The 44,232-nt window shown below is 39.5% G+C and carries 38 protein-coding genes and 2 pseudogenes; 23 read left to right on the forward strand and 17 right to left on the reverse strand.

What is annotated here, in order from left to right:
- Nucleotides 1–145: helix-turn-helix domain-containing protein (locus HMPREF0013_RS0105270; RefSeq protein WP_240490535.1), on the reverse strand; the 145-nt coding region annotated here is incomplete at its 3' end.
- A 401-nt stretch (nt 146–546) separates the two neighbouring features.
- Between HMPREF0013_RS0105270 and HMPREF0013_RS10440 the strand changes: the two genes are divergently transcribed.
- Nucleotides 547–2,118 (forward strand): carboxypeptidase regulatory-like domain protein, encoded by a 1,572-nt coding sequence (locus tag HMPREF0013_RS10440; RefSeq protein WP_002120570.1) that lies wholly within the window; start codon nt 547–549, stop codon nt 2,116–2,118.
- Between the two features lie 95 nt (nt 2,119–2,213).
- Here HMPREF0013_RS10440 and HMPREF0013_RS10445 read toward each other — a convergent pair whose 3' ends face one another.
- Together HMPREF0013_RS10445 and mhpT are read right to left on the reverse strand one after the other, a co-directional pair.
- Nucleotides 2,214–2,672 (reverse strand): MarR family winged helix-turn-helix transcriptional regulator, encoded by a 459-nt coding sequence (locus HMPREF0013_RS10445; RefSeq protein WP_002120484.1) that lies wholly within the window; start codon nt 2,670–2,672, stop codon nt 2,214–2,216.
- Nucleotides 2,673–2,741: 69 nt separating this feature from the next.
- Entirely contained in the window at nt 2,742–3,974 is a 1,233-nt protein-coding gene (gene mhpT, locus HMPREF0013_RS10450; protein ID WP_002120512.1) for a 3-(3-hydroxy-phenyl)propionate transporter MhpT, read from the reverse strand.
- A gap of 249 nt (nt 3,975–4,223) precedes the next feature.
- Between mhpT and HMPREF0013_RS10455 the strand changes: the two genes are divergently transcribed.
- The 8 genes from HMPREF0013_RS10455 (at nt 4,224) to HMPREF0013_RS10490 (ending at nt 13,874) form a co-directional block, all read left to right on the forward strand.
- Nucleotides 4,224–5,063, forward strand: a complete 840-nt coding sequence (locus HMPREF0013_RS10455) for a p-hydroxycinnamoyl CoA hydratase/lyase (protein ID WP_170825830.1) — start codon at nt 4,224–4,226, stop codon at nt 5,061–5,063.
- A gap of 37 nt (nt 5,064–5,100) precedes the next feature.
- Nucleotides 5,101–6,552 (forward strand): aldehyde dehydrogenase, encoded by a 1,452-nt coding sequence (locus HMPREF0013_RS10460; RefSeq protein WP_002120481.1) that lies wholly within the window; start codon nt 5,101–5,103, stop codon nt 6,550–6,552.
- 81 nt (nt 6,553–6,633) lie between these two features.
- Complete coding sequence (locus HMPREF0013_RS10465) at nt 6,634–8,520, forward strand: feruloyl-CoA synthase (protein ID WP_170825831.1); 1,887 nt, start codon at nt 6,634–6,636, stop codon at nt 8,518–8,520.
- A gap of 73 nt (nt 8,521–8,593) precedes the next feature.
- The gene (locus HMPREF0013_RS10470; protein WP_002120514.1) at nt 8,594–9,733 is read left to right on the forward strand and encodes an acyl-CoA dehydrogenase family protein; all 1,140 of its coding nucleotides are present in this window, start codon (nt 8,594–8,596) and stop codon (nt 9,731–9,733) included.
- Between the two features lie 81 nt (nt 9,734–9,814).
- On the forward strand, nt 9,815–11,065 hold the full coding sequence (locus tag HMPREF0013_RS10475; RefSeq protein ID WP_005802839.1) for an OprD family porin: 1,251 nt from the start codon (nt 9,815–9,817) through the stop codon (nt 11,063–11,065).
- A 57-nt stretch (nt 11,066–11,122) separates the two neighbouring features.
- Entirely contained in the window at nt 11,123–11,659 is a 537-nt protein-coding gene (locus HMPREF0013_RS10480) for a DUF3237 domain-containing protein (RefSeq protein ID WP_002120536.1), read from the forward strand.
- A gap of 40 nt (nt 11,660–11,699) precedes the next feature.
- Nucleotides 11,700–12,089: a PaaI family thioesterase gene (locus HMPREF0013_RS10485; protein WP_002120534.1), complete on the forward strand. Its 390-nt coding sequence runs from the start codon at nt 11,700–11,702 to the stop codon at nt 12,087–12,089.
- Between the two features lie 33 nt (nt 12,090–12,122).
- Nucleotides 12,123–13,874, forward strand: a complete 1,752-nt coding sequence (locus HMPREF0013_RS10490) for a tannase/feruloyl esterase family alpha/beta hydrolase (protein ID WP_002120498.1) — start codon at nt 12,123–12,125, stop codon at nt 13,872–13,874.
- A gap of 72 nt (nt 13,875–13,946) precedes the next feature.
- On the opposite strand, the gene HMPREF0013_RS10495 is transcribed toward HMPREF0013_RS10490, so the two are convergent.
- From HMPREF0013_RS10495 to gudD, 4 genes are all read right to left on the reverse strand, one after another.
- Nucleotides 13,947–14,660 carry a FadR/GntR family transcriptional regulator gene (locus HMPREF0013_RS10495; protein WP_002120549.1) on the reverse strand — a complete coding sequence of 238 codons (714 nt, stop codon included), beginning with the start codon at nt 14,658–14,660 and terminating at the stop codon, nt 13,947–13,949.
- A 241-nt stretch (nt 14,661–14,901) separates the two neighbouring features.
- On the reverse strand, nt 14,902–16,488 hold the full coding sequence (locus HMPREF0013_RS10500; protein ID WP_002120529.1) for an aldehyde dehydrogenase (NADP(+)): 1,587 nt from the start codon (nt 16,486–16,488) through the stop codon (nt 14,902–14,904).
- A gap of 30 nt (nt 16,489–16,518) precedes the next feature.
- On the reverse strand, nt 16,519–17,430 hold the full coding sequence (kdgD, locus tag HMPREF0013_RS10505) for a 5-dehydro-4-deoxyglucarate dehydratase (RefSeq protein WP_002120561.1): 912 nt from the start codon (nt 17,428–17,430) through the stop codon (nt 16,519–16,521).
- Between the two features lie 266 nt (nt 17,431–17,696).
- Nucleotides 17,697–19,031 (reverse strand): glucarate dehydratase, encoded by a 1,335-nt coding sequence (gene gudD / locus HMPREF0013_RS10510; protein ID WP_002120503.1) that lies wholly within the window; start codon nt 19,029–19,031, stop codon nt 17,697–17,699.
- Between the two features lie 285 nt (nt 19,032–19,316).
- Between gudD and HMPREF0013_RS10515 the strand changes: the two genes are divergently transcribed.
- The 3 genes from HMPREF0013_RS10515 (at nt 19,317) to HMPREF0013_RS10525 (ending at nt 23,315) form a co-directional block, all read left to right on the forward strand.
- Nucleotides 19,317–20,675: an MFS transporter gene (locus tag HMPREF0013_RS10515; protein WP_002120540.1), complete on the forward strand. Its 1,359-nt coding sequence runs from the start codon at nt 19,317–19,319 to the stop codon at nt 20,673–20,675.
- A 70-nt stretch (nt 20,676–20,745) separates the two neighbouring features.
- Nucleotides 20,746–22,293, forward strand: coding sequence for a galactarate dehydratase (gene garD, locus HMPREF0013_RS10520; RefSeq protein WP_002120551.1), 1,548 nt, complete (start codon nt 20,746–20,748; stop codon nt 22,291–22,293).
- Between the two features lie 125 nt (nt 22,294–22,418).
- Nucleotides 22,419–23,315 (forward strand): DMT family transporter, encoded by an 897-nt coding sequence (locus HMPREF0013_RS10525; RefSeq protein WP_001181015.1) that lies wholly within the window; start codon nt 22,419–22,421, stop codon nt 23,313–23,315.
- 15 nt (nt 23,316–23,330) lie between these two features.
- On the opposite strand, the gene HMPREF0013_RS10530 is transcribed toward HMPREF0013_RS10525, so the two are convergent.
- Nucleotides 23,331–24,401: an AraC family transcriptional regulator gene (locus HMPREF0013_RS10530; protein WP_002120545.1), complete on the reverse strand. Its 1,071-nt coding sequence runs from the start codon at nt 24,399–24,401 to the stop codon at nt 23,331–23,333.
- 129 nt (nt 24,402–24,530) lie between these two features.
- Here HMPREF0013_RS10530 and HMPREF0013_RS10535 point away from each other — a divergent pair, with 129 nt between their 5' ends.
- Nucleotides 24,531–25,991, forward strand: coding sequence for a coniferyl aldehyde dehydrogenase (locus HMPREF0013_RS10535; protein ID WP_002120537.1), 1,461 nt, complete (start codon nt 24,531–24,533; stop codon nt 25,989–25,991).
- Between the two features lie 154 nt (nt 25,992–26,145).
- Here the strand turns inward: HMPREF0013_RS10535 and HMPREF0013_RS10540 are convergent, their stop codons facing one another.
- The 5 genes and pseudogenes from HMPREF0013_RS10540 to HMPREF0013_RS10555 form a co-directional block, all read right to left on the reverse strand.
- Nucleotides 26,146–26,682: an imm11 family protein gene (locus HMPREF0013_RS10540; protein WP_225247874.1), complete on the reverse strand. Its 537-nt coding sequence runs from the start codon at nt 26,680–26,682 to the stop codon at nt 26,146–26,148.
- Nucleotides 26,671–26,766 (reverse strand): annotated as a pseudogene (locus HMPREF0013_RS25280) (hypothetical protein); the annotation flags it as partial. The pseudogene HMPREF0013_RS25280 and the gene HMPREF0013_RS10540, both read right to left, overlap by 12 nt.
- A 123-nt stretch (nt 26,767–26,889) precedes the next feature.
- Complete coding sequence (locus tag HMPREF0013_RS10545; protein ID WP_017481360.1) at nt 26,890–28,353, reverse strand: amino acid permease; 1,464 nt, start codon at nt 28,351–28,353, stop codon at nt 26,890–26,892.
- Nucleotides 28,354–28,752: 399 nt separating this feature from the next.
- Nucleotides 28,753–29,847, reverse strand: a complete 1,095-nt coding sequence (astA, locus tag HMPREF0013_RS10550; protein WP_002120521.1) for an arginine N-succinyltransferase — start codon at nt 29,845–29,847, stop codon at nt 28,753–28,755.
- Nucleotides 29,844–31,079 carry an aspartate aminotransferase family protein gene (locus tag HMPREF0013_RS10555; RefSeq protein WP_002120524.1) on the reverse strand — a complete coding sequence of 412 codons (1,236 nt, stop codon included), beginning with the start codon at nt 31,077–31,079 and terminating at the stop codon, nt 29,844–29,846. Before HMPREF0013_RS10555 ends, astA begins: the two co-directional genes overlap by 4 nt.
- A gap of 135 nt (nt 31,080–31,214) precedes the next feature.
- Between HMPREF0013_RS10555 and HMPREF0013_RS10560 the strand changes: the two genes are divergently transcribed.
- The 9 genes from HMPREF0013_RS10560 (at nt 31,215) to HMPREF0013_RS10600 (ending at nt 40,969) form a co-directional block, all read left to right on the forward strand.
- Nucleotides 31,215–31,637 carry an Lrp/AsnC family transcriptional regulator gene (locus tag HMPREF0013_RS10560; protein WP_002120489.1) on the forward strand — a complete coding sequence of 141 codons (423 nt, stop codon included), beginning with the start codon at nt 31,215–31,217 and terminating at the stop codon, nt 31,635–31,637.
- 328 nt (nt 31,638–31,965) lie between these two features.
- Nucleotides 31,966–33,396 (forward strand): gamma-aminobutyraldehyde dehydrogenase, encoded by a 1,431-nt coding sequence (locus HMPREF0013_RS10565; protein ID WP_002120548.1) that lies wholly within the window; start codon nt 31,966–31,968, stop codon nt 33,394–33,396.
- 28 nt (nt 33,397–33,424) lie between these two features.
- A complete protein-coding gene (locus tag HMPREF0013_RS10570) occupies nt 33,425–34,195 on the forward strand; it encodes a nuclear transport factor 2 family protein (protein WP_002120573.1) in 771 nt (256 codons plus the stop codon).
- A 55-nt stretch (nt 34,196–34,250) separates the two neighbouring features.
- The gene (locus HMPREF0013_RS10575) at nt 34,251–34,970 is read left to right on the forward strand and encodes a FadR/GntR family transcriptional regulator (protein WP_002120532.1); all 720 of its coding nucleotides are present in this window, start codon (nt 34,251–34,253) and stop codon (nt 34,968–34,970) included.
- A 65-nt stretch (nt 34,971–35,035) separates the two neighbouring features.
- Nucleotides 35,036–35,743, forward strand: coding sequence for a cache domain-containing protein (locus HMPREF0013_RS10580; RefSeq protein WP_000191916.1), 708 nt, complete (start codon nt 35,036–35,038; stop codon nt 35,741–35,743).
- Nucleotides 35,744–35,929: 186 nt separating this feature from the next.
- Nucleotides 35,930–37,261, forward strand: coding sequence for an APC family permease (locus HMPREF0013_RS10585; RefSeq protein WP_002120563.1), 1,332 nt, complete (start codon nt 35,930–35,932; stop codon nt 37,259–37,261).
- 18 nt (nt 37,262–37,279) lie between these two features.
- Nucleotides 37,280–38,725: an NAD(P)/FAD-dependent oxidoreductase gene (locus HMPREF0013_RS10590; RefSeq protein ID WP_002120500.1), complete on the forward strand. Its 1,446-nt coding sequence runs from the start codon at nt 37,280–37,282 to the stop codon at nt 38,723–38,725.
- Between the two features lie 148 nt (nt 38,726–38,873).
- Nucleotides 38,874–40,232, forward strand: a complete 1,359-nt coding sequence (locus HMPREF0013_RS10595) for an amino acid permease (protein ID WP_005802857.1) — start codon at nt 38,874–38,876, stop codon at nt 40,230–40,232.
- 377 nt (nt 40,233–40,609) lie between these two features.
- The gene (locus tag HMPREF0013_RS10600) at nt 40,610–40,969 is read left to right on the forward strand and encodes a hypothetical protein (protein WP_002120526.1); all 360 of its coding nucleotides are present in this window, start codon (nt 40,610–40,612) and stop codon (nt 40,967–40,969) included.
- Between the two features lie 157 nt (nt 40,970–41,126).
- Here the strand turns inward: HMPREF0013_RS10600 and HMPREF0013_RS10605 are convergent, their stop codons facing one another.
- The 4 genes and pseudogenes from HMPREF0013_RS10605 to HMPREF0013_RS10620 form a co-directional block, all read right to left on the reverse strand.
- A complete protein-coding gene (locus HMPREF0013_RS10605) occupies nt 41,127–41,807 on the reverse strand; it encodes a DUF799 domain-containing protein (protein WP_002120567.1) in 681 nt (226 codons plus the stop codon).
- Nucleotides 41,804–42,172, reverse strand: coding sequence for a DUF4810 domain-containing protein (locus HMPREF0013_RS10610; protein ID WP_002120559.1), 369 nt, complete (start codon nt 42,170–42,172; stop codon nt 41,804–41,806). Before HMPREF0013_RS10610 ends, HMPREF0013_RS10605 begins: the two co-directional genes overlap by 4 nt.
- A gap of 17 nt (nt 42,173–42,189) precedes the next feature.
- On the reverse strand, nt 42,190–42,861 hold the full coding sequence (locus tag HMPREF0013_RS10615; RefSeq protein ID WP_002120578.1) for a CsgG/HfaB family protein: 672 nt from the start codon (nt 42,859–42,861) through the stop codon (nt 42,190–42,192).
- Nucleotides 42,862–43,010: 149 nt separating this feature from the next.
- Nucleotides 43,011–43,597 (reverse strand): annotated as a pseudogene (locus tag HMPREF0013_RS10620) (TetR/AcrR family transcriptional regulator).
- Nucleotides 43,598–44,012: 415 nt separating this feature from the next.
- Between HMPREF0013_RS10620 and HMPREF0013_RS10625 the strand changes: the two are divergent.
- The coding region (locus HMPREF0013_RS10625) for a helix-turn-helix domain-containing protein (RefSeq protein ID WP_005802578.1) at nt 44,013–44,232 on the forward strand (220 nt) is incomplete at its 3' end.

Here is a 44,232-nt window from a genome sequence, read left to right on the forward strand (position 1 = left end):
CAAAAGTGTTATCAGAAGCATATCGAGCTTGATAAACGTCATTGATGCTATTTCTTTTAAGCTCACGATAGATCGTACTAGGATGTCTTTTAATAAGTTCAGCAAATTTTCTGGCTGAAAAGCCTTCTTTTCTTGACTCAAGCATTAATGCAGTACGATCTTCAAAGTTAAGATGATGGTATGACAATTTTATATACTCCATAAACCCTTTAAATTAATTAGGTGGTTTATGTCGCACTTCAAGTTTTACTCTGCCTAGTCATAAATTCATTAAATAATATAAATAAAAATATTGATTATTAAGAATAATTTAAAGATTATTCTATAATAAATCTTCACAACAACCTCTTTAATAAAAAATAAATTTATAATATATTTTAAACTCATTTATTTTAGATGATAGGTATTTAATTACTTTTTATTAAATATTTACTTTCAAATCACTCATTAAAAAGGATGACTTCATTCTCGTTTTAAAATTAATAACACAGCTTTAAAACGATAATTTTAAAAATTATTTATACTTATCAGATTAGAGATTTATCAATGAGAAATTTATTATTTTTTAAAAAATTACCACTAATTATTGCATTAAGTATGGGCTTAATGGCTTGTAATGATAGCGATAATGATCCAAATGAAACTTCACCTGTTACGACTCCTTCCGCAAGTGTTGCCTTACAAGTGTTTGATAATACTACAGGTAGTCAAATTAATAATGCTCAAGTTAGCATAGTAAATAAAACAGTATCATTAAATACTGATATAGAAGGTAAAGCACAACTACAAAAAATTGCTGTTGGTCGATCTGTCATTAAAATTAGTAAAACTGGTTATGCAGATCAATTTGTTACTGTCGATTTAGTGGATAAGCAAGAACTCTCAGGTATTATTGTTCAACTCATACCTTTAAATTTAGGAGGGTCTGTTTCTGCCATCACTGGTGGAACGGTAAACTTAGCAAACAGTACAGCTCAAGTTATTATTGCTCCAAATAGTCTAAAACGTGTAGATGGACAGCCTATTCAAGGTAATGTAAATGTGAGTTTTGCCCTCATTAACACTGCACAAGAAGTGCGCAATATGCCAGGCGACCTAGCAACCCAAGTGAACAATACAAGAGCGCCGTTAGAAAGTTTTGGAGCCATGGTTGTTGATTTGAGAGATAGCACTGGTGCAAAAGTTGAACTGATAGCTAACCAATTGGCTAATATTCGTATTCCTTTAATGGCGAGAGGAATTGCCCCTGCTACCATTCCACTTTATTATTTTGACCCTACTCGTGGTTATTGGCTTCAGGATGGTAACCAAACACTCACCTTACAGATGGATAATAACGGAAATCGTTTCTACACAGGTAACTCAAGTACATTAAATGTTGTAAATGCAGATATTCCTTATCAGACAACAAATGTTGCTGGCTGCTTAGCAGATTCAAGTGGAAAACGAATTGCTAATGCTCAAATTTTGCTTGAGGGTAAAGACTACTCTGGCTACACCATTACCAATACCAACAATAATGGTGAGTTCTCAGCCGCAGCAAAACAAGACTCTATTGTATTAATTAATGGTCAAGCAAATAGTTTACGCAGTAATACCGTTGAACATACTGTATTAGCATCAAATAGCACTTTAAATGATTGCTTAGTTTTAACAGAGCCAAGCCAAAATATTACGGTTAGGTTGACTTGGGGCCAAAACCCCGATGATATTGACTCGCATATGCTAGCCCCGGATGGCAGTCATGTTTCATACAGTGCCCAAGGAGCATTACTGCAACATCCTTTTATAAATTTAGATGTTGATGATACGACCAGCTATGGCCCTGAAGTGATCACATTAAGTAAATTGATGGTAGGTGATTACCATTATTTTGTTCACAACTATTCAGGCACATCGAATCCCGGTATTTTTGGCTCACCAATAAAAGTTGAATTAAATACAATGAAAGGTACTCAAATTTTTACCCCTACTTCAAATACTGGAGAAAGCTTCTATTGGAGCGCATTTAAAATTAAAGTTGCTGAAAATTGTGATATTACAGTGACCCCAACAAAACAATGGCTAAATTCAGAACCAACAGTCTCTCCATCTGCAATAAAATATTGCTCTAAATAAATTTAGTATTATATACAGCGATTTAAATAATCTTTAGATCGCTGTTCCTTAAATTATTACTATAATTTACTAATTTTAGAAAATCTTAATCTAAATTATTTAAAATTCTTAAGATTATTGACCATAATATCGAGATTATTACGAATTAAATAAGCCAAGTTAATATCAATGCCTTCAAGCATTTTTTCTTCAACTTTTAAAACCACTTCATTACATTTATTTAGCTTATCAATACCACTGTCGGTCAGCGTAATTAGAATACGGCGGCCATGTGTTGGGTCTGGTTTTTTCTCAATCCAGCCATTGACCAGTAAATCTTGCAAAATTTTGTTGGCTGATTGCGGCTTAATGAAAGAGCGCTCAGCAAGCTTGGCATTGGATAAATTACTTTTTGAAGCTAAAACAGAAAGTGCAGTAAATTGCGGCAAGGTAATTTCAAGCTCTTTTAAATGTTCTGTTAAATGTTTACTAATAATTCGGTCAACACGAGCAATCATGTAACTTAACTTAGGCTCATCTTCTACTTTTTTTGGAACTAAATTCGAACGTACCATAACCTTTCAATCATCATAAGAAAATCTGTAGTGAAAGTACGAGGATCTACCCCATACTTTCGTTAAAACTTAGCGAGCACCTGAGCTTTGTACTAAATGTACAGGCTGTTTAGGTTTTTTGACAAGAAGTAATGCAGAGATCGCTGCAATTAAAATCACAGGAATACTTGAACCAATCACGATGGTCGAGCTTTGTCCAAGCGAGAGTAAAAAACCAGCCATTAAAGGCCCTGCAAAAGAACCAATACGCCCGATCGCAACCGCTGAACCTACACCTGTTCCACGCATTTCGGTTGGATAATACATGGCAGCCAGACCATACAGCGCTGATTGCCCTCCCACAATGAATAGGCCACAACCCACTGCCGAAAGTGCAAGTAAAGCCACTGTCGGAGAAATTGCTAAACAGCACAGTGAGAATAAAATGCCGAGATAAATCAGCTTAATCACAAAGCTCATGCGTAATTTATCAAGCAATACACCCATGAGGATTGAACCTAAAATTCCGCCAACGTTGTAGCCCATCTGTACATAGTTTGCCTGTAGTTTTGATAGGCCTTGCGCGCCCATCAGCAACGGCAGCCAGTTTAACAAGAAGTACAACACCACCAATGTGCAGAAAAAACTTATCCAAAGCTGAATGGTCGACATACGACGCTCTTTGGCAAATAAAACTTCAAAGAATGGCGTGGTTTGCTGTGCTTGAACTTTACGTTGCAGGTAGTCATTTGACTCTGGTAAAAAGCGCATAATCAGTGGGATTAGTAAAATAGGTGCAATCCCACCAATATAAAAAATATGACGCCACTCTGCATCGCCTGCCAACGACATCGCAACCACAGAAGTGAGTAATCCACCAAAAGGAATGCCGCTATACATAATGCTCACTGCGGTGCCTTTGTGCTGGTCAGGTACAGCTTCAGAGGCAAGTGTAATCATCATCGGAAGTGCCCCACCCATTCCTAAACCTGTACAAAAACGAATGAGTAATAGCAAACTGAAATTAGCAGCATAAGCCGTTAGCAAAGACATAATTCCAAAAAGTAAAATACTAAAAATCAGAATTTTCTTACGCCCGACAATATCAGCAAACCGACCACCTAATATCGCACCTGGTAACGTCCCTAAAATTGCAGCACTAAACGCCCACGCCATCTGGGCATTGTCTAACATAAACTCAGCCCGCATTCGTGGAGCGGCTACCCCCATTGATTGAAGATCAAACCCTTCAAAAATTGCTATGGCAAAGCACAGTAGCAACGTGATTTTTGCCCTTGAAGGCTGTCCTGATATTTTTTCCATTGTGTTGTCCTTTATTGTCTAGTCGTTCCATTTAGCCCTTTGTGTATTGTTGTTTAAACACACCAAAAATATCAGTTAAACTTACTAAAAAATCAACATATTTTTATATTAAATTAATATAGAAAATAATTAACACTTAAAATACAATGAATTAAAAAATATTTATGAAATTTTATAAAAAAGACTTGAATGTAAGTTTAACTGATATTAGATTAAATCCCAGAACAGCAAAAAAATCATTCAAGGAGTATGAAGATGAGTTATGAAAACCGCTGGGAAACAGTAGATGTTAAAGTTGAAGAAGGAATTGCATGGGTCACCCTAAACCGCCCTGAAAAGAAAAATGCCATGAGCCCAACACTCAATCGCGAAATGATTGATGTGCTCGAAACTCTTGAGCTTGATCAAGATGCGCGTGTTTTAGTTTTGACGGGTGCTGGTGACTCTTGGACAGCGGGTATGGATTTGAAGGAATATTTCCGTGAAGTCGACACTCAACCTGAAATTTTCCAAGAACGTATTCGCCGTGACTCTTGTCGCTGGCAGTGGCAACTTCTTCGTATGTATTCAAAACCAACCATTGCTATGGTCAACGGCTGGTGCTTTGGAGGCGGTTTCTCACCTTTAGTGGCTTGTGACCTAGCAATTGCAGCAGATGAAGCAACTTTCGGTTTATCTGAAATTAACTGGGGGATCCCACCGGGTAACCTTGTAAGCAAAGCAATGGCAGATACCGTAGGTCACCGTGCATCTTTGTACTACATCATGACGGGTAAAACCTTTAGTGGTAAAGAAGCTGAAACCATGGGCCTTGTGAATAAAAGCGTACCGCTTGCCCAATTAAAAGCAGAAGTGACTGAACTTGCAAATTGCCTACTTGAGAAAAATCCAGTAGTTCTTCGTACCGCAAAAAATGGCTTTAAGCGTTGCCGTGAACTGACATGGGACCAAAACGAAGACTACTTATATGCCAAACTTGATCAATGTATCCACCGCGATACAGAAAATGGCCGCCAAGAAGGTTTGAAACAATTCTTAGATGAAAAATCAATTAAACCGGGTTTACAGAGTTATAAACGTACTGGTTAACTTTTGATACTTTAATGGCAATGTAAGGACGCAACCCATGCAAAATGTACAGTTACTTATTCACGGTCGATCTGTTGATGCATCAAATCAGGCAACTTTTGAGCGTATTAGCCCAATTGATGGATCAGTAGCCAGTAAAGCTGCTGCTGCAACACTGGAAGATGTTGACCGTGCAATCGAATCGGCACAACAAGCTTTTAAAGTATGGTCGAAACTCTCGCCTACCGAACGTCGCTTACGTTTATTAAAAGCAGCCGATTTAATGGACCAAAAAACCGAGCAATTCATTCAAACTGGAATGCAAGAAACAGGTTCAACTGCAACATGGTATGGGTTTAACGTTCACCTTGCTGCCAACATGTTACGTGAAGCAGCAGCCATGACTACACAAATTGACGGAAGTCTGATTCCATCAGATGTGCCAGGCAATCTTGCGATGGGTGTACGAGTTCCTTGCGGTGTGATTGTAGGAATTGCACCTTGGAATGCACCTGTCATCTTGGCAACGCGTGCGCTTGCTATGCCTTTGGCTTGTGGTAACACGGTTGTGTTAAAAGCATCGGAAGCCTGCCCAGCAACACATCGTTTAATTGGTGAAGTGTTACATGAAGCGGGTCTGGGTGAAGGTGTCGTGAATGTGATTACGCATGCCGCCGAAGATGCACCACAAATCGTGGAGCGCTTAGTGTCTCATCCAGCTGTGAAACGCATTAATTTTACCGGTTCAACTAAGGTCGGCAAAATTATTGCTGAGACTGCTGCCAAATTTTTAAAACCTGTTTTACTTGAATTGGGTGGTAAGGCGCCTGTCGTGGTTTTAAATGAAGCTGACATTAATGAAGCCGTAAATGCAGTTGCTTTTGGAGCATTCTTTAATCAGGGGCAAATTTGTATGTCGACCGAACGTGTTTTGGTTCAAGACAATATTGCCGATCAATTTATTGAAAAGTTGATTGAGAAAACCCGTTCTATTCGGGCAGGTAATCCAACCTCAAAAGACAATGTACTCGGTGTTTTAGAAAGTCGACGTGCTGCAAACCGTATTCAGCATTTGCTGGAAGATGCTCAAAACAAAGGTGCTGACTTACCTTTAGGCATTCATATTGAAGACACCACCATGCAACCGACGCTAGTACTCAATATTAAACCTGACATGCTGCTTTACCGCGAAGAATCATTTGGACCTGTATGCACAGTTCAACGCTTTTCAAGCATTGAAGAAGGCGTAGCACTGGCAAATGACAGCGAGTTCGGTCTTTCTTCGGCAGTGTTTAGCCAAAATATTTCGCAGGCATTAGAAGTCGCTCAACAGATTGATTCGGGTATTTGTCATATTAACGGCGCAACCGTACATGACGAAGCGCAAATGCCATTTGGCGGAACAAAATCGAGTGGTTACGGTCGTTTTGGTAGTAAAGTCTCTGTTGCCGAATTTACCGAACTACGCTGGATTACCATTCAAACCCAATCACGTCATTACCCGATTTAGTCAGGCTAATGCGGACAATAACATATTAAATAAAAATTGCATGATGCAAAAAATAAAGCGCAGTGATGCGCTTTCCATGGAGTGAAAGAAATGCAAATGAATGCCACTCAATCACAAGACCGCGAACGGTTCGTAAAATTAGGGCAACATGATATTCATTATCACCACAAAGATGACACGCTCTATATCAGCCCAAAAGAGCAATTAAAACCGTATCCACAAAAACTGACAGATCGGTTAATTCATTTTGCACAAACCAAACCAGACCATATTTTTGCAGCAAAACGCAATGCTCAAGGCGAATGGGTCAAACTGAGTTATGCAGAAGTTTTACAACGTGCATGGCACATTGCTCAAGCCTTACATAACCGTAATTTAAGCCAAGAACGACCACTCGTTATTTTAAGTGGCAATGATCTCGAACATTTAACACTCTCTATGGGTGCTATGCTGGCAGGTGTGCCTTTTTCGGCTATTTCACCTGCCTACTCTCTGATTTCTCAAGACTTTGGCAAACTCAAACATGTGTTTGAAGTGCTCACACCTGGTATGGTCTATGCCAGCGATGGACAAGCCTTTGCCAAAGCCATTCAAGCATGTATTACACCTGACATTGAAGTGGTGACCAATAAAGGAATAGTGGGCGATCAAATTTGCACATCTTTTCAGTCGCTATTAGATACACCAGTTTCAAATGTTCAAGAGTTTTACCAAACCCTTGATGAAAACCAGATTGCCAAATTCTTATTTACGTCAGGTTCAACCAAATTGCCTAAAGCTGTGCCGACCACGCATTTAATGTTGTGTGTTAATCAGCAAATGTTATTACAAACTTTCCCTGAGTTTGAAGAAACACCGCCTGTCCTACTCGACTGGCTATCTTGGCACCACACATTTGGCGGCAGTCATAATGTCGGCATCGCACTCTATAACGGCGGTACGATTTACATTGATGATGGCAAACCCGTTGCAGGAAAATTTGACGAAACCATTCGTAACCTCAAAGAAATTTCTCCAACTGTTTATTTAAATGTGCCAAAAGGTTGGGAAGAACTCACCGAAGCGTTAGAAAAAGATGAAGAATTAAGAGATCGCTTTTTTGCCAAAGTTAAAATTCTATTCTTTGCAGGTGCTGCACTTTCAGAAGCGGGCTGGAACAGACTCGATAAAATTGCCCAGCAACATTGCGGAGAAAAAATCCGCATTATGAGCGGATTGGGCATGACCGAAACTGCTCCCTCTTGTGCTTTTACAACTGGCCCACGCGTAATGGCTGGTTTTATTGGTTACCCTGCTCCGGGATGCGAAATTAAGCTAGTGCCATGTGGTGACAAACTTGAGTTTTGCGTTCGTGGCAAACATGTCATGAAAGGCTATTGGCGTTTAAAGGCAGACCAGCAAAGCACTGTGTTTGATGATGAAGGCTTTTTCCATACGGGCGATGCTGTTCGTTTAGTCGATGTCAATGATCCAACTAAAGGCCTAATGTACGACGGACGAATTGCCGAAGACTTTAAACTCAATACGGGTACTTTTGTGAATGTGGGCACATTACGCAACAAAGTGCTGATTCAAGGTAATTTACTGATTCAAGATGTCTGCATTACAGGTTCAAACCTAAATGCGGTTGGCTTTTTGATTTTTCCAAAACTAGATGCTTGTGCTCAATATGCAGGTCTTAAGCTGGGTGAACATTCTGCAGCAGAGATATTACAGCATCCTAAAGTCCAACAATGGTTCCGCCAATTTTTAACGACCTTTAATAAAGATGCGACTGGCAGTTCAAATACAGTCTCCATGCTTTATTTAATGACCGAGCCACCTCAACTCGATGCCGGCGAAGTGACCGATAAAGGCAACCTCAATCAAAGCAGTATTACGAAACGTCGTGCCGCTTTAATTGATGAGCTTTATCAAAAGCAGACTGATAACCCGCTGATTATTCGGGTGCCCACCTTAAAACAATAAGCAATTGAAATAAAAAAGGAAGCTCAAACTTCGGTTTGGGCCTTAGCCTCACTTTTGCCAAAAAAGGTTCAACATGCCACATGATACAGAATTTGAACTATTTCGGGATAGCTATCGCAGGTTCTTAAAAGAACAGGTTGCTCCCTACTACGAACAATGGGAACACGATGGTCTTATCCCACGTGATCTATGGCTTCGTCTTGGGGAAAATGGTTTTTTGTGTGTTGATGTGCCTGAGGAATATGGCGGTTATGGCGCTCCAGTTCATTACTCGCTCATGCTGGTTCAAGAAACTGCTCAAGCGGGCTTTGCATCTTTGGCAGTTGCCATTGGTGGGCAAAGTGAGCTGGTTTCTCCTTATCTACAAAATATCGGTTCCGAAGAGCAAAAACATTATTGGCTACCGAAAATGGTGACAGGTGAAGTCGTCACTGCAATTGCTATGACAGAGGCCAATGCTGGTTCAGACTTACAGGCTATACGCACTCAAGCCATTTTAGAAAATGACCACTACCGCGTGAATGGTTCAAAAACGTTTATTTCAAATGGTTTGCATGCCGACCTGATTGTTCTGGTTGCAAAAACTGACCCTCAAGCTAAAGCAAAAGGCATTTCAATATTATTAGTTGATGCTGCTTTAGACGGCGTTAAAAAAGGTCGCTCTTTACAAAAAATCGGGCTGCATGCCCAAGATACAGCCGAACTATTTTTTGATGATGTTTGTGTGCCTGCAACTCAGCGTTTGGGTGAAGAAGGACAAGGCTTTGCTTATTTAATGCAAGAGTTACCTCGTGAACGTTTGAGTATTTCCATGATGGCTTTGGGGTCAATTTTAGGCGCCATCGAAATCACCAAAGACTATGTACTAGAACGTAAAGCTTTCGGACAACCTTTAAGCCAAATGCAAAACACGCGCTTTGTACTCGCAAACGCTCAAATCAAAGCCAAAGCCGCTCAAGCTTTTGTAGACCAATGTGCAGCGCTGTATCAACAACACCAGTTAAGCGTCACTCAAGTTGCCGCACTGAAGTGCTTTATTACCGATGTCCAATGTGAAGTGATTGATCAATTACTTCAGCTTTTTGGTGGCTACGGTTACATGCAGGAATACCCGATTTCACGCTTTTTTGTCGATGCGCGGGTACAAAAAATTTATGGGGGAACCAATGAAATTATGAAAGAAATCGTGGCCCGAGAACTGCTCGGAAAATAATTCGATTTAAAACCAAACAAGGCAGACACAACAACTATGCCTTGTTTAAAACAAAAAAATGTTATTTCAGGAAGAAATGCTATGTCGAAATTATGGATGTACTCTACCCTTATGCTCTCTGGTTCAGTGTGGGCTGGCAATTTTATTGACAACAGCTCAGTAGAACTCACCACGCGAAATTTCTATTTTGACCGCGACTATCAAGAGCAATCTGCTTACCCTGCTGCTAAGGACTGGACACAAGGGTTTATTCTTAAAGCCAATTCAGGTTATACCGAAGGGACTGTCGGTTTTGGGCTGGATGTACTTGCGACGGCGGGTTTTAAACTCGATGCCGACGCAGAGCATGGCGGTACAGGAAACTTACCTAGAGACACGCGTACCAATGAACCTGCTGACTCTTATGGCGAAATTGGGGTCACAGCAAAAGCCAAAATGAGTCAGACTGAACTACGCATTGGTACGCTAATGCCGATGAACCCAGTTTTAGTGGCTTCACCTGCTCGTTTACTTCCTCAAACCTATCGAGGAATTTCACTCACCAGTAAAGATATTAAAGACTTCGACTTACAAGCGGCCTACCTCGATAAAGTGAATCATCGTGATTCGACCAACTATGAGAAAATTAAAATTTCAGGCGTAAATGGACGCTTTAAAAGTGCTGAAACGGATGGACTCTATTATTTAGGTGGAAACTATCAGTTTAATCCTGCACTCAAACTCACCGCTTTCTACATGGATGTTGATGATCTTTATAACCAAACCATGGTCGGTGCTTTACATCAACACAAAATTAATGACACCACTAACTTTAGCTCACAATTACGTTACTACCGCAGCCGAGATGACGGGCAAGCAAAAGCAGGCTTAGTCGATAATGACCTCTATCATGCGCATTTCGAACTCAAACATCAAAACCATAAATTTATTTTTGGAACTTTCCAGCATCACGGCGACACCGCCTTTCCGTATTTGACTGGAGGTGAAACTGGGCTTCTCATTGACACATGGCCGGGTGAGTTTTTAAACCCAAGAGAAAAAGCCTATAGCTTCCGCTATGAATATGACTTTAAAGATTATGTGCCGGGTTTACGTTTCATGACTCGTTACACCACAGGCCACAATATTTATGCACCTAACTTAGGTGGCACCAATTTAAAAGAACGCGAAACCGACTTTGATTTAGGCTACACCGTTCAAAGTGGCTGGTTAAAAAATCTAGGGCTACGTGCGCGCTACGCCATTTATGACAACAACATGCTCTCTACAGCCAACATCAAACCTGTAAATGAAACCCGTATCAACATTGACTACACATGGAAATTTAAATAATTCAAAACGAGAGGTTCTGTCACACATAGAACCTCTTTTTATTTCGGGAAATTCATCATGAAGAAAGTTGTAACGCTACTCTGCGGAATTTGTCTCATTAGCCTGACTCATGCCGAAACACAATATAGCCCGCCACCTATTCAGCTTGAACCTTTAGCAAAATTCAGTGTTGATTTAAATGCGCCTGTTTGGGAATTAGGCACAACCAGTGACGCAGGTAAACGCCGAATTATTCCCATTACAGGTGGGACATTTGAAGGGAAATCACTTAAGGGCCGCATTTTAAATAATGGCGCAGATTGGCAAATTGTCGACAGTAAAGGGCTAGCCATTATTGATACGCGATATCTATTAGAAACCAATGATGGTGCGCTTATTTACCTTCAAACCAAAGGTTACCGACATGGCTCGGCAGAAACACTAAAACAGCTTGCCCAAGGCAAAGATGTCGACCCGAAAAATTACTATTTCAAAATTACCATGCAGTTTGAAACCAGCTCACCTAAATATTCATGGCTTAACCAGACCGTTGCGGTAGGTAGTGCAATGCGTTTGGGTAAAGCTGTTATTTATGATGCCTACACCTTGAAATAATAATTTTTATAACACCTACAAAAAGGATGGAGCCCTCATTATGGATCAAAAAACTTTAGAACACTTACCGCCCATCCATCACCATTTGGGCGGACATAATATTCATTGGAATGATCAAAACACTGAACTTAATATCCACTACACAGCCCTAGAAAGCTTTACCAATCCACGCGGCACCGTTGAAGGCGGCATGATCTGCGCCATGCTTGACGACGTGATGGGACTTTTTGCATATCTCGCCAATAACCATAAACCCGCTACCACCATCAACTTAACAATGGATTTTTTAAAGCCCTGTGCTGTAGGTGAAGTCATTACAAAATGCCGATTCATTAAACAAGGTAAAACTGTACTAAATCTCGAAAGTGAAGCTTGGCAAAACAACAAAATGATTGCACGGAGCACAGCTAATTTTCTGGTTTTAGATTAATTACAACCATGCATTCAATAAGGATATGAATAAATGAATTACACCAAAAATAAACGAATTTTAACCCACTCCGCTTTAGTGCTTGCCATGCTTGGTTCTTTGGCAGGCTGTGGAAGTGATAATGATGACACAACGATTCCCTCAACAACCAAACCACCGCAGTTGTCTCCTGCTGTGGGCGTAAAAATGACAGGAAGCTGTACGGACTTATTCGGATTTCAATACAACAATACAGTCATTAGCTCAGCTACCCTTCAAGAAGCAGGCACCTTGACTGTCGCCAACAAACCGATTGGCGCTCATTGTTTGATCAAAGGTTATATGGACCAACGTGTAAGCCCGATCGATGGACAAACTTATCAAATTGGTTTTGAAATGCGCTTACCAATAGACTGGAATGGTCGTTTCCTCTATCAAGGCAATGGCGGAACCGATGGTAATTTAGTCCCTGCAACAGGTCAGGTCGGCAGTGGTGGCCCGCTGACCAATGCCCTGCATGATGGTTTTGCGGTCATTTCTTCCGATGCTGGACATAATGCCTCACAAAATCCAATGTTCGGTTTAGACCCTCAAGCCAGAATTAACTACGGCTACGGTGCGATTACCAAACTCACGCCTATGGCAAAAAACCTAATTAAAGCCGCATATGGTAAATTGCCAGACCGCTCCTATGCAGGCGGCACATCGAACGGCGGACGTCATGCCATGATTGCCGCAACCCGTTTGGGCGATCAATATGATGGAATTTTGGCAAGCACACCGGGTTTTCACTTACCTCGTGCAGCCGCGGCTCAACTCTACACAGCACAACAGCTTCGTCGTGTCGCAACAGATGAAAATGACCTAAGTACTGCTCTAACTCTTCCAGAGCGCAAAGTATTAGCAAAAGCTATTTTAGATCGATGCGATGCCTTAGACGGTGTTGCAGATGGGCTGGTTCAAGATGTCGAAGCTTGCCGTACAGCTTTTGATATTCATAAGCATGTACCCGTTTGCTCAAGCACAAGAGATGGGACTTGTTTAAGCACCGAACAAATTGATGTATTAGCCAACATTTACCGTGGTCCTGTAAACTCTGCTGGACAAGCCCTCTATGCAACCCAACCTTTCGACCCCGGTTTAGTCGGTAGTAACTGGGCAAGCTGGAAATTTGAATCTTCTGTGGGAACAGCACGTGACCCCGTTGCAGTTGGAATTCTTTTTCAGGTTCCACCAGACCCAACTGTGACTCAAAATTCTAGACAATTTGCCTTTAATTTTAACTTCGATACCGACTATCCAAAACTCTCGGCAACCAATGATGTTTATACTGAAAGTTCGATGTCTTTCATGATGCCACCTGATGAACTTAATCTAGATAAACTCCGTAATCACGGTGGAAAAATGATTGTGGTACAAGGCACAGCAGATGGCGTTTTCTCTGTAGATGACACCCAAAATTGGTACGATCAACTGCTACAACACTATAAAAATGATGCGAAAGGTACAGCGCCTGAATTTGCGCGTTTCTTTAGAGTTCCGGGTATGAACCATACCCGTGATGGTATTGCGACCGACCAGTTTGATGCATTGACTGCTTTAGTTAACTGGGTGGAATATGGACAAGCACCTGACAAAATCATTGCAACCGCACGCGGCGCAGGTAACCCAAGTGGTCAAATCAATACTGAGCTTCCACAAGACTGGGCGCCAGACCGCACCCGTCCACTTTGCCCTTACCCACTGATCGCCCGTTACAATGGTCAAGGTGATAGCGAAAAAGCTGAAAACTTTAGCTGTAAATAACATCCAATAAGATAAAAAGAGAGCTTACTTAAGCTCTCTTTTTATCTTACTCTGCCCAATCTTAGCTCAAGCTCACTGCTTAAACTTTTTAATACTTTTAGACAAATGAGCTCGCATCATTTGTCGGGCCAATAAACCATCCTGATCGACAATTGCGTTATAAATATTGACATGATCATGGTGAACCGCTTTTAAATATTCTTCGCGGTTTTCAGGACTTTGCTCAATAGATTTTAAACGTGCACGTGGAATAATTTTTTCGCCAAGATACTTTAGAAAATCAACGAAATATTGGTTTTCAGAAGCTTCAGCAATGGCAATATGGAAATCATAGTCAGCTTTTACCGTACCATCATTGGCATCTGATGAAATATGACGCTCAAAGTCTTGAAGCGCAGCTTTCATTTTATCAATATGGATTTGCTTACGGCGCTCAGATGCTAAAAAGACAGCTTCCGACTCAAGACTAATCCTAAGCTCAAGTAAAGAAACAATATCGTTAATGGTTTCTAAACTGGCATTAGACAGCAAAAAATTTTGCTCAACTGTCTGTTCTTTTACAAAAGTACCAATCCCGTGATGAGTCTCGACAAACCCTAATGAACGCAACTCAGTAATTGCTTCGCGAATAACAGAACGGCTTACTTCAAAAGTTTCAATTAATTCAAGTTCGGTCGGAATTTTCTCTCCGACTTGGAAGTCTCCAGACTGAATTTTTTCGATCAGTTGTTCTACAATAATCTGGCTTAGTTTTTTTGTTGATCTAGGTTTAATTGCACTAGACATAATTTGAAGAACTCATGAAATGTTGAAAAAATTAGAAAATTCATTTTACTATAAACTTAGACGATAGTCATATTCGGTTTTTATACCTCTAAGTTATTAAAATCAAAATATTTTATCTCTCTTATCAAACCCTCACACATATTTAAAAAGTAAGCAACTTATGCTTCTGATGATATTTAATAATACGTTGAATAAGTTAAAAAATATGCAGCCCAATAGCTTTAATTGAGCTGCACAACTTTTAAATTTGAGCCTGAGTTAACTGTCCATTGACCAGACGAGTAATCTGTAGTGGATTACTATCTTTTAATACATCGGGTAATAAAACTTGTGGCGTATTTTGGAAACATACCGGACGCAAGAAGCGCTCAATTGCTCCCGTACCTACCGAAGTTCCGCGTGCATCACTTGTTGCAGGGAAAGGCCCCCCATGCACCATCGCATCAGACACTTCAACCCCTGTTGGGAAACCATTAAACAATACACGGCCAGCTTTACGGGTTAACAAATCAAGAAGCTCGCCTGCCTTAGACAACTCGTTTTCATCACCAATAATGGTTGCTGTAAGCTGTCCACCTAAAGCTTCAATCCCCTTCAACAGAGTGGCTTCATCTTCGACTGCAATCACAATCGACATTGGCCCGAAAACTTCATGTTGAAGCTTCGGATTGCCTGACAATAAAACAGATTGGTCCGCTTTAAACAGATGTGCTTTTGCTTGAGAAACTAGCTCGGCCTCTTGTCCTGTCGCAATAACTTCAAAACCAGCTTCATTTATTAATGCATCAATACCAGTTCGATAGCTTTTTAAAGTACCTTCATTCAACATAACCTGAGGCACAGCTTTTTGCGTGCTTTCAACTAAAGCCGTAATAAAGCGATCAAACTCGGGGCCTTTTACACCTAAAATTAGACCTGGCTTTGTACAGAACTGACCACATCCCATATTGAATGAGGCAACCGTATCCTGAGCAATTTGTTCACCACGTGAATGAAGTGCTTCAGGTAAAACCACCACAGGGTTCACACTCGACATTTCAGCAAAGAAAGGAATTGGCTGAGGACGGCTCTGCGCAAGGTTATAAAGTGCCATTCCGCCTTCAAGAGAACCCGTAAAACCAGCTGCCTGAATCAGTGGATGTTCTACCAAGTTTGCGCCAATACGGCCACCAAAAATCATATTGAATGTGCCTTTAGGCATATCGCAAACTTCAATTGCTTTTTCAATGGCTTCTGCAACAAGCTCAGCAGTTGCCATATGGCCAGAGTGTGCTTTAAAGACAACCGGACACCCTGCTGCTAAAGCAGCTACGGTATCACCGCCTGCAGTTGAAAATGCAAGTGGGAAATTACTCGCGCCAAACACGGCAACTGGCCCTACCCCAACTTTATACTGACGTAGATCGACACGCGGTAAAGGCTTACGTTCTGGCAATGCCACATCAATACGGGCACCATAAAAATCGCCGCGGCGTAAAAGTTCAGCAAATAGTCTTAGCTGGCCAGTAACCCGCCCTGTCTCCCCTTGAAGACGAGCAAGTGGCAAACCTGTTTCAAGTGAAGCAACCTCTTGCAAGTTCGCACCCAATGCTTCAATTTGGCGAGCAATTTCTTCAAGAAAAGATGCACGTTGTTCTTGAGTCGTTTGGCTATAAACTAAAAAAGCGTTATGCGCAGCTTGAGCAGCCTGATCTACTTCTTCAAGTGTTGCCTGACTAAATACATAACCTGTTGGCTGATAGTCTTTTGCAGCTATACTTTCTAAAGCTGGTGCATTTGCAGCAACGCGTTCGCCATTAATAAACTGCCGACCGTTATTTTTACTCATTTTAAAGCTCCAATACCTAAACAGTTAGAATTATTGCGGACCAAGTGTCACAATGAGAGCAGCCAAATCTTCATAGTCTGCTTGAGTTAAATCACTTAATGGTGGACGCACAGGACCTGCGTCGTGCCCAACAATTTTGGCACCTGCTTTAATCATGCTTACAGCATAACCAGATTTACGGTCGCGAATTTTTATCAATGGCAAGAAGAAATCTTTAATTAAACGATTAGTTGTTTCAAAGTCATTACTGCGAAGCGCGTTATAAAACTCCATTGCAGTCTTTGGAATAAAGTTAAATACAGCTGATGAATAAACTGGACAACCTAAGGCTTTATATGGCGCTGCAAAAACTTCTGCTGTTGGTAAACCACCTAAATATGACAAACGATCACCCATAGTCTGAGTCACTGCTGTCATCATATCGATTTGACCAGAGCTGTCTTTAAATCCGATTAAGTTCGGGCACATCTCGGCTAATTTTTGGATTGAATCGAGATTTAATCTTGAAACGCTACGATTATAAAAAATTACGCCAAAATCTACTGAGTTACATACTTGTTTGACATGTTCGATCAAACCTTCCTGGCTTGCTTCAGTTAAGTAATGCGGCATTAACAAAATACCGTGTGCACCTAAGCGCTCTGCTTCTTTTGCCTGTTCAATCGCCTGACGTGTCGGACCACCTGCCCCAGCAATAATCGGTACACTACCTTTACAAGTATCGACAGCTGTTTTAATCACGTCAGAGTATTCACTTCCAGTTAACGAGAAAAACTCGCCTGTACCACCCGCAGCAAATAATGCATTTGCACCATAAGGCGCTAACCATTCAAGACGTTTTGCATAAGAAGATTTGTTAAAGTCCCCATTTTGGTCAAAGTCAGTAACCGGAAAAGAAAGAAGGCCATCAGAAACAATGTTTTTTAACTCAAGAGCATCCATTAGAAAATATCCATACATGTTTATGTTGTCAGACATCTTACATCATAAATTTTATTTTAATCAATATATTTTTCCTCTGAAAAATTAAATTTTTTAAAAAGATCAAAGTTCATTATCTAAAATAATTTAACCTATTGTTTTATAAAACATCTTTAAAAACTCTCAATATTAGGACTAATCGTTAGACATAAAAAAAGCTGCCCATATGGACAGCAAAGCATTAAGAAAACTCAAAAAGCGAATTTTTCAAAGATATCGGTAAAACATTAACGAACCAAACACGGCTTTTTATTATTAAATGACCAATTTGGTATTAAAAATTGCATCGCATCGGCATCATTACGAGCCCCTAAACCTTTTAATTTATACAGTTCATGGGCTTGATTAATTCTATCCCAGTCCAGCTCAACCCCAAGTCCCGGTGCTGTTGGCACCTGAATTTTACCGTCTTTAATTTCAAGCGGTGCTTTAGTGAGCTGATCTGTACCTTCTTGCCAAATCCAGTGCGTATCAATTGCCGTTACCTTACCTACCGCAGCGGCAGCAACATGGGTAAACATGGCAAGTGAAATATCAAAGTGATTATTAGAATGCGAACCCCACGTTAAGTTATACATATTGCAGAGCTGTGAAACTCGAACCGAACCTTCCAATGTCCAAAAATGTGGATCAGCCAAAGGAATATCAACAGCTTGCAATTGAATACTATGCGACATTTCTCGCCAGTCCGTAGCAATCATATTGGTCGCAGTGGGTAAGCCTGTTGCACGTTTAAACTCGGCCATAATTTCACGGCTTGAATAACCTTGTTCTGCACCACACGGGTCTTCCGCATAGGCCAGCACACCTTTTAAATGTTTACCTAAAGCAATTGCTTCATCTAAAAACCATGCTCCGTTTGGATCAAGTGTCACACGCGCATCCGGGAAACGGCGCGCGATTGCTGTAACAGCTTCAGCTTCTTGTTCGCCCTGTAATACACCACCTTTTAACTTAAAGTCTTTAAAACCATAACGGTCATAAGATGCTTCTGCTAAACGCTGTACTGCCTCGGGTGTTAACGCTTTTTCATGACGGACTTTATACCAGTCATGGTTATGCTTAGGTGTAGTCGCATAGTCTAATGAAGTCTGTTTTCGGTCACCGATAAAGAATAAATATCCTAAAACTTCAACTTCACTACGTTGCTGGCCTTCACCTAGTAAGCTTGCGACATTCACATTTAAATGCTTGCCAAGCAAATCCAGTAATGCTGACTCATAAGCCGTTACAACATGAATTGTGGTACGTAAATCAAAGGTTTGATTGCCTCGACCACCACTGTCACGATCAGCAAAAGTTTGCTGAATTTTTTTAAGTAGATTTTTATATTCGCCAATCGGCTGCCCTTCTACCAAGGCTTTAGCATCATTTAATGTCGCTAAAATTTTTTCTCCACCCGGAATTTCACCTACACCAATATTTCCAGAGTTATCTTCGATAATAAGTATGTTACGAGTGAAATAAGGTCCATGAGCACCACTCAAATTGAGCAGCATGCTGTCATGTCCAGCAACAGGAATTACTCGAATTGATTTAACGATAGGTGTAGAGGTCGCCATTAAAATACTCCTTGGCATTCTGATACTATTTTTTCATTACCAAAACTTATAAGACATCAGACAACTTGTCAATATAAACCCGCATAAAAATTATTTTTCGACCCTACTTGCCAAAATAATATTTTTAATCATATGATGTCATACATCTAAAGACGCGGTTTTAGAACTAGGACTATAGAGTAGATACAAAATTCCGTTTTCTCATCTATTCTATCGATGAATTTGACATGACGTCACCTATTTCACGGATATGCAAATAGGTCGATTATTAAAAAGAGTTTGTATATGGATAATCTGCAAACAAATATTGCTGTAGTGACTCAGCAAAGAGCCAAACATACAAAAACTCGCTACTACATTCTTGCGATGATTTTTTTGGTCACGGCTTTTAATTACGGTGATCGTGCAACCCTTTCAATGGCTGCAACGCCAATGTCTCATGAGCTGGGAATCGACTCAGTCACCATGGGTTATATTTTCTCGGCCTTTGCATGGGCCTATGTAATTGGTCAAATTCCAGGTGGTTGGCTACTCGATAAGTTTGGTGCTCGCCGTGTATATTTCTGGAGTCTGTTTTTATGGTCTTTATTCACGGTTTTAATCGGTTTTACCGACATTTTAGGTGATACTGCGACCATCATTACTTCACTCTTTGTACTCAGATTTTTAGTTGGTTTGTCTGAGTCGCCTGCTTTTCCGGGTAACAGTAAAATTGCTGCCGCATGGTTTCCAACCAAAGAACGTGGAACTGCCGCTGCCATTTTTAACTCATCCTCTTATTTCTCAACCGTACTTTTTGCTCCCCTAATGGGTTGGCTTGTTGCAACCGTCCACTGGCAGTCTATTTTCTGGGTCATGGGTGGTCTTGGAATCATTCTTTCCTTTATCTGGCTTAAGGTCATTTATAGCCCAACCAATCATCCAACAGTAAATCCCGAAGAAGTAAAATATATTGCTTCAGAAGGTGCTTTACTCGACATGGGTGAAAATAGCCAAAATAGTAAAAAAGAGAAAATTACTTGGAGTAAAGTTAAACAATTGCTTGCTTCACGTATGATGCTCGGTATTTTTATTGGGCAATATTGTGTAAATACACTGACCTATTTTTTCTTGACTTGGTTCCCTGTTTACCTTGTCAAAGAAAGACATCTCAGCATTTTAGAGGCTGGTTTTGCAGCAGTTGCACCTGCACTCTGCGGCTTTGTAGGTGGAATTTTAGGTGGCTTGATTTCAGATAAGTTAATTCGAATGAATTACAGCTTAAGCTTTTCAAGAAAGCTACCTATCGTAGTCGGATTCTTGGTTTCAACCTCAATCATTATGTGTAATTACGTCGACTCTCAAGCAGCAATTGTATTCTTTATGTCCTTATCTTTCTTTGGGAAAGGCATCGGCTCTTTAGGTTGGGCAGTCATGTCTGATGTTGCACCAAAAGAAATGGTGGGCTTATCAGGAGGAATGATGAATGCGTTTGGTAATACGGCAGGAATCGTGACCCCAATTGTGATCGGCTATATCTTAGCAAGTACTGGTTCTTTCAACCTTGCATTGACTTATGTCGGTGTGCATGCGATTGCAGCAGTGATTTGCTATACCGCTATTGTCGGCAAAATCCAGCGCTTCGAGTTAAAACCTACCTCTTAAAACTTTAAGTCATAACGCTTAACTAACTTAAGCGTTATGACCTCTCTTCAAATGTATACAAGGAATGATCATGCTGAAGCCTCTCCTCATAAGAATTAGTCCTCTTGATAATGTAGCCATTGTAGTGAATGACGGCGGTTTACCACCTTCTACACATATTGAAGAATACCAACTCACCTTGGTTGATCATGTGCCGCAGGGACATAAAGTTTTATTAAAGTCATTAAAGCAAGGTGAAGCAATTGTTCGTTATGGGGAAATTATTGGTTATGCAAATAAAGATTTATCCGCAGGTTCATGGGTAAATGAAGCCGTTACCCAAATGCCTAAGGCACCTGAGCTAGATGATCTTGAGTTAGCAACTCGTCCTGATCCAAAGCTTCCAACCTTGAGCGGATATACATTTAAAGGTTATAAAAATAAAGATGGCAGTGTCGGCACAAAGAATATTTTAGGTATTACAACCAGTGTTAACTGTGTTGAAGGTATTGTCGATTATGTCATTAAAATTATTGAACGTGATTTACTTCCTAAATATTCAAATGTAGATGGTGTAGTCGGATTAAATCATTTATATGGTTGTGGCGTGGCAATCGATGCACCCGCTGCAATTGTTCCTATTCGTACAATTCATAATCTTGCACTCAACCCTAATTTTGGTGGAGAAATTATGGTTGTGAGTCTGGGCTGTGAAAAAATGCAACCCGAACGTCTTCTAAACATTCCTAAAGAAAACAAATATATTCCCCTAGCAAACGAAGATATTATTCAATTGCAAGATGAACGCCACAACGGTTTTGAAAGTATGGTCAACCATATTTTATCCGTGGCGGAACAACACCTTGAAAAGCTTAATCAACGTACTCGAGAAGAAGTCCCAGCTTCTCATTTAGTTGTAGGCATGCAATGTGGTGGGAGTGATGCATTTTCGGGAGTTACCTCTAACCCTGCCGTTGGTTTCGCAGCTGACCTGATTGTGCAATGTGGCGGTACAGTCATGTTTTCGGAAGTTACAGAAGTCCGCGATGGCATTCACCTACTTACTCCACGTGCAGCAAATGAACAAGTTGCCAAAGATTTAATTCGAGAAATGAAATGGTACGATGACTACTTAGCAGCAGGCCAAGTGGACCGAAGTGCCAATACCACACCCGGCAATAAAAAAGGTGGACTGAATAACATTGTAGAAAAAGCGATGGGATCGATCGCCAAATCGGGCCGCTCACCTATTGTAGAAGTTCTCGCACCGGGTCAAAGACCAACTAAAAAAGGATTAATTTTTGCGGCAACGCCATCAAGTGACTTTATCTGTGGTACGCAGCAAATGGCATCGGGTATTACCGTTCAAGTATTTACCACAGGCCGCGGTACACCCTATGGGTTGGCAGCCGTACCTGTCATTAAAATGGCAAGCCGAAACAATATTGCAAACCGTTGGTATGACCTAATTGATATCAGTGCTGGCGATATTGCGATTGGGAAGAAAACTATTGAAGGAGTGGGCTGGGAACTTTTTGAAATGATTTTACGCGTGGCTAGTGGTGAGCAGCAAACGTGGTCGGACCGTTGGGGTATTCATAACTCACTCGCTGTATTTAACCCTGCACCAGTGACCTAATAAGGTTTAGAAGATGAGGTTATATCACCTCATCTTTCTTATTTCCCCTATTAATTACGACACATTTCACTAAAACTTAACAGCGCTGCTAAAATAACATCGAAAATTAAGAACTGTATTTCTCTATGCAAAATCAAACTGCTTCAAACCTCCCCTCTACACAACTTGGAAAAGCACTGCTTTGTCTTATGACGTCGGCATTATTGTTTTCCATTATGGGAGTGTGCATTCGTTTTGCTTCACAAACGGTGGACAATGCGACCGTCGTGTTTTTTAGAAATGCAGTAGGTTTATTTATTTTTATTCCGATGCTCTTTAAACAGGGGCTAGATTTTATTAAAACCGATAAACTCTGGATGCATACTTGGCGAAGCATTGTCGGGCTAGCCGCTATGTATGGTTTTTTCTATGCCATTGCGAACTTAAAACTATCGAACGCCATGGTTTTTAGTTATTCATCTCCTATCTTTATTCCACTGATTGCATGGCTTTTCTTAAAAGAAAAAATTACCAAGTCTATGATTTTTGCCGCTGTGATTGGGCTCATTGGAGTTTTATTTGTCGCTAAACCCGATCAAGGTCTATTTAACGCATTATCTTTTATTGGCTTGGGTGCATGCTTTTTATCAGCAATGGCCTTTGTCACCGTAAGAGCTTTAACCAGTACAGAGCCACCTGAACGTATCGTTTTTTACTTCTGTGTTTTTGGTAGTTTAATTTCCTCTATTCCGATGTTTTGGCATTGGCGTATTTTCACTTGGCATGAATTAGCATTACTCATTGCCGCAGGACTTTTAGCTAATATTAGTCAACTGTTTATGTCTTATGCCTACAGCTTAGCGCCGGCAGGACAAATTGGCCCAATGAATTACATTGCTATTATTTTTGCAGGAATTTGGGGATTTGTTTTTTGGCATGAATTACCGGATCTATTCAGTATTATCGGCATATTTATTATTTTATTTGCGATTTTGCTCTGTAATCCATTTTTGCAGAAAAAGCTACTTTCTCGATTTAAATAACAGACAAACTTTAACCTAATTTAGGTACTGTATTCGATACTCATTTGGTGAAATGCCTGTCCAATGGCGATAGGCTTTTCTAAAATTAGAAGTATCTGAAAAGCCAATTCTTTCGGCAATTTCATCTACGGTTAAAGTTGTTTCTCGCAAATATTCATCCGCAAGACGGCGCCGAGTCTCATCTAACAACTCTTGGTAAGTCAAATTAAACCCTGCCAAGCGTCGATGTAAGGTCCTCTTTGACATATGTAAGCGTTCGGCCATTTCTTGAGCCGATGGAAAAAGCCCTGTTCCATCCAATAATATTAGACGGATTGTTTTCACCAACTCAGGCTCCTCAAGTTCAGCAGCACCTAGCATCCGCTCACAAAACGATTTACACATATCAGCGGTAATCGGGTTGGCATTTGGGCAAGGTACATCGAGCCACTTTAAATCAAAGTGCCATTGCATCACCCCAGCATTAAACTGAACGGGACAATGAAAAACTTTTTCATATTCTTCTGCATAGTCAGGCGCTGGGTATGGTAATAAAAGCTTCTTCGCTTGAAATGGTCCTTCAAGCACTCGTTCAATTAAAGTTTGCATAGAGCTAAACCAAAACTCGCACACTAAAGGTAAAAGCTTACCAAGTGCAATAATGTCCTGCCCTTCAAAAACGGCAACATCATCTCGAATATAAAATGACTTCTTTAAAATAGGCCCTGCAAGCTTAATGTGTCGAATACCAAGCTCTACCGCTTGTCTAAAATTACGCGAAGAATATAGTGCGTAGCCATACACCCCAAAATCTGACAACCGCTGCTTTTGTCCTGCGCGTAGTCCAATTAAAGGATCGTGAGATAGTTTTTGAATATTTTGAAATAGCTGAATTTTTTGGACTTGGGAAATATATAAAGAGGATTGATTCATAGCATCTGGCGAAATATTTGTGCCAGATAAAACATCGGATATTGAATGGCCTTGCGACCCCACTTCATCAAATAAACTGGTTAAACCCAGCAAATATGTATTGGCACCTAAGAGTGTATTATCATAATTTCCTTCGATAACACTATTCGCATTTTTATAAAGATTTTTAGGCATTTAAATCACACCATCCCTAGAGTGACGTGCATAATGGCACTAAACTACCTCTTGTTGTCTCAATTTAACATCGACCATACGACACTTCAAGCATAAAGTATGATAAGCAAAAGTATGGAAGGAACAATAATGGAAAGCTCCACTTTAAAAGAATATAGCGGCTCTGCCACTGAACATATGGAACTTATTTTTTCCAAACAACATGCCAATTTTGAGGCAGACCCCTATCCAAGTCTTGAAGCACGCCGCACAAAACTGCATCAACTTAAAAAACAAATTATCCGTTATCAAGATGCTTTAGCTGCTGCGATTAATTCCGATTTTAGTTCTAGATCGGTAGATGAATCTAAACTACTAGATTTGCTTGGTTCTGTGTTAGAGGCTGATCATGCGATTCATCATTTACGCCGCTGGATGCGTCCAAGTAAACGCCGTACCGAGCTTTTATTTTTATCAAACCGTTTAAGTGTGCAATACCAACCTAAAGGCGTGGTTGGTGTGATTGTACCTTGGAATTTCCCAGTTTATTTAGCACTTGGCCCACTCATTGCCGCATTAGCTGCAGGCAACCGAGTCATGATTAAACTCCCTGAAATTACACCAAATACCAATGCCATGCTAAGACGCATGCTTGCCGAAGTCTTTAACGAAGATGAAGTAGCCGTGTTTGGTGAAGAAATTACAGACCCAGCAAGATTTACCTCTTTGCCATTTAACCATATTGTATTTACAGGTTCTCCTGCCATTGGCAAAGTCGTCATGCGAGCTGCTGCTGAAAATCTAACACCTGTTACACTTGAGTTAGGTGGCAAATCACCGGCCATTGTGAGCCGTAATTACCCACTTGCCGATGCGGCAAAACGTATTACCCATGGCAAAGCAACTAATAGTGGTCAAATCTGTGTAGCGCCTGACTACGCGTTGGTTCCCAAAGAAAGTATTGATGAATTTGTTGAAGCTGCGAAATCAAGCTTTATAAAAATGTTTGGTCAAAACATTGAAAATAATGAGAATTACACATCCATTGTGAACGGCCGCCATTTAAAACGTATTCAAGATATTTTGACCGATGCGCAAGAAAAAGGTGCCCTTATTATTCCTTGCGATACTTATAGCTTTGACCAACAAGGTCGCAGGATGCCTGTGCACATTGTGCTGAATTGCACGCCAGACATGCGGATTATGAAAGAAGAACTCTTTGGCCCTATTTTACCTGTGGTGGCTTATGATTCTTTAGATGATGCGATTACCTATGTGAAATCGGACGAACGGCCTTTAGCCCTTTATTGCTTTACGCATAGTTCAATAGAACGTGATCGTATTTTGCGTGAGACTCATTCGGGTGGTGTGACCATCAATGATTGGGGTTGGCATGTAGTTAACCATGATGCTCCTTTCGGTGGTATCGGCAACTCAGGCATGGGGTCATATCATGGTGAGGAAGGTTTCCGCGAACTTTCACATGCTAAAACAGTTTTTATTCGTCATCGGTTTTTCCCGACTCAGCTTTTCCACCCTCCTTATGGAACATTCCTTCAAAAATTAGCGATTCGCTTTTTCTTGAAAAAAGGCGATCCAAGTATTAAATAAAGAATATAAAAGAAAGCCTCGTAATGAGGCTTTTTTTAGTAGATTTTCATTGATCAACAATTAATATAAATATTTATCACACTATTTATATATCAAGTCATTCATATATTGAACTAATTTATTCTAAAAAATAATAAAAATTTACTATCTAAAATTACTGGCCTACAGTCACCTTAGTAAAACATGCCCCTGTAAGATGATTTGTCTCATAAATATCCTTTATATTCTGACTTACAATGATAGTAGCATTTTCTTTATCAATTCGAAAAAAATCAGCATTCTCAGTTTTTTCGGCATCAATAATTAACTTAAAGAATGCCCTATAGTGCCCCGCAAGATCGGGCCTTACAGGATCGTTTTCAATAAACTTTTGGAAATCAGAATTAGTTTCATCTACACAATCATATCGCAAGGGATCTATTAAGAGATAAAACTGCTGAGATAATTGCTTATTAAACTCTAATGGAACAACCATACAATCAGTAAGCCTATATTCCTCTAATAAAAGCTTGAATCTATGGCTAATGACACAAAAACCATAAAAGGTTGTAGTAAAATCGACCTCTTGGTTTCCACTATCAATAATAGCAATATATTTCTTTCCCTTATTGACACTATTTTCTAACAAAAACTCATCCCAATCTATCTGAGCTCTAGGATTATCGAATCCTACAATCTCCTGACTGGGCAAAGAAACGTCTTCGATGGCATAGACATATTGGTGGAAACCCGCAAAAAGAATAATAGAAGAAGTTATAAAGTTCTTAGTTAACATCTCATATACAGAATTGTACGTATAATCACATTATTTTACATAAACACAATATATATCTCAATATTTAAGAGCATAAAAAAAGCTAGACACACGCCTAGCTTTAAAAGCATTTCATCTTCTAGATTAAATATAATCAACCTTTTGAGCTTTCAAGATATCAAGCTGCAACATCTTTTTCTTTTTATATTTATAGGCAATAAATAAACCAATAAACCAGATTGGTGAACACTCAAGTGCAATTAAAGTATCATGGTCTAAAGCCAAAATTACGATAGTAAACACTAAAAACAACATGGTCATCCAAGCCATAAATAACCCACCCGGCATTTTATATTTTGACTGGATATGTAGCTCAGGACTTTTCTTACGATAATAAATATAAGAAAGCACAATCAACATAAACGTAAAAATACATAAAATTGAAGTCAGCGCTGAGATAATCGTAAATGCTGTCATGACATTTGGAACAATAAATAAAATAGATGTTCCAACCGTTACACACGCCATTGAAAATACGAGTCCTCTAATTGGAACTTTTCTTTTTGAGAGTTTACTAAAGCTTTTAGGTGCGTCGTTGTCTAAAGCTAAACCGTATAACATACGGCTAGTCGCAAAGATCCCACTATTTGCAGAAGATAAAGCTGAAGTCGCAACAACAAAGTTGATTAAACCTGCCGCAATTGGTAATCCAACCAAAGTAAACATTTCTACAAATGGGCTCTTTTCTGGTGAAACCTTTGCCCAAGATGTGACCGCAATAATACAAACCAACGCGCCGACGTAGAATAATAAAATGCGTAAAGGAATAGAATTAATTGCTTTCGGAAGTGATTTATGCGGATCTTTAGTTTCAGCAGCAGTCGTCCCGACAAGCTCAATACCCACAAACGCAAATATGGCAATTTGAAAACCTGCCAAGAAACCAGTTACGCCATAAGGAAACATCGACTCTGTTTCAAACAAATGGCTCATTGAGGCCTTAACCCCATTTGGAGAAGTGAACCCAGTACCTATTAAATAAATACCAGCCAGAATAAATAGAATAATTGCAGTAATTTTGATGAGTGAGAACCAAAACTCAAGTTCACCGAACAATCGAACGGCCACAAAGTTGAGTATGGTTAAGACGGCCAATGAAGTAAATGCAGGAATCCAAACGGGTAAATCAGGATACCAAAACTGCATGTACCCCCCGATTACAATCACATCTGCAATCGCAGTAATAATCCAGTTACACCAGTAGGACCAACCAAGGAAAAACCCCGCCCACGGACCAAGATAAGCCGTTGCAAAATCGGCGAACGTTTTAAAATTAGTGTTCGCAAGCAACAATTCACCCATTGCCCGCATCACGAAGAAAAAGAAGAAACCAATAATTAAATAGGTTAAAACAATTGAAGTACCCGAAACACTTAATGTTTTCCCGGAACCCATAAATAACCCAGTACCAATTGCACCACCAATTGCGATCATTTGAATATGACGATTTGTCAATGAGCGCTGCAATTTCTCTTCTTCTTGCTCAGTCATATGTTGACTACCAAGAAGATCTCCTTCCAGGAACTGCTTTCCGTTATTCTTACTCATGTAATATTTACTCCAATTTATAGCAACCGTCGTAAATGCTTTAATAATAAACAAATTATATGATTATTAATTTAGTCCATTAAACCATTCTAAAAATATTATTAAATCACTTAAGACCTTATAAATTCCTTTTTAAAAGCTATCACCTATAACAATAAAAATTAATCATAAATCCTTTCCTTCATTATTATATTAACCTGCTCTCCAAAATATAATTTCAATAAACCTTTAAAATATATAAACTAATTAAATATTTTATTGATTTACCTTTTATATAGGAAAACAGGCTAATTAATTCCAGCTCAGCGAGCAAGATTGTATTTATCCATATACCCATCTTGCGCTAGCGATAATATATTATTCCTTCTTAAATTTGGTGAAATGTATAGTAATTTCCGCTTAATTAACAGCCATTCGCAAATATTCAGTGGCTTTGAGTTTATTGACCACTTCTGGACTCGAAACTTGTTTAACATGAACACTTAGCACGCGAACTAAAGAGCCATTTTCGACATTCAATTGTTTTGCCTGTTCTTTTGTTAACTGCAATATGTTCTGATGAGGCTGGCTATACACAAGAATGGCGCGATAATTTTCATAATCATCATTGGCCACAATGTAAGACTCATCCCCTACAGCGATATTTTGAGGCTGTTCGATTTGAACCGTTACAGACTGGCTTTCTTTAATCGCCCGTAAATTTTCGATATCCGCTTGCAGCGTTGCACCACCATCAAAAATATCGATATAGCCTTTATAGCGTAGCCCCTCTTCAAGCAAGAGGTTGTAGGCTGGTCGAGTATTTGGGTGCACAATGCCAATCGCAGCTTTAGCATCGTCAGGTAACATATCGACATAGAGGGGATGTCTTGGCATCAGCTCAGCAATAAAAGCCTTCTGCCCTACACCACTTAAATAATCGGCCTTGGTAAATTCGATATTAAAAAACTTGTGACCTACCGCATTCCAAAATGGTGACTGTCCATTTGCATCAGAGTATCCACGCATTTCAGCAACAATCGTTTCTTCAAAATATTGACGGAATGCTGAGAGAAATAAGAAACGGACTTTAGATAAAAATTTGCCATTTTTATTTAAGCGATAGTCAGGATCTAAAAATAAAGTACAAAGCTCACTACAGTTGGTATGGTCATTACTCAAATATAAAGTAGGTAAAGCGTTATAAACACTTAAGGGTTCAGATGCATGAACTTGTGTTCCTACATGGAAGTTATACCAAGGCTCTTTTAAGCCAAGTGCGACTTCAATACCGCAAACACCGACAATTTTATTGAGTTCAGTATCTTCTAAAACAAATAAGTAAACCTGATCTGCCTTTGGAAGTTCGCCTGCGACTGTCTTACACGCCCGTTCAATACGAGCAGCAAGTTTTTCCATATTTGGCTGCAAAGATGTCAAACCAAAACCCGCTTTTTGAGCCAACAGGTAAAGGTCATTAACATCTTTAGGTTCGATGTAACGGATAATCATCATGCTGCTTGTTCATCCTTTTGAATTTCTACAAAGCGAGCAAGCGCACGTTCAAAGCGTTTTAGACCTTCATCAATATCAGCAAATGGAATAATTAAAGATGGCGTAAAACGTACAACATTTGGACCAGCAATAAGACTCAGTAAACCTTCTTCGCCCGCAAGGTTATTAATATCTTTTGCTTTACCAGCAAATTTGTCTTTTAAAGCACAACCAATCAATAAACCTTCACCGCGAATCGTCTCAAAGATTTCATACTTTTCATTTAATTGATTTAAAGCTTTTTTATAATAATCATGACGCTCTTTAATGCCTTTCAGAACTTCAGGTGTATTAATAAACTCAAATACTGCACCAGCAACCGCACTTGCTAGCGGGTTACCACCATAAGTCGTACCATGTGTACCGACAGAAAAATGCGGAGCAAACTTATCGGTTGTTAACATTGCACCGACTGGGAAACCGCCACCTAGTGCTTTTGCAGTCGTTAACACATCTGGAATAACACCAGAGTTCATATAGGCATAAAGTGCACCTGTACGGCCTACACCCGTTTGCACTTCATCAAAAATAAGTAAGGCACCGAACTGATCACATAGTGCTCTTAAGCCTTTTAAAAATTCGATGTCAGCAGGAATAACGCCGCCTTCACCTTGGATCGGCTCAACAATAACTGCACAAGTTTGCTCATTAATGACTGCTTTAGCCGCTTCTAAATCATTATAAGCAACATGGCTAATACCGTTTGGAAGTGGTGCGAAGTCTTGTGAATATTTAGGTTGGCCACCCGCTGAAACGGTAAATAAGGTACGGCCGTGGAACGCATTGTTAAATGCAACGATACCGCTTTTACCAGCTATACCACTGTCTAGCCCAACTTTACGCGCAAGTTTTAAAGCTGCTTCATTCGCTTCTGCACCTGAGTTACAGAAGAAAACCTTGTTTGCAAATGTATTTTCAGTGAGTTGTTTTGCAAGGCGTAGTACGGGTTCATTGGTATAACCATTACCGACGTGCCAAAGTTTTTTTGCTTGTTCTGTTAACGCATTGACTGCCACTGGATGCGCATGACCTAATGCATTTACTGCAATCCCGCCTGCAAAATCGATATATTCTTTATTTTCTTGATCCCAAATACGTGAACCTTCGCCACGTACCGGAATGAAATTTGCCGGTGCAAAAACTGGAACCATCCAGTCGTTAAAGTCATTACGAGAAACTGCAAAATTATTCATCTTATCTAGTCCATTAAATTGAATTATTAGGCTTAACCGATGCCCCTATTATTCAAAATCAAATTGATTCACAAAATTTGTAATTCAGTCAAAAATGAATTAATTTTTACCAATCTGATAATTGACAATTACAATATGGATAACATTGATCAAATTATTTTAGGTTTGCTTAAAGATAACGCACGGATGTCTGTTACTGAGTTAGCCGAAAAAGTTCATGTTTCAAGAGCAACGGTAAAAAAGAGAATCGAGTATTTAGAGTCTTCAGGCATCATTACCGGATATACAGTACGGTTTAAACCCAATGCAGAACGGAACGTCATCCGTGCATGGATGAGCATTATGGTTGAAGGGACCAAAGCGCAGTCTGTGATTAAAGAATTACGCCTAGAAAGTGCCGTGGAATGTCTACATAAAACGAATGGCAAATGGGACATTTTGGTCGAGCTACGCTCTGATACTTTAGAAAACTTCGATAAAGTTTTAGAAAGAATCAGAAACATTTCAGGTATTTATAATAGTGAAACCAGCATTCTGCTTGCGAGTCATAAGACCTAATCATTCACTTTAATTTCAAATAATAAGAACGAAAAATTGATGGGCTAAGCATAAGGTTTGGCTCATCAAGCTGCTCTCGATTAGAAAATTCTTCAATTGTCTTTCATCAAATCTACTGAACTAGTACGACAATCAACTTCTCCTAAAAATCGTCAATAAATTTTTAATATTTTTTAAATAATCAAATCAAAAACTTAAAATCCAATTTGATTTAAATTCCAACTTTTTTCACTCAATCCCCTCATCAAAGCATTTGACAGAAAATTTAAAACATAATACATATAGTATTATATGTTATATGTTAAAACCTAAGGAAAAGGTATAAAAAATGGCTAAAACTCAACTACAACACTTCATTAACGGCGAATATGTTGCTAGCAAAGGAAATGATTATTTCGACTTGGTAAGCCCAGTAACTGGTGAAGTTTATGCACAATCACCGAATGCAACCGAGGCAGAAGTTGATGCAGCTTATGCCGCTGCAAAAGAAGCATTTAAAATTTGGGGACGCAGTACACCTTCGACTCGTCAAAAAGCATTACTGAATTTAGCAGATGCTATTGAAGCAAATGCTGATCGTTTGATTGAAGCGCAAAGTCGTAATACGGGTCAGTTAAAACATTTAATCGCATCTGAGGAAGTAGGTGCATCAGCAGATCAGGTTCGTTTCTTTGCAGGTGCTGCTCGCCTACTCAATGGCACTGCTTCAGGTGAATATTTAGAAGGTTTAACCTCTTCTATTCGCCGCGAACCTGTCGGTGTAGTTGGACAAGTTACACCTTGGAACTATCCACTCATGATGGCTGTTTGGAAAATTGCTCCAGCTTTAGCCGCAGGTAACACAGTAGTACTTAAACCAAGTGATACTACGCCTGAAAGTACGCTTTTACTGGCAGAAATTGCTGCACCATTTTTCCCTAAAGGTGCATTTAACGTAGTGTTAGGTCAAGCTCAGGTGGGTTCAAAAGTTGTATCACATAAAACCCCTGCACTTGTTTCGATTACAGGCTCAGTTCGTGCGGGATTACAAGTTGCAGCTTCTGCCGCAGCAAATCTAGCGAAAGCGCATCTTGAGCTTGGTGGTAAAGCACCTGTAGTGGTTTTTGAAGATGCTGACCTAGACAAAGCAGTTGAAATGATTGCTTTAACAGGCTATTTCAACGCAGGCCAAGACTGTACTGCAGCAACACGTGTCATTGTGGCTGAATCTGTTCATGATGAATTTTTAAGCAAGTTGGTTGAAGCTGCAAAAAATACCCGTTTTGGTGAACCCGATGATCAAGACGCACTTTATGGCCCACTTAACAATGCCAACCAATTGAAAAATGTTAAAGCCTTTATCGACAACTTACCTGCTCACGCCAAAGTTGAAACAGGTGGAAAACAAGCAGACCGTCCGGGCTTCTATTTTGAACCAACTGTTATTAGTGGTTTAAAACAACACGATGAAGCCATTCAAAATGAAATTTTTGGACCAGTGATTACCGTTCAAAAATTTACCGATGAAAATGATGCGATTGAAAAAGCCAACGATGTTGAATATGGCTTAGCTTCAAGTGTTTGGACTAAAGATCATGCCCGCGCCACTCGTCTTTCTCGTGAACTCGATTTCGGTACAGTTTGGATTAATACCCATATTCCTTTAACCGCAGAAATGCCACACGGCGGCTTCAAAAAGTCAGGATATGGTAAAGATTTATCTGGTTACGGATTTGAAGAATATACCCGTGTTAAACATGTGATGAGTTCAAACGAATAATAACAATGCGTTTTGAAAGGAGATCAAAATGAATAAGCAAGAAATGAAAGACTTGGTGACTAAAGCCCATCACGAGCTTTTTAATTTGCACGACACCACTGCTTTAGACCGTTATTTTTCTGAAGACTTTATAGAGCACTCACCACTCGTTGCAAATGGTATTTCAGGTCTTCGTCAATTGGTAGAAGATTGTCCCGATATGCAACACGAAGCTGTACGTGTACTAGCAGATGGTGACTTGGTTGCAATTCATGGCCGCTTTCAAGGATTAGATGAAAACCCGTTAGTTGGCTTTGATATTTACCGAGTGAAAGATGGCAAAATTGTGGAACATTGGGATGGACTGGTAGCAGAAGCTGCACCCAATGTGAGTGGTAGAACCCAACTAGATGGTCCGACTGAAATCGTCACTCACCATGACCCAGAGGAAAATCGTGAGATTGTGACCTCTTTCTTTAAGAAGTCATTAATTGATGGCAATTACGAAGCATTTAAAGAATACACTCACAACGATCAGTTCATTCAACATAGTCCAGACATTGGCGATGGTGTTAAAGCAGTCATTGATTTTTTGAACAATATCCGTAATGAAGGACAAGGTTTGGTATACTCCAAAACGCATCGCTCCATTGCTGATGGTCAATTTGTCTTGACACATTCCGAAGGAAGTATTGCCGGAAATCGACATGCCTATTTTGAATTATGGCGTGTAGATAATGGCAAAATTGTTGAACTTTGGGATGCAATACCAGCTGTGCCTGAAGATGAACAGGCCGTCCATCAATATGGCGTGTTTTAATCATTTATCCGTTTCATTAAGCTAAGTCTCTGACTTAGCTTTTAGAGAATTCGCCATGTCAGCATATACGATAATTTTTGCACCTATCGCTCAGGCAACTCGATCGGAACAAGTTGTGGAACGCTTGGAAAATGCAATTATCTCTGGATTGCTCAAAAGCAATGAACAGCTTCCTAACGAGGCGGATCTAGCTCGCTTAATGGGAGTGTCACCCATTACGGTCCGTGAAGCGTTAAATACTTTACGCGTAAAAGGCCTGATTGATACACGACGCGGGCGAAACGGCGGAAGCTTTGTTTGTGAGTTACCTTCCGATTTACTCTTAAACAAGCACCCTCTTCGCCAAGCGTCCAATGAATATCTAGCTGATTTAGGCGAATTTCACAGTGCAATTTTAAGCCATGGTGCATATTTGGCAGCACAGAGAACCACTGAATATGAATTAGGCAAAATTAAAGAGCTTATTGATCAATTTGAACAGGCCGTTGAAGCAGACACACGTGCTCAACTTGATTTACGTTGCTTATTAACACTCACCTCTTTTGCTCAATCAGCTCGCCTGGCAAATCAAGAGTTAACCATACAAGCCGAATGGGCACCGCTCATTGCTGTGCTTTACCAAGATGATCAGTTTCATCAATCGGTCGTCGCTCAATACCATCAACTTTTATCATCTTTTGTTCAAGGCAATGAAGATGATGCTGTTATTCAAGCGCGAAAAATCATTTCGATGCTAACAGACCAAATGCTTCGATATAAGTTATCTATCGAATAAAAACAATAAAGTAGAGCGCTTATAAAGTATCAAGTGAGAAATACGGAATTTTAGGAGTTATAGGAATGACCCAACATTTAGATATAGAAGAGCTTCAAAATTTGTTAAAGACGGTGGTTGAGGAAACGACAGCCATTACAGAAAAGCTGGCGACCAAAGCGAGCAAAATTCTTTCAAAACATGAACCTGAAAAAACCAAAGACGTTAAGCTTTCAGGTTCAGAGCGTTCAGCTTTGCAAAAGGAAATTAAAAAGGCCTTACAGGAAAGCCATTACAGTCAAGGTATTGGTTTTGCAAGTTATAGCCCTGCAACGCAAGAAGAGCAAGATTATTGGACACTCGAATGGTGGTATAAAAAAGAAGATCAGTTACAACAAGCTAAACTTGAAAACTATCAAAATGCTCAGCGATTTCTAGACTTTCGCTCTTTTGAATGGTTCCATAAACCTGCTCAAAATAAAAGTCCGTGCATCCATGGGCCTTATGTTGACTACATTTGCAATGGCGCATACACCATCACCCTTGCCCATCCGGTCATGATTCGTGATCAATTTATCGGTGTGATTGCTACCGATATTTTAGTTTCCGCACTCGAAAAAATTCTTATGCCGAAGCTTAAAAACATTAAACAAAAAGCAATTGTGATTAACGACTCTTCTAGAGTGATTACTTCAAATGATATCACCATCAGAACAGGCACATTATTTAAAGGCCAAAGCCCCGAGCAGTTTCTGTCACGACCGTGTCAATCTTTTCAACTGGTCGTGATCTAGAGTTATATCAAAGATATAAGTATTTGATCTTGCTTTAGGGCATCACCAAGGCGAAACAGCCACCCACTTTTGTACAAACTTTCTCCAAATAGACGTGTTTATTCAAGTCTAGGGGAAGTTTTGGCTCAAAAATAGCATCGCTTTTCCGGATGAAAAGCAAAACAACGAATTTGAGGTTGAAATGACATGGAAAATAAAACGTCTTCCTTAAAAAAACTGTCTCTTTGGCAAGTCACGATTATTGGTATTGCCTACATGACCCCTATGACGGTGTTTGACACTTTCGGTATTGTCTCTGGCATTACCAATGGACATGTGCCACTGGCATATTTGCTCGCACTTGGTGCCATGTTACTTACCGCTTGGAGCTATGCAAGATTTAGTCAAAATTCAGAAAAATCAGGCTCGGCATATAGCTATACTGCTGAAAGTTTAGGGCCTAAAAGTGGTTTTTTTGTCGGTTGGTGTTCACTACTCGACTATTTGTTATTACCCCTCATTAATGTTTTGCTAGCTGCGATTTATCTCACAGCCCTTATCCCAAGCCTGCCTTACTGGTTCTGGGTGCTTGTATCGGCAAGCCTAGTCACTTTAGTGAATTGTTTCCGCATTCGATTACTCGCCAATTTAAGCCTGTTGTTTGTGTTTGCACCGATCATACTCATGGTCATTTTTGTTTATTTAGTGATTAAGGGTATTGGCTCGACTCAAGGTTATGAGCATGTGCTTACTTTGGCGCCACTCTGGCATGAGCACCAATCTTTACTCCCACTCGTTGCGGGTGCCTCAGTTTTGTGCTTTTCATTTTTGGGCTTTGATGCGGTTACCACGCTTTCTAATGAAACCAAACAACCCACCAAAAATATTCCTCGTGCAGTCATGTTAACAACTCTCGCTGGCGGGCTTATTTTTTTCACAGCCGCTTGGTTTATTCAGCTATATTTTCCAAATAATCTACGCTTTCAACATCCTTCAGAAGCATTACCTGAAATTGTGCTTTACGTGGGTGGTGCTTTTTTCCAATCCGTATTCTTATGCGGACAAATTATGAACACAGTCGCCTCTGGCCTTGCCTCTCATGCCAGTGCTTCACGTTTACTGTATATAATGGGTACCGATAATATTTTCCCTAAAAAGTATTTTGGGACAATTCATATCTCATTAGGTACACCATTTTTTTCGGTTTTGTTTGTTGGTCTTATTTCAATGTCCGCGGTTTTTCTAGATTTAGCCCAAGTCGTAAGCCTCATCAGCTTTGGTGCCCTAGTCGCTTTTACAGCCGTAAATTTCTCTGTTTTTATGAAGTTTTATATTAAAGATAAACAGCGCGCAGGTTTTAAAAACAAATTTCTAAACCTATTTTTACCGCTTATCTCTGTAATCAGCATTATTTGCCTCTGGCTTAATCTTGACTCATCTTCACTGATTTTTGGATGTTTCTGGTTAGCTTTGGGTATTCTCCTATTTATCTATAAAACGATTAAAAAACAAAGCATTGCTATTAGTAATGCTTATTAATATTTAAGGAAATTTGTCATGAAAATTATTTCTAAACCTCAACTTTTAAAAGACGTGGAATATAAACCAAGTAAATCTCTACAGGTAGGCAAAGAGTGGAGCTGGTTAAATCCGAAACATGCAAAATTTGAGGCTACCACTATAGAAGGCACATCGGTAGATAACCCAGCGAACTACTATGAAAGCTCAATTTCTGATTGGCATACTTTTGACAGTTTAAAAGCTGATATTGAATGTGATGTCGTGGTTATTGGTGGTGGTTTATTAGGTTCATCTACAGCCTTACATTTAGCTGAACAAGGCGTAGAGACTGTTTTATTAGAAAAAAATCGCATTGGTAGCGCAGCTTCTGGACGCAATGGCGGACAACTTACCCCTGGTTTAGCTCGCTGGGAAGCTCAAGAAATGGCCGATCGCTTGAGTTATGAAGATGCCAAAAAACTCTGGCATTTTACCTCTACAGAAGCGATGCAACTCATTGATGACATCTCGGAAAAATACCAACTCAACTTTGACCGCAAATACGGCCACATTACTGCCGCTGTTCATGAAGGGCATTTAGTCGGTTTAACACAAGGCGCCGATGCACGAAAATATTTAGGTGAAGACCATACCCGCATTGTGGGTAAACATGAACTCATGGACTATATTAAGTCTGATTATTACACAGGTGGTTTAATTGATGAGTTGGGTGGACAAATTCATCCTTTAGCTTTAAACCGTGGCTTAATTTATGGCTTTTGCCAAAATGGCGGTACTGTTTATGAGCAAACAGAAGTCCTTTCAATAGAAGAAAAAGCAGATGGTATTTATGTTCAAACTGCAAATGCTGTTGTAAAAGCTAAAAAGTCTGTAGTGTTAGCCGTGCACCATGCTTCGTTTAAACTTTTATCAGAGCAAAACAATACTACTATTCCGTTTTACACTTATGTTGCGACGACTGCCCCGCTAGAGCTTGATACAAAAGAACTTTTACCATTTGGACATCCAGTATATGACACACAGTTCCAAATTGATTACTACCGTCCCGTGTTTAACAACCGCTTATTATTTGGTGGTCAAGGTACAGGAACATGCTGGGGACCAGAAAAAACATTAAATTATTTAGAACATCGAATTCACACTGTTTTCCCTCAAATTAAAAATCTAGAGATGGATTTTGTCTGGAGTGGCACCACTGATTTAACCGTAAATGGTGCAGTCGATAGCCGTAAATTTGGCAATAAATTCCCAATTTATGCTGTTCACGGCTGGAGCGGTCACGGCGTTGCTCAGACGGTACGTATTGGTAAAGCCATTGCAAATGACTTTGTTGGGCAATCTAACGACTTTGAAATGTTATCTAAAATTGACCATCAAAATATTATCTTTGGTCGTACCCTTGCACCCGTTGTTATTCCACTCGCTAAAAGCATGTATGGTATTGGTGCAATGATTAATCCGGGCAAAATGGTGTCTTTCTAATTTATTAAAATAACTAATTTTCAAAAAAAGGATTCGTATAGCTTTGTACGGATCCTTTTTATTTAGCTGAGTAAAATCCTTTTCAAACTAGGTTATCCCTAACCAATCTATTACAATAGCGCCAGCTTTTTTATTCAGCGCATATATTTTGAGCAATTCATCTTCCCAATTAAAACGCGGACTTAAAAATCGCCATATCCAGTTAATCGCTATGGGTGGTGCTGTCGGGACAGGTTTATTTTTAGGCTCTGCACAAGTCATCCAGTCTGCTGGTCCTTCTATTATTTTAGGTTATGCCATTGTCGGTTTGGTCGCATTTTTAATTATGCGCCAAATGGGTGAAATGATCGTAGAAGAACCTGTGGTCGGTTCCTTTAGTTACTTTGCACAAAAATATTGGGGGAAATTCCCCGGTTTTTTATCGGGCTGGAACTATTGGGTTGTTTATATTCTGGTCGCGATGACCGAACTGACAGCAGTTGCTAAATATGTGCATTACTGGTGGCCCCATATTCCTGCTTGGATATCAGCCTTATTTTTCTTTGTTTTGGTCACATGTTTGAACTTAGGCAACGTTAAATTTTATGGCGAATCTGAGTTTTGGTTAGCTATTATTAAAGTTGCGGCGGTCATTGCCATGATCGTGTTTGGCTTATATTTATTGCTTACCGCGGGTAATGACTCTATCGCTAGCTTCTCAAACTTATGGCAGCATGGCGGATTTTTCCCGCATGGGTTCTCGGGCCTATTTTATATGCTCGCCTTTTTAATGTTTGCTTTTGGCGGTATTGAACTGATTGGAATGACTGCCGCTGAAGCCGAAAATCCAGAAAAAAGCATTCCACAAGCCATTAACCAAGTCATCTTTCGAATCTTGGTTTTCTATGTGGCTTCGCTTGCTATCATCATGTCACTCATTCCGTGGAATCAGCTTGACCTCGGTGGTTTAGATAAAAGTCCATTTGTGATGATTTTTAGCCAGCTTGGTATTGGTTGGGCAGCGCATTTGCTTAACTTTATTATTTTAACAGCCGCACTGTCTGTTTATAACAGCGGCATGTACGCAAACAGCCGTATGTTATATGGCCTAGCAGTACAAGGCCATGCATCCAAAATTTTTACAAAAGTCAGTAAACAAGGGGTTCCAACACCTGCTGTTATCTTTTCTTCTATCCTAATTTTTGGTTGTGTATTACTGAATTATTTTATCCCAGAAGAAGCTTTAAGCTATCTCATGTACATGGCCGTGGCTGCACTAGTTTTAAACTGGGCAATTATTAGCTTTACGCATTTAAAGTTTAAACGCGCTATGAAACTTGAAAATAAAGTTGCCAAGTTCCCTGCATTAATTTCACCTTTAAGTAACTATATTGTTTTGATTTTCATTGGCATGATTTTATATATCATGTGGACTCAAGGATTTGAAAAATCGGTGATTTTAATTCCAATCTGGATTACATTCATGTTTGGATTATATAAATTTCTGAGTTGGAAAAAAGCACTCTAATATTCAAAAAAGGCTTATTCAAACTGGATAAGCCTTTTATCATTTATCAGCTTGTCACCCTAAGCAACTTCAGAAAATCTATTCAAAAAACCATTCACATTCTATTCATCATTATTAAATTGTTCTCTACTAGACACATGGATATGTAAGCCTTAGTCATTCTAAACATTGGTATTTAATGAGATAATTATTAAAGTACAAGTGTTTACATGATCTATAAATATTTGTGTCAATGTTCAGCTAAAATCAAAACAGACCAGTTTATCGTTACGATCACTCAATAGGCAAAAGATACTGCATCGCAAGATAGGTTCTTTACCCACTGCACTGATTTAGCCGTCAACTGTGTCACTCAATGATGAAAGACAGGAAATTTTATGGAAAAAGCTCTGCAATGTCCTAAGTGTGGTTCTACAGAAATTGAAGCACGTGACCATGACAAATTACTTAGAACAACTGGCGGTGTTTTACTCACAGCTGCCGGTACAACGGCAGGCACTGTAGGTGGCGCTGCGACCGGTGCTACTGTTGGAGCAGCTATTGGTACTGTTGCTGGTCCTTTAGGTGTAATTGTTGGCGGAACTGTAGGGACTTTTGTTGGTGCCATTAGTGCAGGAATTACTGGCGGTGTAGTTGGTAATATTTTTGGTAAGAAAGCTGGCGTAATAATCGACAAGAATATTTTTCAAGATTATCGCTGTTTAAAATGTAAATACCGCTTTAAGCAAAAGAAGTAATTTAAATTAAATAGGAGAACTAGTTGCTCTAGCTCTCCTACCTAATCAAAAAATTTATAAACTATCTGGAATAATAAATTTTTATCTAGCATTTCATATAATTAATCTAGATAGCAGCCTATTTTTAATAAAGTAAAACTTTAGTTAAGACTTTAATTTACTTAGCTACTACTCCATCTTGTTGATATTTTGGTGAACGTGGACCATATAACAACCCCATACCCGGATTATAAGTCGTCGGGGTAAAAAGTTGAGTATTTACCATACTCGCTAATGGATAAGCCCGATCAGTAAAGCTGCCAGCAATCTGTTCAACTAAAGCACCGACGACCATTCCGATTAAACCCGCATTACCATCATTACTTGCTTGAACAAGTTTTTTCTCACCTGTCCAAATCACATCTCCAGTTTTTAAATCAACAAGCTTTGCATCAGCACTTACTGTCGCGACACTCTGAATCACTTGGTATTTAGAACCATATTCTTTAATTCGAATATATAAAGCTGCGTCTGCACCAAAAATCTCTTGTAATTTCTGGGGTGCAATAGACTGAGCATCACTACCATTAGTAACCCCATTCTCTTTAAACATATTGTCTACGACAGAGATTGGGAAAACGTAATAACCAGCTTCTGCCACAGGTGCCACCACAGTAGGCCAATAACTATAAGTCGCTTTTACATCAGGCGAATCATTGACTGGAGGCAATACCAAAATCGATTTTGGCATATGAGCTTTATAAGCTGTAATATCTTTATTAGGTTGTGGAGTAACGGCACATCCAGTAAATGCAAGGCTAGAGATAACCAAACCAGCAATTAGAAATTTCTTCATCATGATTTTGCATTCCCACCATTAGCATTCATTTTTTGCAATAAGCGATCCATTAAAACTGTAGATTCTGGATATACTTGTCGTTCAAGCTGGAAATTCTCAATTGCTTTTTGAGAATTATTCTCTTGTAAATACAATAATCCTAAATGTGCATATAAACCTGGCGGAACGGCTAAGCCCTTGCCTTTAGTTTTCTCAATTTCAGCTTCTAATTTTGTGATTTGCGTACTTGGTGTCGCTTTCTCAGGTGAGTTATACATCAAATAGGTTTGATGAGTATAAGTTCCCCAATTATATAAAGGTTGAGGACCAGCGGCACACCCAACCAATCCCATAGCAAGAAAACTGCTTAAAAGAATTTTTTTCATTTAACACATATCCAAAATTATTGAATTGACCAACGGTTATTTTGAATATCTGTTACAAGATTATTAACTGCTTCACGAACAGCTAAATCAAGTACTTTGCCATTTAAAGTCGAATCATAAGAAGCTGTAGAGCCAAAACCTAATACTTCACGAGCACCTAAGGCATATTCACCCGCACCTTGTACGGAATGCACGACTTCAGATGTTTTTACATCAACGACATTTAGATTAACTTTTGCATAAGCAACTTGCTGTTTACCGCGACCTAAAATACCAAATAATTGCTGATCACCTACTTCTTTGCGACCAAACTCAGATACGTCACCTGTGAGAACATAACGAGCACCTTTAATAGATTGGCTTGTATTACTATACCCAACTTCTTGTTTAATCTCAGATAAATTGTCTCGATTTAAAACTGTAAAATAACCAGTTTGCTGTAAATGTGTCTCAAGAATAGTTTTCGCCTGTCCGCCTAGACGGTCTACATTGTCAGAGAAAACACCTCTCATATAACTAGAGCGGTTATCAAACTTACCGATAGAAACAGGAGCCTTTACTCCCGTATATTTAATTTGTGATGTAGCTACAGTTACTTGCGGGCTTTGTATCGTTCTTGAAGTTTCAGTAGTTGAACAAGCAATTAAACCGAAAGAACTCAAAGTAGTAATGATTAATATTTTTTTCATGTTACTCTATAATGATTACAAAATATAAAGAATACATATTATATACAAAAAGACTATCAAATAGTCTAACAATTTAACCATTGAGTAAAAAATACTATTTTTTATTTTATGGATATTTAAATAATAAAAAGCTCCTATTTTGATAGGAGTTATTCGAGTTTGTTTAAAGTGCAATATGCCTGGCTGTCCACAGCATTTAAAAAATAATCCAACAATTGCTCCCTTTCACTAGCTTTATTTGGATCTAAAAGTTGGATGATTGCGCCATCAATCATAAATAAAATCATGTTTGCATCAGCTTTTAAGCCACGACTTTCTAGACTAAATATCAAATCAAAAAGTTCTTTAAGTAGCCATTTTCTATATTCAATCGCCATGCGGTAAGCTCGAGGATAAAGCAGTTTTAATTCAAAAATGGCTTTAAACAAAAGATGGTAAAGACTATTTATATCGACATGTAAGCGGGCAATTTCTTTGAGTTTATCGGCTACGTTTGGTAGCGATGTGAATAGACAATTGCCAGAACTTCTTCTTTGAGTCGGCTGTTTTGAAAGATTAGGCACATTTCAACAAGCCGTTCTTTCGAGTGAAAGTAGTTATAAAACGTCGCTTTTTGAATTTTGGATTTTTTAATAATCAGGTCTACGCCTGCATTATGAAATCCATACGTGGTAAAAAGTTGGATAGCGGTTTGAACCACCTGTAATTTTTTGGAAGATATTTCTAAAGTTGGCATAGTTTTACCGTTATAAATTCTTGTTGTTTCTAAATGAGATAAAAAGCCTGTGCCGTTTCTGGGAGAAAAAAAGGCACAGCAAAGCCGTAAGACGGTGCTTGGCACATCTCAAGTTTTGTAGTTACTAAGTTTTAAGTAAAAATGACTTAAAGCCTGAAAACCTTATGGCGTTCAAGCTGCTGTAAATTTTTAAGTTGTGTCGATATAGACTTTGGCAAAGGCTGCCAAGAAATAATGAATGTGCAAAGCCAACTCCTTTTTTTATTGGGAGTTCTGCCAAATCATTAAAATTATGGTGGCAGAACGAAAGGGGGTTCGCAGACTGGTCATAGATCCAGCACACCCGTGGGTGTCCCCCTCCCGTTCTGAACTGCACCCCATAAGTTAGACTTTTAAAACTTATGAGGTGTGCTCTATGCCAATTCCGAAGCATTCAAAAGAGTTAAAATTAAAAGTCATTCAAGCTTATTTAGAGGGAAGTAAAGGATATAAAATCCTTTCACAAGAATTTAATGTAGATCTCCAAACCATCCGCTTATGGATTGAAAACTATAAGGCACAAGGTGAAGATGGCCTGAATGTTAAAACTAAAAAAACCTACTACTCTTCCGAATTTAAAATCAAGGCTGTACAAA

It is taken from the genome of Acinetobacter sp. SH024, assembly GCF_000163635.1.
Taxonomy (GTDB): Bacteria; Pseudomonadota; Gammaproteobacteria; order Pseudomonadales; family Moraxellaceae; genus Acinetobacter; species Acinetobacter pittii.

What these genes read in the sequence shown, in the direction of transcription:
- HMPREF0013_RS10575 (WP_002120532.1), top strand. Translation starts at nt 34,251, where the DNA reads ATGTCAGCATATACGATAATTTTTGCACCTATCGCTCAGGCAACTCGA.
- HMPREF0013_RS10500 (WP_002120529.1), bottom strand. Translation starts at nt 16,488, where the DNA reads ATGAGTAAAAATAACGGTCGGCAGTTTATTAATGGCGAACGCGTTGCT.
- astA (WP_002120521.1), bottom strand. Translation starts at nt 29,847, where the DNA reads ATGATGATTATCCGTTACATCGAACCTAAAGATGTTAATGACCTTTAC.
- HMPREF0013_RS10615 (WP_002120578.1), bottom strand. Translation starts at nt 42,861, where the DNA reads ATGAAAAAAATATTAATCATTACTACTTTGAGTTCTTTCGGTTTAATT.
- HMPREF0013_RS10480 (WP_002120536.1), top strand. Translation starts at nt 11,123, where the DNA reads ATGAAGAAAGTTGTAACGCTACTCTGCGGAATTTGTCTCATTAGCCTG.
- HMPREF0013_RS10530 (WP_002120545.1), bottom strand. Translation starts at nt 24,401, where the DNA reads ATGCCTAAAAATCTTTATAAAAATGCGAATAGTGTTATCGAAGGAAAT.
- HMPREF0013_RS10590 (WP_002120500.1), top strand. Translation starts at nt 37,280, where the DNA reads ATGAAAATTATTTCTAAACCTCAACTTTTAAAAGACGTGGAATATAAA.
- HMPREF0013_RS10535 (WP_002120537.1), top strand. Translation starts at nt 24,531, where the DNA reads ATGGAAAGCTCCACTTTAAAAGAATATAGCGGCTCTGCCACTGAACAT.
- HMPREF0013_RS10605 (WP_002120567.1), bottom strand. Translation starts at nt 41,807, where the DNA reads ATGATGAAGAAATTTCTAATTGCTGGTTTGGTTATCTCTAGCCTTGCA.
- HMPREF0013_RS10545 (WP_017481360.1), bottom strand. Translation starts at nt 28,353, where the DNA reads ATGAGTAAGAATAACGGAAAGCAGTTCCTGGAAGGAGATCTTCTTGGT.
- garD (WP_002120551.1), top strand. Translation starts at nt 20,746, where the DNA reads ATGCTGAAGCCTCTCCTCATAAGAATTAGTCCTCTTGATAATGTAGCC.
- HMPREF0013_RS10475 (WP_005802839.1), top strand. Translation starts at nt 9,815, where the DNA reads ATGTCGAAATTATGGATGTACTCTACCCTTATGCTCTCTGGTTCAGTG.
- HMPREF0013_RS10580 (WP_000191916.1), top strand. Translation starts at nt 35,036, where the DNA reads ATGACCCAACATTTAGATATAGAAGAGCTTCAAAATTTGTTAAAGACG.
- HMPREF0013_RS10440 (WP_002120570.1), top strand. Translation starts at nt 547, where the DNA reads ATGAGAAATTTATTATTTTTTAAAAAATTACCACTAATTATTGCATTA.
- HMPREF0013_RS10485 (WP_002120534.1), top strand. Translation starts at nt 11,700, where the DNA reads ATGGATCAAAAAACTTTAGAACACTTACCGCCCATCCATCACCATTTG.
- HMPREF0013_RS10455 (WP_170825830.1), top strand. Translation starts at nt 4,224, where the DNA reads ATGAAGATGAGTTATGAAAACCGCTGGGAAACAGTAGATGTTAAAGTT.
- HMPREF0013_RS10570 (WP_002120573.1), top strand. Translation starts at nt 33,425, where the DNA reads ATGAATAAGCAAGAAATGAAAGACTTGGTGACTAAAGCCCATCACGAG.
- HMPREF0013_RS10490 (WP_002120498.1), top strand. Translation starts at nt 12,123, where the DNA reads ATGAATTACACCAAAAATAAACGAATTTTAACCCACTCCGCTTTAGTG.
- HMPREF0013_RS10445 (WP_002120484.1), bottom strand. Translation starts at nt 2,672, where the DNA reads ATGGTACGTTCGAATTTAGTTCCAAAAAAAGTAGAAGATGAGCCTAAG.
- HMPREF0013_RS10470 (WP_002120514.1), top strand. Translation starts at nt 8,594, where the DNA reads ATGCCACATGATACAGAATTTGAACTATTTCGGGATAGCTATCGCAGG.
- HMPREF0013_RS10565 (WP_002120548.1), top strand. Translation starts at nt 31,966, where the DNA reads ATGGCTAAAACTCAACTACAACACTTCATTAACGGCGAATATGTTGCT.
- HMPREF0013_RS10525 (WP_001181015.1), top strand. Translation starts at nt 22,419, where the DNA reads ATGCAAAATCAAACTGCTTCAAACCTCCCCTCTACACAACTTGGAAAA.
- HMPREF0013_RS10460 (WP_002120481.1), top strand. Translation starts at nt 5,101, where the DNA reads ATGCAAAATGTACAGTTACTTATTCACGGTCGATCTGTTGATGCATCA.
- HMPREF0013_RS10585 (WP_002120563.1), top strand. Translation starts at nt 35,930, where the DNA reads ATGGAAAATAAAACGTCTTCCTTAAAAAAACTGTCTCTTTGGCAAGTC.
- kdgD (WP_002120561.1), bottom strand. Translation starts at nt 17,430, where the DNA reads ATGGATGCTCTTGAGTTAAAAAACATTGTTTCTGATGGCCTTCTTTCT.
- gudD (WP_002120503.1), bottom strand. Translation starts at nt 19,031, where the DNA reads ATGGCGACCTCTACACCTATCGTTAAATCAATTCGAGTAATTCCTGTT.
- HMPREF0013_RS10560 (WP_002120489.1), top strand. Translation starts at nt 31,215, where the DNA reads ATGGATAACATTGATCAAATTATTTTAGGTTTGCTTAAAGATAACGCA.
- HMPREF0013_RS10515 (WP_002120540.1), top strand. Translation starts at nt 19,317, where the DNA reads ATGGATAATCTGCAAACAAATATTGCTGTAGTGACTCAGCAAAGAGCC.
- HMPREF0013_RS10610 (WP_002120559.1), bottom strand. Translation starts at nt 42,172, where the DNA reads ATGAAAAAAATTCTTTTAAGCAGTTTTCTTGCTATGGGATTGGTTGGG.
- HMPREF0013_RS10600 (WP_002120526.1), top strand. Translation starts at nt 40,610, where the DNA reads ATGGAAAAAGCTCTGCAATGTCCTAAGTGTGGTTCTACAGAAATTGAA.
- HMPREF0013_RS10555 (WP_002120524.1), bottom strand. Translation starts at nt 31,079, where the DNA reads ATGAATAATTTTGCAGTTTCTCGTAATGACTTTAACGACTGGATGGTT.
- HMPREF0013_RS10495 (WP_002120549.1), bottom strand. Translation starts at nt 14,660, where the DNA reads ATGTCTAGTGCAATTAAACCTAGATCAACAAAAAAACTAAGCCAGATT.
- mhpT (WP_002120512.1), bottom strand. Translation starts at nt 3,974, where the DNA reads ATGGAAAAAATATCAGGACAGCCTTCAAGGGCAAAAATCACGTTGCTA.